Annotated in this window: 45 protein-coding genes and 2 pseudogenes (1 of these 47 cut by a window edge); 24 read left to right on the top strand and 23 right to left on the bottom strand. The window is 68.0% G+C overall.

Translation table 11 applies throughout. From position 1 onward, the window contains the following. Nucleotides 1–30: 30 nt before the first annotated feature. Nucleotides 31–1,776 (bottom strand): serine/threonine-protein kinase, encoded by a 1,746-nt coding sequence (locus ACWIGI_RS29075; protein ID WP_454205674.1) that lies wholly within the window; start codon nucleotides 1,774–1,776, stop codon nucleotides 31–33. A gap of 81 nt (nucleotides 1,777–1,857) precedes the next feature. Then, nucleotides 1,858–5,436, bottom strand: a complete 3,579-nt coding sequence (metH, locus tag ACWIGI_RS29070; RefSeq protein ID WP_454205673.1) for a methionine synthase — start codon at nucleotides 5,434–5,436, stop codon at nucleotides 1,858–1,860. A gap of 210 nt (nucleotides 5,437–5,646) precedes the next feature. On the opposite strand from metH, the gene ACWIGI_RS29065 reads away from it, so the two are divergent. Next, complete coding sequence (locus ACWIGI_RS29065) at nucleotides 5,647–6,540, top strand: PAC2 family protein (protein ID WP_454205672.1); 894 nt, start codon at nucleotides 5,647–5,649, stop codon at nucleotides 6,538–6,540. Between the two features lie 358 nt (nucleotides 6,541–6,898). Here ACWIGI_RS29065 and ACWIGI_RS29060 read toward each other — a convergent pair whose 3' ends face one another. After that, nucleotides 6,899–7,204 carry a hypothetical protein gene (locus ACWIGI_RS29060; protein ID WP_454205671.1) on the bottom strand — a complete coding sequence of 102 codons (306 nt, stop codon included), beginning with the start codon at nucleotides 7,202–7,204 and terminating at the stop codon, nucleotides 6,899–6,901. A 189-nt stretch (nucleotides 7,205–7,393) separates the two neighbouring features. Between ACWIGI_RS29060 and ACWIGI_RS29055 the strand changes: the two genes are divergently transcribed. The 6 genes and pseudogenes from ACWIGI_RS29055 to ACWIGI_RS29030 all read left to right on the top strand — a co-directional run bounded on the left by ACWIGI_RS29055 (nucleotide 7,394) and on the right by ACWIGI_RS29030 (nucleotide 19,416). Next, nucleotides 7,394–8,587, top strand: a complete 1,194-nt coding sequence (locus tag ACWIGI_RS29055) for an XRE family transcriptional regulator (RefSeq protein WP_454205670.1) — start codon at nucleotides 7,394–7,396, stop codon at nucleotides 8,585–8,587. 36 nt (nucleotides 8,588–8,623) lie between these two features. Next, nucleotides 8,624–9,394, top strand: coding sequence for a DUF2127 domain-containing protein (locus ACWIGI_RS29050; protein ID WP_454205669.1), 771 nt, complete (start codon nucleotides 8,624–8,626; stop codon nucleotides 9,392–9,394). A 283-nt stretch (nucleotides 9,395–9,677) separates the two neighbouring features. Further along, nucleotides 9,678–11,474: a TIGR02677 family protein gene (locus ACWIGI_RS29045; protein WP_454205668.1), complete on the top strand. Its 1,797-nt coding sequence runs from the start codon at nucleotides 9,678–9,680 to the stop codon at nucleotides 11,472–11,474. After that, nucleotides 11,474–12,832 (top strand): annotated as a pseudogene (locus tag ACWIGI_RS29040) (TIGR02678 family protein); the annotation flags it as partial. The gene ACWIGI_RS29045 and the pseudogene ACWIGI_RS29040, both read left to right, overlap by 1 nt. Nucleotides 12,833–13,104: 272 nt before the next feature. After that, nucleotides 13,105–17,616: an SbcC/MukB-like Walker B domain-containing protein gene (locus ACWIGI_RS29035; RefSeq protein ID WP_454205667.1), complete on the top strand. Its 4,512-nt coding sequence runs from the start codon at nucleotides 13,105–13,107 to the stop codon at nucleotides 17,614–17,616. Between the two features lie 582 nt (nucleotides 17,617–18,198). Beyond that, nucleotides 18,199–19,416: a hypothetical protein gene (locus ACWIGI_RS29030; protein WP_454205666.1), complete on the top strand. Its 1,218-nt coding sequence runs from the start codon at nucleotides 18,199–18,201 to the stop codon at nucleotides 19,414–19,416. A gap of 152 nt (nucleotides 19,417–19,568) precedes the next feature. On the opposite strand, the gene ACWIGI_RS29025 is transcribed toward ACWIGI_RS29030, so the two are convergent. From ACWIGI_RS29025 to ACWIGI_RS29010, 4 genes are all read right to left on the bottom strand, one after another. Continuing rightward, on the bottom strand, nucleotides 19,569–20,126 hold the full coding sequence (locus tag ACWIGI_RS29025; RefSeq protein WP_454205665.1) for a metallophosphoesterase family protein: 558 nt from the start codon (nucleotides 20,124–20,126) through the stop codon (nucleotides 19,569–19,571). A gap of 274 nt (nucleotides 20,127–20,400) precedes the next feature. Continuing rightward, a complete protein-coding gene (locus ACWIGI_RS29020; protein WP_454205664.1) occupies nucleotides 20,401–20,637 on the bottom strand; it encodes a hypothetical protein in 237 nt (78 codons plus the stop codon). 242 nt (nucleotides 20,638–20,879) lie between these two features. Next, the gene (locus tag ACWIGI_RS29015; RefSeq protein WP_454205663.1) at nucleotides 20,880–21,467 is read right to left on the bottom strand and encodes a M15 family metallopeptidase; all 588 of its coding nucleotides are present in this window, start codon (nucleotides 21,465–21,467) and stop codon (nucleotides 20,880–20,882) included. Between the two features lie 17 nt (nucleotides 21,468–21,484). Beyond that, on the bottom strand, nucleotides 21,485–23,161 hold the full coding sequence (locus ACWIGI_RS29010; protein WP_454205662.1) for a fumarate hydratase: 1,677 nt from the start codon (nucleotides 23,159–23,161) through the stop codon (nucleotides 21,485–21,487). A 550-nt stretch (nucleotides 23,162–23,711) separates the two neighbouring features. On the opposite strand from ACWIGI_RS29010, the gene ACWIGI_RS29005 reads away from it, so the two are divergent. The 7 genes from ACWIGI_RS29005 (at nucleotide 23,712) to ACWIGI_RS28975 (ending at nucleotide 30,176) form a co-directional block, all read left to right on the top strand. Beyond that, nucleotides 23,712–24,188 (top strand): MarR family winged helix-turn-helix transcriptional regulator, encoded by a 477-nt coding sequence (locus ACWIGI_RS29005; protein ID WP_454205661.1) that lies wholly within the window; start codon nucleotides 23,712–23,714, stop codon nucleotides 24,186–24,188. A 195-nt stretch (nucleotides 24,189–24,383) separates the two neighbouring features. Further along, entirely contained in the window at nucleotides 24,384–25,280 is an 897-nt protein-coding gene (locus ACWIGI_RS29000; RefSeq protein WP_454205660.1) for an STAS domain-containing protein, read from the top strand. A 15-nt stretch (nucleotides 25,281–25,295) separates the two neighbouring features. Beyond that, nucleotides 25,296–25,685 carry an STAS domain-containing protein gene (locus ACWIGI_RS28995; protein WP_354987686.1) on the top strand — a complete coding sequence of 130 codons (390 nt, stop codon included), beginning with the start codon at nucleotides 25,296–25,298 and terminating at the stop codon, nucleotides 25,683–25,685. After that, nucleotides 25,663–26,088, top strand: coding sequence for an ATP-binding protein (locus tag ACWIGI_RS28990; RefSeq protein ID WP_379004552.1), 426 nt, complete (start codon nucleotides 25,663–25,665; stop codon nucleotides 26,086–26,088). The genes ACWIGI_RS28995 and ACWIGI_RS28990 overlap by 23 nt, the downstream gene beginning before the upstream one ends. Next, nucleotides 26,081–26,803: a SpoIIE family protein phosphatase gene (locus tag ACWIGI_RS28985; protein WP_454205659.1), complete on the top strand. Its 723-nt coding sequence runs from the start codon at nucleotides 26,081–26,083 to the stop codon at nucleotides 26,801–26,803. The genes ACWIGI_RS28990 and ACWIGI_RS28985 overlap by 8 nt, the downstream gene beginning before the upstream one ends. Continuing rightward, complete coding sequence (locus ACWIGI_RS28980) at nucleotides 26,800–29,148, top strand: SpoIIE family protein phosphatase (protein ID WP_454205658.1); 2,349 nt, start codon at nucleotides 26,800–26,802, stop codon at nucleotides 29,146–29,148. The genes ACWIGI_RS28985 and ACWIGI_RS28980 overlap by 4 nt, the downstream gene beginning before the upstream one ends. Nucleotides 29,149–29,393: 245 nt before the next feature. Continuing rightward, the gene (locus ACWIGI_RS28975; protein WP_454205657.1) at nucleotides 29,394–30,176 is read left to right on the top strand and encodes an MmyB family transcriptional regulator; all 783 of its coding nucleotides are present in this window, start codon (nucleotides 29,394–29,396) and stop codon (nucleotides 30,174–30,176) included. Between the two features lie 31 nt (nucleotides 30,177–30,207). Here ACWIGI_RS28975 and ACWIGI_RS28970 read toward each other — a convergent pair whose 3' ends face one another. The 3 genes from ACWIGI_RS28970 to ACWIGI_RS28960 form a co-directional block, all read right to left on the bottom strand. Further along, the gene (locus ACWIGI_RS28970) at nucleotides 30,208–31,044 is read right to left on the bottom strand and encodes a hypothetical protein (RefSeq protein ID WP_454205656.1); all 837 of its coding nucleotides are present in this window, start codon (nucleotides 31,042–31,044) and stop codon (nucleotides 30,208–30,210) included. A gap of 185 nt (nucleotides 31,045–31,229) precedes the next feature. Further along, nucleotides 31,230–32,912, bottom strand: coding sequence for an aspartate-alanine antiporter (aspT, locus tag ACWIGI_RS28965; protein WP_454205655.1), 1,683 nt, complete (start codon nucleotides 32,910–32,912; stop codon nucleotides 31,230–31,232). A gap of 29 nt (nucleotides 32,913–32,941) precedes the next feature. Then, nucleotides 32,942–34,576 (bottom strand): bifunctional aspartate transaminase/aspartate 4-decarboxylase, encoded by a 1,635-nt coding sequence (locus ACWIGI_RS28960; RefSeq protein ID WP_454205654.1) that lies wholly within the window; start codon nucleotides 34,574–34,576, stop codon nucleotides 32,942–32,944. 127 nt (nucleotides 34,577–34,703) lie between these two features. On the opposite strand from ACWIGI_RS28960, the gene ACWIGI_RS28955 reads away from it, so the two are divergent. Continuing rightward, on the top strand, nucleotides 34,704–35,852 hold the full coding sequence (locus tag ACWIGI_RS28955; protein ID WP_454205653.1) for an asparaginase: 1,149 nt from the start codon (nucleotides 34,704–34,706) through the stop codon (nucleotides 35,850–35,852). Between the two features lie 200 nt (nucleotides 35,853–36,052). After that, nucleotides 36,053–37,444, top strand: coding sequence for a family 1 glycosylhydrolase (locus ACWIGI_RS28950; RefSeq protein WP_454205652.1), 1,392 nt, complete (start codon nucleotides 36,053–36,055; stop codon nucleotides 37,442–37,444). Here ACWIGI_RS28950 and ACWIGI_RS28945 read toward each other — a convergent pair. Continuing rightward, entirely contained in the window at nucleotides 37,335–37,778 is a 444-nt protein-coding gene (locus tag ACWIGI_RS28945; RefSeq protein ID WP_454205681.1) for a zinc ribbon domain-containing protein, read from the bottom strand. The genes ACWIGI_RS28950 and ACWIGI_RS28945 overlap by 110 nt on opposite strands. Before the next feature lie 67 nt (nucleotides 37,779–37,845). Continuing rightward, a pseudogene (locus ACWIGI_RS28940) lies at nucleotides 37,846–38,679 on the bottom strand (RNA-guided endonuclease InsQ/TnpB family protein); the annotation flags it as partial. 25 nt (nucleotides 38,680–38,704) lie between these two features. Between ACWIGI_RS28940 and tnpA the strand changes: the two are divergent. Together tnpA and ACWIGI_RS28930 are read left to right on the top strand one after the other, a co-directional pair. Beyond that, nucleotides 38,705–39,121 (top strand): IS200/IS605 family transposase, encoded by a 417-nt coding sequence (gene tnpA / locus ACWIGI_RS28935; RefSeq protein ID WP_454205651.1) that lies wholly within the window; start codon nucleotides 38,705–38,707, stop codon nucleotides 39,119–39,121. A 500-nt stretch (nucleotides 39,122–39,621) separates the two neighbouring features. Next, nucleotides 39,622–39,957: an STAS domain-containing protein gene (locus ACWIGI_RS28930; RefSeq protein ID WP_454205680.1), complete on the top strand. Its 336-nt coding sequence runs from the start codon at nucleotides 39,622–39,624 to the stop codon at nucleotides 39,955–39,957. Between the two features lie 125 nt (nucleotides 39,958–40,082). On the opposite strand, the gene ACWIGI_RS28925 is transcribed toward ACWIGI_RS28930, so the two are convergent. Then, nucleotides 40,083–41,123: an LLM class F420-dependent oxidoreductase gene (locus ACWIGI_RS28925; RefSeq protein ID WP_454205650.1), complete on the bottom strand. Its 1,041-nt coding sequence runs from the start codon at nucleotides 41,121–41,123 to the stop codon at nucleotides 40,083–40,085. A gap of 602 nt (nucleotides 41,124–41,725) precedes the next feature. On the opposite strand from ACWIGI_RS28925, the gene ACWIGI_RS28920 reads away from it, so the two are divergent. Then, complete coding sequence (locus ACWIGI_RS28920) at nucleotides 41,726–42,088, top strand: hypothetical protein (protein ID WP_454205649.1); 363 nt, start codon at nucleotides 41,726–41,728, stop codon at nucleotides 42,086–42,088. On the opposite strand, the gene ACWIGI_RS28915 is transcribed toward ACWIGI_RS28920, so the two are convergent. The 3 genes from ACWIGI_RS28915 to ACWIGI_RS28905 are packed head-to-tail and all read right to left on the bottom strand — an operon-like array spanning nucleotide 42,082 to nucleotide 43,752. Further along, the gene (locus ACWIGI_RS28915) at nucleotides 42,082–42,924 is read right to left on the bottom strand and encodes a helix-turn-helix domain-containing protein (RefSeq protein WP_454205648.1); all 843 of its coding nucleotides are present in this window, start codon (nucleotides 42,922–42,924) and stop codon (nucleotides 42,082–42,084) included. The genes ACWIGI_RS28920 and ACWIGI_RS28915 overlap by 7 nt on opposite strands. Then, the gene (locus tag ACWIGI_RS28910; protein ID WP_454205647.1) at nucleotides 42,921–43,439 is read right to left on the bottom strand and encodes a DUF6879 family protein; all 519 of its coding nucleotides are present in this window, start codon (nucleotides 43,437–43,439) and stop codon (nucleotides 42,921–42,923) included. The genes ACWIGI_RS28915 and ACWIGI_RS28910 overlap by 4 nt, the downstream gene beginning before the upstream one ends. Further along, a complete protein-coding gene (locus tag ACWIGI_RS28905) occupies nucleotides 43,420–43,752 on the bottom strand; it encodes a hypothetical protein (protein WP_454205646.1) in 333 nt (110 codons plus the stop codon). The genes ACWIGI_RS28910 and ACWIGI_RS28905 overlap by 20 nt, the downstream gene beginning before the upstream one ends. Before the next feature lie 498 nt (nucleotides 43,753–44,250). Here ACWIGI_RS28905 and ACWIGI_RS28900 point away from each other — a divergent pair, with 498 nt between their 5' ends. Beyond that, on the top strand, nucleotides 44,251–44,574 hold the full coding sequence (locus ACWIGI_RS28900) for a hypothetical protein (RefSeq protein WP_454205645.1): 324 nt from the start codon (nucleotides 44,251–44,253) through the stop codon (nucleotides 44,572–44,574). 658 nt (nucleotides 44,575–45,232) lie between these two features. Continuing rightward, a complete protein-coding gene (locus tag ACWIGI_RS28895) occupies nucleotides 45,233–45,751 on the top strand; it encodes a DUF4352 domain-containing protein (protein WP_454205644.1) in 519 nt (172 codons plus the stop codon). Nucleotides 45,752–45,799: 48 nt separating this feature from the next. On the opposite strand, the gene ACWIGI_RS28890 is transcribed toward ACWIGI_RS28895, so the two are convergent. Both ACWIGI_RS28890 and ACWIGI_RS28885 read right to left on the bottom strand, forming a co-directional pair. Further along, nucleotides 45,800–46,198 carry a hypothetical protein gene (locus ACWIGI_RS28890; protein WP_454205643.1) on the bottom strand — a complete coding sequence of 133 codons (399 nt, stop codon included), beginning with the start codon at nucleotides 46,196–46,198 and terminating at the stop codon, nucleotides 45,800–45,802. Nucleotides 46,199–46,359: 161 nt separating this feature from the next. Beyond that, nucleotides 46,360–46,605, bottom strand: coding sequence for a hypothetical protein (locus ACWIGI_RS28885; protein ID WP_454205642.1), 246 nt, complete (start codon nucleotides 46,603–46,605; stop codon nucleotides 46,360–46,362). Between the two features lie 403 nt (nucleotides 46,606–47,008). Here ACWIGI_RS28885 and ACWIGI_RS28880 point away from each other — a divergent pair, with 403 nt between their 5' ends. After that, nucleotides 47,009–47,356, top strand: coding sequence for a type II toxin-antitoxin system RelE/ParE family toxin (locus ACWIGI_RS28880; RefSeq protein ID WP_454205641.1), 348 nt, complete (start codon nucleotides 47,009–47,011; stop codon nucleotides 47,354–47,356). Between the two features lie 84 nt (nucleotides 47,357–47,440). Then, on the top strand, nucleotides 47,441–47,788 hold the full coding sequence (locus tag ACWIGI_RS28875; protein ID WP_454205640.1) for a helix-turn-helix domain-containing protein: 348 nt from the start codon (nucleotides 47,441–47,443) through the stop codon (nucleotides 47,786–47,788). Between the two features lie 72 nt (nucleotides 47,789–47,860). On the opposite strand, the gene ACWIGI_RS28870 is transcribed toward ACWIGI_RS28875, so the two are convergent. The 5 genes from ACWIGI_RS28870 to ACWIGI_RS28850 form a co-directional block, all read right to left on the bottom strand. Further along, nucleotides 47,861–48,757, bottom strand: coding sequence for a hypothetical protein (locus ACWIGI_RS28870; RefSeq protein ID WP_454205639.1), 897 nt, complete (start codon nucleotides 48,755–48,757; stop codon nucleotides 47,861–47,863). After that, complete coding sequence (locus ACWIGI_RS28865; RefSeq protein WP_454205638.1) at nucleotides 48,757–49,110, bottom strand: phage tail fiber protein; 354 nt, start codon at nucleotides 49,108–49,110, stop codon at nucleotides 48,757–48,759. Before ACWIGI_RS28865 ends, ACWIGI_RS28870 begins: the two co-directional genes overlap by 1 nt. Nucleotides 49,111–49,177: 67 nt before the next feature. Beyond that, the gene (locus tag ACWIGI_RS28860; protein WP_454205637.1) at nucleotides 49,178–49,483 is read right to left on the bottom strand and encodes an LtfC-like domain-containing protein; all 306 of its coding nucleotides are present in this window, start codon (nucleotides 49,481–49,483) and stop codon (nucleotides 49,178–49,180) included. Between the two features lie 46 nt (nucleotides 49,484–49,529). Next, entirely contained in the window at nucleotides 49,530–50,903 is a 1,374-nt protein-coding gene (locus tag ACWIGI_RS28855; protein WP_454205636.1) for a hypothetical protein, read from the bottom strand. 46 nt (nucleotides 50,904–50,949) lie between these two features. Further along, a complete protein-coding gene (locus tag ACWIGI_RS28850) occupies nucleotides 50,950–51,141 on the bottom strand; it encodes a DUF7427 family protein (RefSeq protein WP_454205635.1) in 192 nt (63 codons plus the stop codon). A 255-nt stretch (nucleotides 51,142–51,396) separates the two neighbouring features. Here ACWIGI_RS28850 and ACWIGI_RS28845 point away from each other — a divergent pair, with 255 nt between their 5' ends. Beyond that, nucleotides 51,397–51,491 carry the beginning of a hypothetical protein gene (locus ACWIGI_RS28845; RefSeq protein ID WP_454205634.1) on the top strand. Its footprint extends 670 nt past the window's final position, so 95 of the gene's 765 nt are visible here — the first part of the coding sequence; its start codon is at nucleotides 51,397–51,399; its stop codon lies beyond the right edge, outside the window.

Below are 51,491 nucleotides of genomic sequence, written 5' to 3'. Positions count from 1 at the left end.
GTCTTGTGCCGGGGCCGCGTCGTGCTCGCGTCAGAGACCGGAGGCGGCGATCAGCATCCGGCCGTTGGCGGAATCTATCGTGACCCAACGGCTTTCGCTGCTGACCTGACCGTTCTTCATCTTGTACGTGAGGTTGACCACGGCGCGGTTTTCACCCGTCGGGGTGACACCACCCACGCTCACCGAGGAAATGCCCGACCAGAACTGCGAATACGAGCCGAACCCACCGGTCGACGCCTGGTAGCCGGGCGTGAGCATCCCCCACGCGCCGTTCAGGTTGCCCGGCAGCATGCCGTAGTAGCCCTGGATGAACGAGGCCATCGCCGCCGGGGACGGCGGACCGGCCGGTGTGGTGGTCGGCGGGGTGGTCGTGGTCGTCGTAGTGGTGGTCGTCGTAGTGCTCGGGTTCGCCGAGGTGGTGGTCGGCGGCGCGGTGGTCGTGGTGGTGGCCCGCGGGGCCTGGCCGGCCGCGCCGGTGCGCGAGGGCTGCTGCACGTTGCCGCCGCCGGGCGCCGGTTCGGGGTTCTCCGAGGGCTCCTGGCCCGGCGCGGGCGCGGTGGCGCTGGTGCCGCCGGCGGTGGACGGCGGCTCGTCACCGCCGCGGTTCACCGCGAGGGCGATCACCGTGGCCAGCAGCAACGCCGCGACCACACCCAGGGCTGCCAGCGCGAACCGGCGTGAATTGCCTTCGCCGCCACCGTTCTTCGCCGCGAAGGGCACCATGGGACCGGTCCCTGGCGGGACCGGGGCGGTGGACTTGTCCGTGCCCCTGTCCTTGGCCATGTCGATGTGCACCGTGGCGTCACCGGCATTGCCGGCCGGGCCGGAGTGCGAGGTGGACAGGACGGTGGTGGCATCCGAGCCCGACGCGTCGGCGGGACCGGGGGTCGCCGCGGCCGCGGCGGCGGCCGCTCCCGCGGTGGGCAGAACCTTGGTCGGCTGATGCGGGGCGGGCACGCGCCCGTCCGCCACCGCCTGCAGGCGTTCGGCGGCCTGTTCCATGTCCGGCCGGTCGTCCGCCTCGGCGGCGAGCAGATCCATGAGCACCGAACCGAGCGCACCGGCCCGGCGCGGCGGCGGCACCATGGCCCGGGCCACCGAATGCAGGACCGCGAGCGGATTGTCGCCCTCACCGAAGGGAGGCTTGCCCTCCACGGCGGCGTACAGCGTCGAACCCAGCGCGAACACGTCCGACGGCGATTCCGGGTTCTCCCCGCGCGCCACCTCGGGTGCGAGGTAGGCGGGGGTTCCCGCCAGGAAGCCGGTGGAGGTCACGGTCACGTCGCCGATGGCGCGCGAGATGCCGAAGTCGGTGATCTTCACCGTGCCGTCGTCGGCGACCAGGATGTTGGCGGGCTTCACATCGCGGTGCACGATGCCCGCCTTGTGCGCGGCGGCCAGCGCCGCGGCCACCTTGGCCCCGATCCGGGCGACCTCGGTGGGCTCGAGCGGACCCTTGTCCCGCATGAGCGCCGCGAGCGAGGCGGCGTTCACGTACTCCATGACCAGCCACGGCTGGCCGTCCTCCTCCGCGACGTCGAAGACGGTCACGGCGTTGGGGTGATGCAGCCGCGCGGCGATGCGCCCCTCCCGCATCGCCCGCATCTTGGCCTCGAGCGCCTGGGATCTGGTGAGCCCCGGACCCAGCAGCAACTGCTTCACGGCCACGGTGCGCCGCAGCCGAACATCGGTCGCGCGCCACACGACCCCCATCGCACCGGTGCCGATCGGATCCGTTAGTCGGTACCGCCCCGCAATCAGCCGGTCTGAAGTCATGTGGTTGTACCCCTCCTGCTGGTCTTGCGCGCCGAGCCACCCTGCAACTCTGCGCGAAAGCCCGGAAACCTCGTGAAAATCTTAGGCGTTGAAGTACTTCGCCTCCGGGTGCAGCAGTACGAACGCATCCGTCGACTGCTCCGGATGCAATTGCAACTCCTCCGACAGCACCACTCCGATCCGGCCCGCCTCCAGCAGGTCAACGAGTTTCGCGCGATCCTCCAGGTCGGGGCACGCGCCGTAGCCGAACGAGTAGCGAGCGCCACGGTAGCCGAGCTTGAAGTATTCCTGCACATCGGAAGGATCGTCGTCGGCGACGGAATGCCCTTCCAGCACAAGTTCTTCCCGGATACGGCGGTGCCAAAACTCGGCCAGGGCCTCGGTCAGCTGCACGCCGATGCCGTGCACCTCGAGGTAGTCGCGGTAGTTGTTGTCCGCGAACAGCTGATTGGCGAAGTCCGCGATCGGCTGACCCATGGTGACCAGCTGGAACGGCAGCACGTCGACCTGCCCGCGTTCGGCGGCGAGTTCGCGGGAGCGGATGAAGTCGGCGATGTTGAGGAACCGGTCACGCTGCTGGCGCGGGAATGTGAAGCGATACCGTTCCGCCGCATCGGGTTTCGGCTCGGTGAGAACAATCACATCGTCGCCCTCGGACACCGCCGGGAAGTAGCCGTACACCACCGCGGCGTGCTGGAGCACGCCCTCGGCGATGAGCCGGTCGAGCCAATACCGCAGGCGCGGACGGCCTTCGGTCTCCACCAGCTCCTCGTAGGAGGCGCCCTCACCGCCACGCTGGCCGCGTAGTCCCCACTGCCCCAGGAACAGTGCCCGCTCGTCCAGCAGACCGGAGTACTCGCCCACGGACAGGCCCTTGATGACGCGGGTGCCCCAGAACGGCGGCGTCGGCACCGGCAGATCGGCGGCGACGTCCGACCGTGCGGGCACCTCGACCGGCACCTCTTTGGCCTTGCGCTCCTCGGCGATCCGCTTGGAACGTTCGTGGCGCGCTTTGCGTTCGGCGTTCTTCTGCCGTTCGGCGATGGCCTCGGGGCTGTCCGGGTCCAGGCCGCCGCCGCGCTTGCGGGTCATGATCTGGTCCATGAGGTTCAGGCCCTCGAAGGCGTCGCGGGCGTAGTGCACATCGCCCGCGTAGACGTCGGTGAGATCGTTCTCCACGTAGGAGCGGGTCAGCGCCGCACCACCCAGGAGCACCGGGAACTGTTCCGCGACACCGCGGGTGTTCATCTCCTCGAGGTTCTCCTTCATGATGACCGTGGACTTCACCAGCAGCCCGGACATGCCGACCACATCGGCCTTCTTGTCCATCGCGGCGTCGAGGATCGCCGAGATCGGCTGCTTGATACCGAGATTCACGACCTCGTAGCCGTTGTTGGACAGGATGATGTCCACCAGGTTCTTGCCGATGTCGTGCACGTCGCCCTTGACCGTGGCCAGGACGATGCGGCCCTTGCCGGAGTCGTCGGTGGCCTCCATGTGCGGTTCCAGGTGCGCCACGGCGGTTTTCATCACCTCGGCGGACTGGAGCACGAACGGCAGCTGCATCTGGCCCGAGCCGAACAGCTCACCGACGGTCTTCATGCCGGCGAGCAGCGTCTCGTTGATGATCTGCAGCGGCGGCACCTCGGTCATGGCGTCGTCGAGGTCGCCTTCGAGGCCGTTGCGGTCGCCGTCGACGATGCGGCGCTCGAGGCGCTCGAACAGCGGCAGCGCCGCGAGTTCCTCGGCGCGCGAGGCCTTGGACGAGGCCGCCGAGACGCCCTCGAACATGGTCATGAGTTCCTGCAGCGGGTCGTAGTCCTCGGTCCGGCGGTCGTAGACCAGGTCCAGGGCGACCTTGCGCTGATCCTCGGGAATCCGCGCCATGGGCAGGATCTTGGAAGCGTGCACGATGGCCGAATCCAGTCCGGCCTCGACGCATTCGTTCATGAAGACCGAATTGAGCACCTGGCGCGCGGCGGGGTTGAGGCCGAAGGAGATGTTGGACAGACCCAGCGTGGTCTGCACCTCGGGATGGCGCTGCTTGAGCAGTCGAATGGCCTCGATGGTCTCGATGCCGTCCTTGCGCGACTCCTCCTGGCCGGTGCCCAGGGTGAAGGTCAGGGTGTCGACGATGATGTCGGACTCGCGCAGACCCCAGTTCTCGGTGATGTCCGCGATCAGGCGCTCGGCGATGGCCACCTTGGTCTCGGCGGTGCGGGCCTGGCCCTCCTCGTCGATGGTCAGCGCCACCACGGCCGCACCGTGTTCGGCGACCAGCGCCATGGTCTGCTGGAACCGCGATTCGGGCCCCGCGCCGTCCTCGTAGTTCACCGAGTTGACCGCGCAACGACCGCCCAGCTGCTCCAATCCCGCACGCAGCACCGGCAATTCGGTGGAGTCGAGCATGATCGGCAGGGTGGACGAGGTGGCCAGGCGCGAGGCCAGCTCGGTCATGTCGACCGCACCGTCGCGGCCCACGTAGTCCACGCACAGGTCGAGCATGTGCGCCCCGTCGCGGATCTGATCCTTGGCGATGTCGAGGCACTTCTGCCAGTCCTGGGCGAGCATGGCGTCGCGGAAAGCCTTGGAGCCGTTGGCATTGGTGCGCTCACCGATCATCATGATCGTGGCGTCCTGCTGGAACGGGACCTGGCTGTAGATGGAGGACACGCTCGGCTCGTGCAGCGGGGCGCGCACGGCCGGGGTCGTGGTGCGCACCGCCTCGGCGACCTGGCGAATGTGCTCGGGGGTGGTGCCGCAGCAGCCGCCGACCAGGCCCAGGCCGAACTCGGAGACGAAACCGCTCAGCGCGACGGCGAGTTCCTCGGGGGTGAGCGGGTATTCGGCGCCGTTGGCGCCCAGCACCGGCAGACCGGCGTTGGGCATCACCGAGACCGGCATACCGGCGTGCTTGGACAGATGGCGCAGGTGCTCGCTCATCTCGTCCGGGCCGGTGGCGCAGTTCAGGCCGATCATGTCGATGCCCAGGTTCTCGAGCGCGGTCAGGGCCGCGCCGATCTCCGAGCCGACCAGCATCGTGCCGGTGGTCTCCACGGTGACGTGGGTGATGATCGGAATCCGGCGGCCGGTCCGGGCCATGGCGTTGCGGCTGCCCACAATGGCGGACTTGACCTGCAACAGGTCCTGGCAGGTCTCGATGAGAATGGCGTCCGCGCCACCGTCGAGCATGCCCAGGGCCGCTTCGGTGTAGGCGTCGCGCAGCACGGCGTACGGCGCGTGGCCCAGGGTCGGGAGCTTGGTGCCCGGGCCCATCGAGCCCAGCACGTAGCGGGGGGTGCCGTCCGCGGACGGGCCCATCTCGTCCGCGACCTCGCGGGCCAGGCGGGTGCCGCGTTCGGACAGGTCACGGATACGGTCGGAGATGTCGTAGTCGGCGAGGTTGGGCAGGTTGCAGCCGAAGGTATTGGTCTCCACGGCGTCGGCGCCGGCTTCGAAGTACGCCCGGTGGATGCTTTTCAGCACGTCGGGGCGGGTTTCGTTCAGGATCTCGTTGCAACCCTCGAGGCCCAGGAAGTCGTCGAGCGTGAGATCCGCGGCCTGCAACATGGTGCCCATAGCGCCGTCGCCGATCACGACACGCCGATTGAGCGTGTCGAGTAGGGTGGTGTCGAACTCGGCGCGTGGGGACACAGACATGCTCTCAAGAGTAGTGGGAGCTCCGGACAATCCGACCCTCGGTGTAGCGCGCCACTCCGCGACCTCCGCGCGCCGCCCGGCGGGTCGCCCACTTCGCCCGTACCGAGGGCTCCCGGCGGCGGTCTCCCGCATGTCGTGAGCGGGACCCCGCGACCAGCGCGGTTGCGCGTCGTTGGCACGTCTGGCCACCCAACCCCCTAAGCTGACCGGGTGAACGCCAGTGAACCCCCGGTGCCACCCGAATCGGAGCTGCCCACCTTGCGCAATCCGATACTCGTCGCCGCCTTCGAAGGCTGGAACGACGCCGCGGACGCCGCCAGTGGCGCGGTCGAGCACCTGGAACTGATCTGGGACGCGCAGCCCCTCGCCGAGCTGGACTCCGAGGACTACTACGACTATCAGGTCAACCGGCCGACCGTCCGCCAGGTCGACGGCGTCACCCGCGAGATCCACTGGCCCTCGACCATGCTGTCGGTGTGCTCGCCGCCCGGCAGCGACCGCGACGTGGTGCTGCTGCGCGGGGTCGAGCCGAACATGCGCTGGCGCAGCTTCTGCAACGACCTGCTGGAATTCATCGAGCAGCTCGATGTCACCACCGTGGTCATCCTGGGCGCGCTGCTCGCGGACACCCCGCACACCCGGCCCGTGCCCGTCACCGGAACCGCCTACTCCAAGGAAGCCGCCGAGCGGTTCAACCTCGAGCAGACCCGGTACGAGGGGCCGACCGGCATCACCGGGGTGCTGCAGGACGCGTGCGTGCGCGCCGGTGTGCCCGCCATCTCCTTCTGGGCCGCGGTGCCGCACTATGTTTCGCAGCCGCCCAACCCCAAGGCCGTCATCGCGCTGCTGCACCGGGTCGAGGACGTCCTCGATGTCGAAGTGCCCCTGGGCGGTTTGCCGGAGCAGGCCGAGGAGTGGGAGTCCACGGTCAACGAAATGACCACCGGCGACGAGGAAATCGCGGAGTACGTGCGCTCGCTCGAGGAGCGCGGCGATGCCGAGGTCGACCTCAACGAGGCCATGGCGAAGATCGACGGCGACGCCATCGCGGCCGAGTTCGAGAAGTACCTGCGCCGGCGCGGGCGCGGCGGCTTCGGGCTCTGATCACGGCGCGTACGCGTTGCGGCCGAACGTGCACCGGCAGCGTCCGAACGTGCGCGGCCGCGGCTGAACGTGCGCGGCCGAAGCCCCGCGTGTGCACGCGCTGGTGATCGCGCACACCCCACCGGGTGATCGTGCGGCCCGCACTGTGCTCGCGCGTGGCCGCGGACGGTCGCGTGCGGCGCTGTGGGACACCCGATGCGGGCAGCGCAGACCGACCGTTCGCCCTGCGGGGTGGTCGGCGGCCGGGTGACGGCCGCGCGGTTCATGCCGTGGCCACGGGTTATCGAGCCAGGCGTATGCCGGTGCAGGACAGAACAGCTGGTACCGCGCCGTCGACGGGCGACGCGTCAGATGCCGGTCAGTGTTCGACGGCCCAGATCTGAGCTGCCGCCTCGTGAGCCAGTTTCGCGATGAGGATGTCTCGCGGAATCGTCTGGCCGGCAAGGTGATCGAGCGAGGGCACCACGACGTGGTGCGCATCGGCTCTCTTGAGTTCGGCGGTGAGCTCCGCGAACGCGGTGCCATCGCCCGGGGTCGATTCATGGAACGTGGCGGCGAAGCAGAATCCGGCCGATCGAGCGAGGCTCGTCATGGCGTTCTCCAGCTCTTCGCTGCGGCCATCGGCCAGATCGTCACGCACGTACCCATAGATCAACGCTTCCACCCGAACCTCCATTGGATAGGGGATCGCTGTCGTGAAGTGTGCCCACAACCAGCATGACGTTCTCGCGGATGCAATTGCAGATGTCAACCCACTGACATCCACGTGCCCTATCCGGGTCCACCGAACGTTAACTGGTGAGATACTACAGACGTGTCCGCTGGCGATGATCGACCTGTCTGGGCTGTCCGAATGCGCGCCGAACGTGATGCTCGGGGGTGGTCACAAGCCGACGCCGTGCGCGCGATGCGGGGTAAGTCCACGCACAACCTACCCACCGACAGCACATTGCTGCGCAACTGGAGGCGTTGGGAGTCCGGCGAATCCAGACCGGACGACTTCTACGCGCCCATCATCGCCGCGTCCTTCGACACGGTCACGGCCGCGTTCTTTCCCAAGGCGCGGCCCAATCGCGATGACGAGTTGCTCTCCGCCACAGGGATGGACACGCTCGAATTCATCGGCAGGCTGCGCATGTCCGATGTCTCCTCGGCGACCCTGGACGCCATTCGCATCACCGCCGATCGATTGTGTTCGGAGTATCCCTGTTGTGACCCACACGAACTGCACGCCGAGGGCACCGCGTGGCTACGCCGGATCACCTCACTGCTGGACGGCAGATTGACCCTCGCCCAGCATCGCGAGGTCCTGGTGCTGGCCGGCTGGGTGGCGCTGCTGGTCGGGTGCGTCGACTACGACCTGGGCTGGCGCACCGCCGCCGAAGCGACCCGCCGCGCGGCGCTCTCGCTCGGCCAGGAGGCCGATCACGCCGAAATCATCGGCTGGGGTGCGGAAATGGCGGCCTGGTTCGCCCTGACCCAGGCCAACTACCGGGGCGCCATCGAAACGGCCGAGGCCGCGCACGCCGGCGCCGCGCAGCTGGGGGTCGGGGTGCAGCTGGCCGCGCAGCGGGCGAAGGCGTGGGCGCGGCTCGGTGATCGGCGCGAGGTGGAAGCCGCTCTCGCCCAGGGCCGTTCGATTCTGGACAATATGGATCATCCGACCAACCTGGACAATCATTTCGTGGTCGATCCGCAGAAGTTCGACTTCTACGCCATGGACTGCTGCCGCGTGGCCGGGGACGACCGGCTCGCCGAAAGCTATGCGCGTCAGGTCATCGCGTCCGCCACCCGGCCGGACGGGTCCATTCGCAAACCCATGCGGGTGGCCGAGGCGCATCTGACCCTGGCCGTGGTGGCGGTGCGCGACCGCAATCTCGAACTGGCGCTGGACGAGGGCCTGCGGGCGTTCACCGGCAAACGGCGGTCGCTGCCCTCGCTCATGTGGATAGCCGGGGAGACCGCGCGCGAGATGATCCAGCGCTTTCCCGGGGACCCGCGCACGCGCACCTATCTCGATCAGTTGCGCTCGCTCGCGGCGGGCTGAACCGCCTCCGGCGATATGCCGGTTACGCTCCTTTTCATGGACATCAGTCTCTGGACCTGCGCCGTTCGCGGCCACGAGACCTACGCCCCGGACGAGCCCGAGCTCGCCGCGCGGCTGCATGTCGACACCGCCGCCGGACAGTCGTGGCGCTGTCTGCGCTGCGGGGATTTCGTGCCGGGTCCGGCTCGCGCACACGGCCCGGCCGAGGACGCGCCCGAAGTGCCGCGCGGGCGGCTGCTGCGCGACCGGGTGATCATGCGCCTGCTCGCCACCGAGCGGGTCCTGCGGGCGCTGGTGCTGATCCTGCTCGGCGCCGGGGTGCTCAAGCTGCGGGGATCGCAGGAGCACTGGCGGGCGGTGTGGGACGAGGATCTGCCGCTGCTGCGGCAGCTGGCGGACCAGATCGGCTGGGATCCCGATCATTCCAAGATCTTCACCTGGACCGACCGGGCCTTCACCCTCTCCCCTGCCACCCTGACCTGGCTCGCGGTGGCCATATTCGCCTACGCCGCAGTCCAACTCGTCGAAGCGACCGGGTTGTGGCTTGTCGAGCGCTGGGGTGAGTACTTCGCGGTCATCGCGACCAGCATCTTCCTGCCGCTGGAGATCTACGAGCTGACCGAGAGGGTGACGGTGCTGCGGGTGGCGGCGCTGCTGGTGAACCTGACCGCCATCGTGTGGCTGCTGTGGTCCAAGCGGCTGTTCGGTCTGCACGGGGGCGCGGCGGCCTATTACGCCGAGCATCACACCGAGAGTCTGCTCACCGTCGAGCGCGCGGCGGTGGAGTCGGCCTCGCCCGCAGTCTGACGCTGGACCACGGCGCACTGGTGATCGCGCCACCGGCAGCTCATGCGGTGGCCGCTGCCACTTCTCGGTTCCCGACCAGGAACCGTGTCGCCGCACACGCGACCGCGACTCCGAGACGACAGCTCGGGTGGTCGCCGGCGCCGAGTTCCGGTGCGGGCCGGGTGCGACGGCGCGGGAGCGCGGGCCCCACGTCTCCGCGGTCCGGGTACCGCGGGGCGTGGACGACCGAAGATGGGCTTGCGGGCGGAGGTTGTGCGACGCGGGCGCGCCGAGACCGGGCGCAATGCCGGACCGGTCGGTGGGCGGTACTACCCTTTGCCCGGTGTACGAGTCCGCTGACGGATTGCTGCCCGGCCCCGAGGGGGTCCGGGCCGAGGAGTTCCCGCACGCCGAGAGGCTGCGGCTGTTCTCCTTCGCCACCGCCGAGAAGCGGGGCGACTACCTGTGGGTTCTGCGCGCGTTCGATATCGCCCGGGGCGCCTACGTGGTGCTGCTGCACGCCTCCGACGTGTGCGAGACGCTCGGACGTTGCCCGGGCGCACCGGGATTGACGCCGACCGAGGTCGGGCCGCTGCTCGAGCAGCTGCATCAGTGGGGCGTCCTCGAGCGCAGTTACGACGGCACGCGGGCCGCGACGCTCGCCGAATACCGGAACCGGCACTTCGTGTACCAGTTCTCCCAGGCGGGATTTCAGGCATATCGGGCAGTGTCGGACGTGCTCGAGGCCCGGCTCGACGAGGCGTCGCTCTCGCGGCTCGTACTGCCCGAGCTGCTGGCGGACCTGCGCACGCTGGCCGAGGCCAACCGCGGCGGGGACTCCCCGCAGGTGTACCGGGTGCTCGCGCGCCTGGACCGCGCGCTGTCGGACCTGGCCGACCGGGCCGCGCACTTCTATCTGACCCTCGGCGATCTCGTGCGCACCACCGAGGCCACCCCCGAGGCGTTCCTCGCGCACAAGGACGCGCTGCTGGCGCACATGCGCGAGTTCTCCATGGACCTGGCCCGTTTCGCGCCCCGGCTGGCCGCGGCCATCCGCGAGGTGGAGGACACGGGGGTCGACGACCTCATCGAGCGCGCGGCGCGCTGCGACGAGCGGGTGCTGCTCAATCGGGCCGAGCGGGAAACCGATTGGCGCGCCCGCTGGCAGGGACTGCGCTCGTGGTTCGTGAACGACGCGGGCGAGGGCGGGATCACCGAATGCGATCGGCTGCGCGAGGCGACCATGAGCGCCATCGCCGCGGTGCTGTCGCTGCTGCGCCGGGTCACCGAAACCCGCAAGGGCGGGGTCAGCCGGGAGTCGGCGCTGCGGCATCTGGCCGGCTGGTTCACCGCCGCGCCGTCCACCGACGCCGCGCACGCGCTGTTCGACGCGGTCTTCGGGCTGGGCAGGCCCCGGCATCTGGCGATGCAGCATCCCGACGCCGATGTCATCCCCGCCATTCGTTCCTGGTGGGACGCACCGCCTTTGGAGATCGCGCGCACGCTGGCCGAGACCGGCCGCCCGCCCACGCCCGGCGCGCCCGCCCGGCTGCAGCGCAACGACGCCGGCATCCGGCGACTGCGCCAGACCCAGCTCGACGCCCAGCGCGCCCGCGCCCGGGCCGCCGCGTCGCTGGCCGCGGCCGACATCCACGAACGCGAACTCGACGAGGGCGAGACCGAGGTGCTGCTGCGCCTGCTGGACGCCGCCTCCACGGCATGGGTTCCGGTCAGCGGAAGGGTGCCCGGCACAACGGGTTCCGACAGCGGGGTGACGCTGACGGTCTCCGAATGCGAGGGGTCGACGGCCGTGCGCACCGCACGCGGTCTGCTGCACCTGAACAATCGGCGGCTGCAGGTGCGCGATACGGCCTCGCTGCGCGCGGCCAAGTCGGGGCCCGGCTCCCGCGCGGCCTCGGGCTCCGGCCCGGCAGGCACGAAATCCGGCAGGACCGCGACGGGCGACGGTGTAGGTGCCGGGCCGACCGACGGACCCGGATCCCTCGACAGCGCCGATGCGCCCCAACCGATCTCCGGGCAGCGGCCCGACGCGAACGACGCCGCCACACCGTCACGCACCGCCGAGCAGGGGGTGCGGTGATGCACGCGCGGACCATCGACTCGCTCGCGCTGGACAGCTACCAGCGGGCTGCGCGGGTGGTGCTGGCCAACCACCTCGTCACCCGGAACTACCCGGATCGCATTGCGCTGCCGTTGATTCGGCGGTGGGCCACCGAGCTGCGCGAGGACCTCGCGGAGCTGTTCGGCTACCGGCTCGAGGTCACCGAGACCACGGCGCGCCTGTTCCCGGTGCTCGATCGGCTCGAGTCCGGGCGCCCGGCCCGGACCACCGCGGATAGGCTGTTCGACCGCCGCCGCTACGCCTATCTCGCGCTCGCGCTGGCGGCGCTGGGGCGCGCCGGGGACCAGATCACCCTGTCGGAGTTGGCCGATCAGGTCGCCTCGTACACCGAACGGGTCGACGGGCTCGATCTGGCGGCCGATCGCGCCGCCGATCGGGACGCGTTCGTCGACGCCGTGGGGTGGCTGGCCGCGCGCGGCGCGGTCACCCTCGCCGACGGTGACGCCGGGGGCTGGGCGAGCGACCCCGAGGCGGGCGAGGCGCTGTACGACATCGATCGGTCGGTGGTGTTCGCGCTGTTCCGGCCGCCGCGGGCGCTGCAGCACCTGCACAGTGTCACCGGGCTGCTCGGCGAGGAGGCCGGCGGCGGCGACACCCGTTCGCCCGCACAGTCGCTCGCGGCGCGCAAGGTGCGGCGGGCGCTGGTCGAACAGCCGGTGGTGTACGCCGACGACTTCGCCGAGCCGCATCGGACGCTGCTCGCGCAGGAGAAGCTGGTCGCCGAGGTCGAGCTGGTCACCGGGCTGCGCGCGGAGCGGCGGGCCGAGGGCGTCGCGCTGATCGACAGCTCGGGGCGGCTCTCCGATGTGCGTTTCCCCGGCACCGGAACCCTGGCGCAGGTGGCGCTGCTGCTCGCGGGCGAGATCGCGGATCTGGTGCTGGACATCGACAATCCGGTGATCCGCATGCCCCGGCCCGAACGCCCGCTCACCGACCTGGAGGAGCAGCTCGACAGCGCGATCCCCCGCTCGACGGTGTTCGCGCCGCTGGCCGATCCGGCCGACATCTTCGGCTCGGACGAGGACGCCGAGCCCGAAGACGTTCCCGAGCCGGAGATTCCGGAGTTCCCGTTCATCGCCGCGGAGTGGATCGCCGACACGGTCACGATGCTCGCCCACCGCTACGGGGCCACGTTCGCCGCCCAGTGGCAGGCCGACGTCCCCGGTTTGACCGCCGAGGCCGTGAGCCTGCTCGAACGCCTGCGCCTGGTCGAGCCCGTCGCCACCGGCCTCCTGATCCTGCCCGCCCTGGCCCGCTATCGCGGCGCGATCGTGACGATCCGCACCCGCGCGGAGACCGAGTTGTTCAGCTCCGCAACCGAACTCGGCGGCCCGGCGACCGGCGTGGATGCGACGTCACCGCCCGCGGATGCCGGGGCAGCGGCCGAATCCGAGATGGCGGAGATCGAGAAGCCCGCACCCGGAGGGGGTTCGGACATGGGAACCCTCGCCACGGACTCGACCCGAGATTCGGGGGCCGGGGCGGAGGCGACGCCTGACAGGGCGGAACCGCGCGCGGGCGAGAGTGCGGCGGGGTGGCAGGACGACGGTAGTGCGGCAGAGTCTATCGAGAAGGGTTCCGGGGACTGATGGGTGAGCTTATTCACGGTGGGGTCCGCTTCGTTCCCACGCGCGCGGGGATCGTCAACCTGTGGGACTACCGGGACCAGGAGTTCTGTTTCGGCGACGGGCGGCTGGTGTTGCGCGGGCCCAACGGATCCGGCAAGACCAAGGCGCTCGAGGTGCTGTTCCCGTTCGTGCTGGACGGGCGGATCGAGCCGCGCCGGCTCAACCCGTTCGCCGGTGAAGAACGCACCATGAAGTCGAACCTGCTGTACCGCAAGCAGGAATCGGCCTACTCGTACGTGTGGATGGAGTTCGCGCGCGGCAGCTGGGACGCGCCCGAGGCGGTCACCATCGGTATCGGCATGCGCGCGACGCGGTCCTCGGACAAGGTGACGCGCTGGTACTTCGTCGCCGACGGCCGTGTCGGCGTGGACTTCTCGCTGCTGGGCCCGGACGATCGCCCGCTCACCCGCAAGCAGCTGGCCGAGCAGATCGGCGGGGACGCCATCGTCGACCGGCCGGTGGAGTATCGCGCCGCGATCGACGCCCGCATGTTCGGGCTCGGGCAGCAGCGGTACGACCAGCTCATCAATCTCATTCTGACCCTGCGGCGTCCGCAGCTGGCCAAGAACCTCGACCCGCGCGGGCTGTCCCAGGCGCTCACCGACGGGCTGCGCCCGCTCGACGAGCAGATGATCCTGGACGCCGCGCGCTCGTTCAGCGACATGGAAGAGGTCGGGCGCACCCTCGAGGGCCTGGTGCAGGCCGACACCGCCACCCGCGCGTTCGTGGGCGTGTACCGCAAATACCTTGCGGTACAGGCCAAGACCGATGTCGATCAGGTTCGCACGCGCCTGGACGCGGTGACCCACGCCGGAACCGCCCTGCACGCGGCCGCCGCGCTGCGCCGGCGCCGCGAGGGCGAGCGCGCCGCCGTGGAAACCCGGGCCGAGGACGCCGATCGCGCCTACGAGCAGGCGCTGTCCGATCGCGAGACGCTGCAGCGCTCGAGCGCCTACGAGGGCAAACAGCAGCTCGACGATCTCGCCGACGCCGTGCGCCGCCTGGAAGCCTCGTCCGCGGTGCACCACGACAAGTCGCTCAAGGCCCGCCAGACGGTCGATCAGCGCGCCGGGGAGTCCGAGCGCGCGCTGGCCGCGGTGCAGCATGCCGCCGCGGCGCTGGCCCGCGGCGAGGACGAATTGCGTTCGGCCGCCGAGGAAGCCGGTATCGCCTGGACCGCGCTGCCCGAACAGGCCCGCGCCGACCACCTCACCACCACGGTGCGCGCGCACGCCGAGGAACGCGACGCGGACGTCCGCGCGGTGCGCCGCGCCCTCACCCTGGTCGAGGCCGCCGCGACCGAACGGACCCGCGCCGAACGAGCCGCCCACCGCGCCACCGAACTTCGCGAGTCCGCCGCCGTCGAGCTCGCCGAGGCCGAGGCCGCGGTGGCCCTGGCTCGCGCGGATACGGCCACCGCCCTGCGCGATTGGTGGGACACCCACCGCGAGGTCTACACCCCCGTCCGCGAGGGCCTGTTCGAGGCCGTCAACGACGCCCTGGCCCAGGCCGGAACCGAGCACTCGGCCCGTCCGCCCGCGCCGGCGAAGGGCAAGAAGCGCGGTCGCGGTGGTGCGGCCGGTGCCATCACCGGTGGCGCGGATGGTTCCGGCGGTGACGACGGCGTGCCCGCCGCCCAGGCCGATGCCTCGACAGCCACTGCGACAGCGCATTCCGAGGAGCCCCTCCCCTCTCTCACCCCGGCCGAGGTGCTGGCCGAGCGCTCCGAGCCGCTCACGGACGAGATTCGCGGCCGCCGTCAGGAGGCTCGCACCCGCGCCGCCCAGGCCACCGAACGCGCCGCTGAACTCCGCGCCGAGCGCGAACAGGTCGCCGCCGAACGCGACGACGCCCCACCGGCTTTCCACGCCCGCACAGATCGGCCCGGGGCGCGCTCGCACTCCGATTCCGGCGGCCCGATCGGCGCGACCGCCAGGTCAGGCCGGGCACGGCCCGATGATCGCACCGGAATCACTGGCGCGCGGCAGGATTCGGCCGACGTCTCCGGGAGCGTCGGTGGGCGCAGCGGAGCGCCGCTGTGGCGGCTCGTGCGGTTCGCGGACGGCATCGAGCCGGACGCCGCAGCCGGTATCGAAGCGGCGTTGCAGGCCGCCAATCTGCTCGACGGCTGGGTGTGCGCCGAAGCCGATCTGCCCGAGCACGTCTCGGACCAGTTCCTGGTGCCGCTGCCACCGGATCAGCGGCCGAGTGGACGGACACTCGCGGACCTGCTGGTTGCCGAGGACGACTCGGACGCGCTGACTGTGCCGCGCGAGCGGGTGGCCGCGGTCCTGGCTTCCGTCGCGCTGTACGAGAGCCCCACCGCGCGGGTCGCGAGCACCGCCACCGCTGTCGGCGCGGACGGTCAGCTGACGATCGGCACCGACGGGCGGTACCGGCAGGGCGTGCAGGTCGGGCGGCATCACAAGGGCGACGCCGAATTCATCGGGGCCACCGCGCGGGCCCGGCGGCGGGAGCTGCGGCTGGCCGAGCTGGCCGCCGCGATCGAGACGGCCGAGACCGAGGCCCTGCAGGCGAAGACCGAAGAGCAGTCCGCCACCGCGGAATTGGGGCGGGTGTCGGCCGCGGCCAAGGCGCTGCCGCGCACCACCGCCGTCACCGCCGCGCTGCGCGCCGTCTCCGAGGCCGCGGGCATGCTGCGCTCGCGGTCGGAGGCCGCCGCGCAGGCCGAGCGCGACATCGATCAGGCGGTGGGCGAGTACGGCGCCGCCGACAAGAAGGTGCGCGCCGTCGCCGCCGAGCACCGCGCGCCCCGTGACCCCGCCGAATTGGACGCTCTCGCCGCCGCGGTCCGGCACTTCGAGAACGCGGGCACCGCGCTGCTGCGCCTGCGCGGGGATCACGCCCGCGAGCACGAGCGCTCGCGCGAGACCTCCGACCGGCTCGACGAGGCCACCGACCTGGCCGAGGCCTTCGCCGAGGAGGCCGAGGCCGCGCGCTCGGGTTACGAGGAACAGCTGCGCAAGCTCGAGACCCTGCGCGAGGCGCTGGGCGCCGGTGCCGCCGACATCGACCGCGAGCTCGAAGCCGCCCGCGAGCGCATCGACGCCGCCCGCGCGGAACAGAAGGCGGCGCGCAAGGCCGCGCACGAGGCCATCGAGGCGGTCGGCACCGCCGAGGGCGCGCACCGGGCCGCGCACGAGACCCTGCGCACCGCCCTCACCGAATTGCTCGCCGACGTCCGGCATCTGGCCCCCTACGCGCGCCCGGACCTGCTCAGCCTGCTGGGCGCGCCCGTCGAGAATCGCTGGCCCGCCAGCGATGCCGCCTGGTCCACCCCCGAGCAGCTGCTGTACCGCATCGAGAACGGCGACCCCGAACAGGACATGCGGGTGCTGCCCGAGGAAGTCGCGACGCTGTTCGAGAACCTCGCGGCCGCAACCGCTTCGGTGCGCGCGGGCGAGGCCACCCGCAAGTCCACCCGCAGCGCGGTCACCACCGCGCTGCAGGAATTCGACGCCGCGCTCACCGCCGCCCGCCAGGACTATCGCCTGCACTGGGACGCCGCCGACGGCCTGACCGTGGTGCAGGTGCACGACGATCACGGCCTGTCCGCGCTGGCCGACTTCGCCGAGCGCATCGGCGGCGCGCGCAAGGACCAGGAACTGCTGCTCACCGATTCCGAGCGCCGCATCCTCGAGGACGCGCTGCTCACCGGCCTCGCCCAGCAGATACACGAACGCACCGGCGACGCCCGCGATCTCATCACCCGCATGGGAATGGAGATGAAGCAGCGGCGCATGTCCTCGGGCAACACCATCGGCGTGCACTGGGTGCTCGCGGACACCCTCTCCGAACCCGCCCGCGCGGTGTGCAAGCTCCTGGACCGCGATTCCGCGGAGCTGGTGCCCGAGGACCTGGCCGTCATCCGCTCGCACTTCGCGGCCGAGATCCGCGCCGCGCGCGCCGCGCACCCCGAGCGGTCGTTCCCCGAGATCCTGGCCGCGACACTGGATTACCGCGCGTGGCGGGTGTTCTCGTTCACCATCATCACCTCCGACGGCACCGAGGACCGGCTCACCGTGGCCAGGCACAGCGCGCTCTCGGGCGGTGAGCAGTCGGTCTCGCTGCACCTGCCGCTGTTCGCCGCCGCGCACGTCATGCTGGATTCGGCCGATCCGCAGGCCCCGCGCCTGCTGGCGCTGGACGAGGCGTTCGCCGGCGTCGACGACAACGGTAAGAGCGAACTGCTCGGCCTGTCCGTGCAATTCGACCTGGATCTGTTCATGACCGGCTACGACCTCTGGATCACCTACGCGCACGTACCGGGCTGCGCGCACTACGATCTGGCGCACTCGGCGGCGGAGAACACCGTCAGTGCGACGCTGCTGGTGTGGGACAGCGCCGATCTGCTCGCCGAGCACGACGGCTCGGATCTGACCACCGCGCTCGGCTCCCCCAATCGGCGACGGCTCCCGCACGCGGTGGAGGGCGCGGTGGCGCTGCTCTGAGTCCCGCTCGCGCACCGGACATTCGGGAAGTTCGATCGGATTGTCCAGTGCGCGACACAGCGCGCCTGCCCAGCTCGACACACGAGCCCAGGCCGATATGCCCGGAACCGGCCCACCGCCCCCGGCACGAAACGAGTACCGAAGGCACCCGATTCGGGTGGCAAGCGACGGCAACGCGTTCACTACGCTACGAAGCGCGGCGGCCGCGAGAGCCCGCGCGCACCGACCCGGCGATTGGTTCCGAACGCCCGGTTCGATGCGTGATGTCGGATTCGCCGCCACCCACGCGCGCCGCCACCGCGGCCGCGCGAGGGATCCATGTCCGTTCCGTATCACCGAATCTCGCGAATCCGTCGGCGGCACAGTACCGATCACCCACCTTGACGCCCTGCGTGATACCACCCGGTAAACGTCCCGGGCAAGATCCAATTGCGCGTGTCGCGGCGCGGCGCGCCGTAAGGATTGGTACATCGGCAAATCAACAGTTTCGCCGAGAGGCAGTTATCGACTAGAAATGTTTTCCGTGCCGATCCCTTTCGAGTTCACCGCTCGCCCATCGAACTTCCCCGGACAGGGGTCCTGATGACTCTCGAACATCCGCCCGAGGACGACGTCTCCCAGCTGGCGCGGCGGGTCGAGAAGGCCCGCGGACGGCTGGTCTACCAGTTCGATCCCGCCCTCACCGAAGCGCTCTCGGAAAACGAGCTGCAAGCCGAACGCGAGCTGGCCGAGCGCATCCGCGACGAGGATCGCTCGCAGCGCTGGAAGCAAGCCGAGGCGGCGGCCGCCACGGCCGATCGCACGCGGCAGACCACCCAAGAGATCGAGAAGGCCGACATCCGGGACCTCCTGCTCGCTCGCAAGGCGATCGCCGCGCAGCGGCGAGAGTCCAGCCCGCACGCCAAACTGGCGTCGCTGTACAAGCATCGGGCCTGGTCGCTGCGCGCGCTGGCCGGCGTCGTCGCGGCCGGCATGCTCTGGTCCGCGGTCAACGTGCAGCACAACATCGCGCCCGGTGGCCCCAGCGATCCGCTCTTCTGGTTCAGCTACCTGCTCGAAGGCATGATCAGCGTCTGCCTCGTGATCATCATGGTCGGCACCAACAAGGTCGCCGAGTGGGGTGTGCTGGACAGCCGCAAGCAGGTCGTGGCGGCGGAGATGGCCCTGCTGGGTCTCACGGTCACCCTGAACACCTACCCGTACCTGAAGTCGGGTAGCTGGTACGACGTCGCCGTGCACGCCATCGCGCCCATCATGATCGGCGTCGCGCTGCTCATCCACAACGCCGCGAGCGCGCGGTACGGCCTGGCCATCGTGCGGGCCACCGACCAGATCCGGGATCTGCCGGATCCGGCCGAGACGCTGCGGCGCACCCTGCCGACCGTGGTCAGCTGGCCGACCCGCAACCCGGCGCCGAACACGCCCATGGCTCCGGCCACGCCCGCGCTCACCGCGGGTCAGCCGCACGTGGAGTCCGAGCAGATTCGCGACATGGGCAACGGTCAGGTGGTCGACAGCGCCGAGGCGGTCAAGCCCAAGGCCAAGCCCAAGGAGGCGCCGCGCGCCCCGGAACGGGACGAACGCACCTCGGCCACCACGAAATCCCGCAAGATGCTCGAGGCAGAGTCCTCGCTCTCGGACGGCGCCGACCCGGTGCCGCCGCTGAACGTGTACGACACCGGCCAGTTCCGGATCGCGGAGACCCTCGAACAGGAACTCGCCGAACTCCAGGCCGCCCGCCGCCGCGCCCGCGCCGCCGCGCGCGCCCGCAACGGCAGCTCCGGTGGATTCGACGACTGATCTTCGGGTCCAGCGCCGCGGTCGCGACCGTCGCTGCGCGCCAACTCGATTCGAGTCCGCACGCCCCGGCGCACACACCCGCACCGGGTGCACGCGACCGGCTCACCCGGCGATAATCAGCTGATCGCCGGGTGAGGAGTGGTGCCCGCGGACTACTCGGCCCGCGCCGCACGCAAACCGGAGAAGTCGCGCCGCACCGCGTGATTGCGGTCGGCGCAGCTGCCCAGCGCGTGATCGGGATGCAGGCCCAGGTACTGGCGGCGGGTGCGGGTGCTCCACTCCCGCGCGAGCGCGGAACGCGTCTTGTAGAAGTTCACGAGGTACCCGCCCTCGTAGACCCGCAGCAGCGTGTAGCCGCCCGGATACTCCTTGGCCGCCGCCACTTCCAGGAACTCGACGCCGACGCCGATGTCCGGCCGGGTCACCCGATTGCGGTGCGTGTGACCGCTGTGATGCAGGAACACCCCCGGCGCCGAACGGTAGATGCCGTGTAGTGCCGCCGCATTCGCCCTGTCGAGCACGAAACCCGGTCCGCCCGGGTTGCTTACCGCCGCGTGCCTCGTGACCGGATGGTGACCGAATACGAGCGTCGGACGTTCGGGGTCCGCGCGCAACAGCTCGCGCAGGCGCTCGACCTGTCCGGCGGACAGGGTCCCGCCGGAGCCGGCGAGCAGGCCGCTGCGGTCCTCGCCGTGGTGCAGGTCGTTCATCAGGGCGATCGTGCGCAGCAGCCGGCCCGGCGGCGGGGTGAGGGTCGTGAAAACACCCGTGGATTCCGGTGTTCCGGCCGGGCACGTCACCAGCGTTCGCGCGGGATGGGCGCGGCCGCCGTCCGAATACGCCTCGAAGCGGTACGCCCGGCCCGGTTCCAGGCCGCCGGTCCGGTCAGCGGCGGCACAACTCAGCGCGTCGGGGTATACCCGGGTCCATGCGTCACCGCCGGCCGAAAAGCTCAGCGCCCGAACGGCTCACCGGCCGGGCCGCTCAGCGCCCCGACGGCTGATCCGCGGGGACCACGACGGCCGGGCGCGGGGCGGCGGGGGTGCCCGAGTGCTGGGCGTAGCCGAGCCAGCCGGTGCCGACGAACACCGCGAGCAGGATCGCCGTGGGGAGTTCGAGAATCAGCCAGCCGGGGGTGAGGACGGCGTCCAGGGCGGAGCGCGGCGGGGTGTTTCTGGGAGCGACACGCGAGATGCGAACGGGAGGGCGTTGATGGCTCATCGAGCCGTGTGCCGTTCGTGCGCGTTGCCTGCCCACCCATGCCTCCGTAGCTAGATATGTGCCGAACCCAGGATGCCGAATCCACGACGTGCGCACAGCGGCGAATGACCGGACACCAGAGTGTCCGGTCGGATTTGTTCGCTGTCAGCGCTCGGTCGCGCCCGATAGTCGCCGCGGGCGGGGATGATCCGGCCGCGTCTCCGACACGAGATACCGGTCCCCGCTACGAGGTTCGCCGTACGTCACGAACCGAATGCCTGGCGTTCGGCGGCGTCCGCCCACATCGGCGGACAGGGCCTGCCGGGCAGCGTGAGCAACTCGAAATGCCAGTACTCGTTCAGGAACGCCCGGCAGAGCCCCCACCGGTACCCATTTGCTTCGAGCCAGGCCGCGCCCTCGACGGGACCGACGTCCACGGCCTCACCCGAGACGTGGGTCGACTCGTCCGGCGGCAGCACCCAGCGGCGAGCTTCGTCCGGGTTGCCGTACGTGGCGAGTCCGTCCTGCCACAGCGCGTCCTGCTGGGCCGGGCTGCGATACCCGGACGTGATCGACATCGGGACGCCCTGCGCGTGCGCCTCTGCCTCGGCTGCGGAGTAGGCGGCGGCCAGCAGCGGATCGAGGCCCTCGGACCCCGCGGCGGCCGCCTCGACGGTGCCGGGCAGGACGGGAGCCGCGTGGGCCCGGGGCGAAGCGCCCGCGGGGGCGGGCAGCACGCCGCCCACCACGCCCGCGCCCGCCAGGGCGGCTATCGCGGCGTACCGCCGCACGGTCGAGACATTCCGTCGTGCGGTCGAAACCCGCACTCCGCCGCGGCCGTACGCCCGCATCGAATCAGCTCCTTCGCTCAGACTCGTTCCTTGGACCGCTCGCGCACTCGCAGCGCGATCGGCTTCGAGGTTTCGGCGAAGAAGTCGTTGCCCTTGTCGTCCACGACGATGAAGGCCGGGAAGTCCTCGACCTCGATCTTCCACACCGCCTCCATGCCGAGTTCAGGGTATTCGAGAACCTCGACGGATTTGATGCAATCCAGGGCGAGCCGCGCGGCGGGTCCGCCGATCGAGCCGAGGTAGAAGCCGCCGTGCGCGTTGCACGCCTTGGTGACCTGGGCCGAGCGATTGCCCTTGGCCAGCATGACGTGCGAGCCGCCCGCGGCCTGGAACTGATCGACGTAGGAGTCCATGCGGCCGGCGGTGGTCGGGCCGAACGAGCCCGAGGCGTAGCCGTCGGGGGTCTTGGCCGGACCGGCGTAGTAGACGGCCATGTCGCGCATGTACTGCGGCATGGGCTCGCCCGCGTCCAGCCGCTCCTTGATCTTGGCGTGCGCGATGTCGCGGGCCACGACCAGCGGGCCGGTCAGCGAAAGCCGAGTCTTCACCGGGTATTTCGACAGTTCGGAACGGATCTCGTCCATCGGCCGGTTCAGGTCGATGCGGACCACGTCGCCGCCCAGGATGGCGTCGGTCTGCTCCGGAAGGTACTGCGCCGGTTCACGTTCGAGCTGCTCCAGGAACACGCCCTCGGCGGTGATCTTCGCGCGCGCCTGGCGGTCCGCGGAGCAGGACACCGCGATGGCGACCGGCAGCGAGGCGCCGTGCCGGGGCAGGCGGATCACGCGCACGTCGTGGCAGAAGTACTTGCCGCCGAACTGCGCGCCGATGCCGAAGGACTGGGTGAGCTTGAAGACCTGCTCCTCGAGCTCGAGGTCGCGGAAGCCGTGCGCGGCCATCGACCCCTCGGTCGGCATGTTGTCCAGGTAGTGCGCGGAGGCGTACTTGGCCGTCTTCAAGGCGAATTCGGCGCTGGTGCCGCCGATCACGACCGCCAGGTGGTACGGCGGGCAGGCCGCGGTGCCGAGCGAGCGGATCTTCTCGTCCAGGAACTCCAGCATGCGATCCGGGTTCAGGATGGCCTTGGTCTCCTGGAACAGGAACGACTTGTTGGCCGACCCGCCGCCCTTGGCCATGAACAGGAACTTGTAGGCCGGCGACGCGGGATTGCCCGCCTCGGAATACAACTCGACCTGCGCGGGCAGGTTCTGTCCGGTGTTCTTCTCGTCCCACATGGTGATGGGCGCGAGCTGGGAGTAGCGCAGGTTCAGCTTGGTGTAGGCGTCGAACACACCGCGCGAAATCCATTCCGCGTCATCGGCTCCGGTGAGCACGCCTTCGGACTTCTTGCCCATGACGATGGCGGTGCCGGTGTCCTGGCACATGGGCAGGATGCCGCCCGCGGAGATGTTCACGTTCTTGAGCAGATCCAGCGCCACGAACCGGTCGTTGCCGCTCGCCTCGGGATCGTCGATGATCTTGCGCAGCTGCCTGAGGTGGTCGGGCCGCAGGAAGTGGCTGATGTCGTGCATGGCCTCGGCGGTCAGCATGCGCAGCACCTCGGGCTCGACCTGCAGGAAGGTGCGCCCGCCCGCCTCGAACGTGCTGACACCCTCGGTGGTCAGCAACCGGTACGGGGTCTCGTCGGCACCGATAGGCAGCAGATCCGAGTACAGGAAGTCAGGCGCGGTCACGAATCGCACTCCTCGAGCAGGGCTGGGGCTGTTCAGCCAACGGTTCAAGCAGAAAGACTGTAACCACCACCGCCCCCGTGCCCGAGCACAGGCAAGCCTTACCGCACAGTCACCCACGGCCCGATCGGTCGCCGCTCGACCGTCGACCGCTGCCCGGCCGTCTCGGTCCTCCGGACGCGCGCGTTTCCGACTCCCGCTCCGGCAGCACCCGTTTCACACTGCGCACACTTGTTCATCAGGCCGAACACCGAACGTTTCGCGGTCGGCGCGGATTATCGTGACAGCCCTCGCCGCGCCGACGGCCTTCACCCAGGCCGAGCGCGTTGTGATCACCGCGACAGCCGATGCGACGGCGACCGCGCTGCACACCCGGCTCACTTCGCACAAGCGGCGAAGCCCAGGTACGCGGCTCGGATTTGTGCGAATCGGCGACGGTGTTGTGTGCGTCGGCACAGGTTGCACCTTCAAGTCGGGGGGTGGTTACCTGTGATGATGCGCTTATCGGCGGCGGGGAGGACTTAGCATGAGTGCAGAACCCGGGAGTGGAACCGTGACCGAACCCCGTTGGCTCGACGACGTCGAGACGCGCGCATGGCTGGGATTCGTATTCACCCGCGACCTCATCGCCGCGGCGGTCGGACGCGATTCCCTGCAGGAATCCAACCTCACCTACGTCGAGTACACCGTCCTCGCCCGCCTCGCCGACGCCACCGACCATCGGCGCAGCTTCGCGGAACTGGCCGCGGTGCTGGAGTGGTCGCAGAGCAGGCTCTCGCATCAGATCACCCGTATGGAGAAGCGCGGACTCGTCGCGCGCGAGGCCGTGCCCGACGACGCCAGGCGCACCGCCGCCGTGCTCACCGCCAAGGGCGAACAGGTACTCGCGGGCGCCGCGCCCGCCCATGTGGACAGCGTGCGCAGGCACATGATCGACGTCCTGGACGGTGGCCAACTCGCCGCGCTCGCTGATATCTACGACACCCTGCTCGCCCATCACCGCCGTCCGGCCACCCGGAACCCCTCCTGAACCCGAATTTCGCGGATAAGAAGGGGCTGACCGGCGTTTGGTTTGGCACACGCCGGGTAGTGGGTAAGACTAGGCTCGGCACCGGCTTCCGACGTCAGTCGGCACCGGCGTACGGTCGGCAAATCGGTCGGCGCTGTGCTGATCGACGATGAGCGAGCACCCGACCTGGCCTTAGCGAAAGGGGCAGGAATTTCCATGTCCGACGTGTCCATCGGCCTTCCGGCGGATTCACAATCCGGCGGTTCTGTCGACAATCTGCTCCCGCAGCTGGTCGAGCATCTGCGGCAGAACCGCACCGAGCTGCGCGAGGAGTGGGCCCGTCGCATCACCGATGCCCAGCTGCTGACCGCGATGACCCCGGAGGAGATCTTCTCCGAGGCGACCTCGGTCTACGACAACTACGTCGAGGTACTCGAGACCGGTAGCGTCGAAGCGCTGCAGACCTACGCGCGCGATCTGTCCGAGCGCATCATTCCGCGAGGGGTCGAGACCGACGAGGTCGTCGGCATCGTGCTCCTGCTGCGAGATGTGCTGGCCCGCAGCCTCTTCGAGAAGTACCAGAGCGACTTCGAGCTGCTCAAGCGAGTATTGGACGCGTACGAACCGGCCGCCAACCGCATCGCCAACACCGTATCGGTGTCCTTCGTGCAGGAGCGCGAGCGCGTTATCCGCCAGCAGCAGGAGGCGATTCGCGAACTCTCGACCCCCGTGCTGCAGGTGCGCGAGCAGCTGCTCATCCTCCCCATCATCGGCGTGCTGGACTCCCAGCGCGCGCGGCAGCTCACCGAACAGCTGCTGCGCGCCATTCGCGCCAACCGCGCCAAGGTCGTCGTCATCGACATCACCGGTGTGCCGGCGATCGACTCCACCGTGGCCAACCACCTGGTGCAGACCGTGGACGCGTCCGGGCTCATGGGCGCGAATGTGATCATTACCGGCCTGTCGTCGGAAATCGCGCTCACACTGGTAACCATCGGCCTGGATCTGTCGAAGATGAACGCCGTCGGCGACCTTCAGGGCGGTATCGAAGAGGCGGAGCGACTCCTGGGTTACGAGGTGTCGCGAGTTCCCGCCGATCGCGACGGACGGTAAACCGGGACAGGGCCAATGCCGGTACCCATACTCAAGCAGGGCACCTATCTGATCGCGTCGGTGCAGTCCGCACTCACCGACGCCGATACCGAGCGCTTGCAGGACGACCTGATGAAGTACGTCAGCAAGTACCGCGCGCAGGGAATCATCGTCGATGTCACCGCAATCGATGTAATGGACTCCTTCGCCGCGAGGTCGCTGCGTACCATCGCCCACATGACCAAGCTGAGAGGCGCGGAAACGGTCATCGTCGGCCTGCAACCCGAAGTCGCATTCGCCATGGTTCAACTCGGACTCACGTTCGAGGGCATGCACACCGCACTGGACCTCGAAGAGGGTCTCGCCTGGCTGAACCACAAGATCAACGCCCGTGGCCAACGAGATGGTCGTGATCGTGGCCGCTGAAAACGTGGTGATCGCGGTGAAGGTGTCCAACGACATCGTGACCGCACGGCAGGCGGGACTCGAGATGGCAAGCGCTCTCGGCTTCTCGCTCTCCGATCGCACCATGATCGCCACCGCCATCTCGGAGGTGGCGCGAAACATCACGAGTTACGCCGGCACCGGTGAGGTCAGGCTCACGGTGCAGGACCGGGAAGGCCGCCGCTCCATGGTGGTTCAGGCCCAGGATCAGGGCCCCGGCATCCTCGACATCGACCGCGCGCTGGAGGACGGCTACTCCACCGGGCGCGGTCTCGGGCTCGGCCTGCCCGGTGCGCGCCGCCTCATGGACGGCCTCGCCATCACTTCCAAACCGGGTCAGGGCACGCTTGTGGAAATGTGGAAGTGGGTACCCACCGGTGCGTGAGGACGGTTTCATCGGCGCGGTCGAATGGGCCGTCGCCGGGCGCGCGCTACCCGGGCAACGGGTATCCGGTGACCGCTCCGTCGTACTCGACGCGGGCGGTGGCTCAGTGCTTTTCGCGGTGCTGGACGGACTCGGGCACGGAGCCGCCGCCGCCGACGCCGCCGACCGGGCCGCGCAGGTGCTGGCCGAGAATCGCGCCGAACCCCTGGATGTGCTGATGCTGCTGTGCCATCGTGCCATGTCCGATACCCGCGGGGCCGCGGTATCGCTGGCCCTGTTCGACTCCGGTGAGAAACTGCACTGGCTCGGCGTCGGAAACGTCGAATCCCGCGTCGTAGCAGCGGCTCCCGGCAAACCCGCCGTCCGCGCCGCCGCGCTGCTGGCCGGCGGCATCGTCGGGTACCTGCTGCCGCCGAACCTACAACCGCAGACGGTGCCGGTCCGCCCCGGCGATCTGCTGCTCATGTCCACCGACGGCATCACCAGCGACTTCGCCGACGGAATCGATCTGGGCAAGCCGACGTCCGACATCACCGCCGAGGTGCTGGCGCGCCACGCCAAGGACACCGACGACGCGCTCGTGCTGGCCGCTCGCCACCGCGGGCACTTCGCGCACGGGCACTCGGTGCAGAGCCAAGCTGGACACAGTCATTCCGGACCCGGACACACCCTCGCGGGTCATCCGGTCCCCGGCCACGGGGGTACCGGGCAATGAGCTCGGTGCTGGCGGCCTTCCGCGACGCGTACACCGCCGCGCTGCGCACGCATCTGCGCGCGCCCAACCAGAACACGCTCGCCGAGGGCTACGAACTCGGCAGGCGCGCACTGGTCGAGGGCGTCAGCATCCTCGATCTCACCGAGCACCACTTCCGGATTCTGGAGCAGGAGGGGCTGCTGCCCGATCCCGAGGTCGGCGATCGCGGCGAGGCGGCCCTGGAATTCCTGTTGCAGACCATGGCCGCGCTGGACGTGGCCACCCGCGGCTTCCTGGACGGCACCCGGCGGTACGAGCAACAGCGTTCGCGCGCGGACGATCTCGCGGGTCGCGACGCCTTCCGCACCGCGCTGGTGGAGTCGCTGCAGGACGGGTTCTTCGTGGTCGACTCCGAAGGCACGCTGGTGGAGGTGAATTCGGCTTTCGGCGCACTCACCGGTTACGGACCCGACGGCGTGCCCTACCCGCTCCCCCACCCCTGGTCCGTGCCCGACGCGCCCCGCTACCCGGACCTGGGCACCGACGCCGCGCGATTCGTCACCCCGATCCGCCATCGCGACGGCCGCCAGATCTGGCTCGCGGTGAGCACCAGTTCGCTGATCAAGCCCGAGAACGACGAGCGCATCTTCGTGGGCACCATTCGCGACGTGACCGCCGAACACGACGCGCAGGCGCGTGATCAGGCGATCTCGCGGATGGCGGCCGAGGTGGTCGCGGCCACCGGCGTCGGTGAGGTGCTCGCCGTCGGGCTCGAAGAGCTGCGCCGCGCGATAGGAGCCGAGTCGGCGGTCGTCTCGGTGTGGACCGGGCACGCCGGGCCGGAATTCTATGTCTCGGACGACATTCCGGACGGCCAGGCCGCTCCCCGCGGCAACGGTACGGGCGACAGCGTCAGCGGTATGCGCAATTCGCTGGCCGCGCACAACAGCTTCGGCGCGTCCGACGGGCGCGACGGCGGCCGGGACGGGCGCGAATCGCGCCGGGTGCTCGACGCCCGGGCGCGCGCGCTGCTGGATCGGGCGCGGCTGCGGCCGGGCCGCACCATGTTCGCCATCCCCGAGGGCGCGGCCAGTTCGGAGGGCATCGTCGCCCCGCTCGGGGAGTCCGGGGATTCGGCGCTGTGGCTGCGGTTCGCCGCGCCGCGGGTCATCACCTCCGGCGACTGGGCGCTGTTCTCGCTGCTGATCGGGCATCTGAGCCTGGCGGTGCAGCGCGCGCGGAACTTCGATCAGGCGCGATCCACGTCGCTGACCCTGCAGCGCGCCATGCTGGGACCCATCGAACTGCCGCCGCGTTTCGCGGTGCACTACGAACCCGCGCTGCCGCCGCTCGAGATCGGCGGCGACTGGTACGACGTGGTGCGCCTGGCCGATGACACCATCGGCGTGGTGGTCGGCGACTGCGTCGGCCGCGGGCTCGCGGCCGCCGTGGTGATGGGTCAATTGCGTACCGCCGCACGGGCACTGCTGCTGCGCGGGGCGGGCCCGGCGCAGTTGCTGGCCGAGTTGGACGCGGTGGCCTCGCGAATTCCGGGGGCCATGTGCACCACGGTGTGCGCCGCGATCCTGGATCCGGTGCGCGGGCTGGTGCGCTACTCCAGCGCCGGGCACATGCCGCCGGTGCTCGCCGAGCCCGGGACGACCGGCAGGCTGCTCGAGGGCGGGCGCGCGGTGCCGCTGGCGACATTCGACCTGCCGCGCCGGCCCGAGGCGACCACCGCCATGGCGCCGGGGTCGACCCTGGTGCTGTTCACCGACGGGCTGGTGGAACAGCGCGGCATCGACATCGACGAGCGCTTCGTCGAACTGGCCGACGAATTGTCCGGCGCGGCGGGGCAATTGCCGCGCGAGGTGGCCGACGCGGTGCTCTCGCGGCTGCGCCCGGACGCCGGGTACGACGACGACGTCGCCATGGTGGTCTACCGGCAGCCGCCCGAACCGCTGCGCCTGGATCTGCCCGCCGAACCCGCCGAGCTCTCCGGTATCCGGCGCGCGCTCAAGTTCTGGCTCGCCGCCGCGGCGGTCCCGCACGAGTGCGCCGCCGATCTCATCGCCGCCGCCAACGAGGCGTGCAGCAACAGCATCGAGCACGCCTACCTGCAGGGCGGGACGGGCGATCGGGTGCTGCTCACGGCCGAATGCGGGCCGGATACGGTCACCCTGGTGGTCACCGACACCGGCGTCTGGCGGCCGCTGCCCTCGGACCCGGGTCATCGGGGGCGGGGCATCGCCATGATGCGGGCGCTGACCACCCAGCTGGACTTCGACCACACCGGCCCAGGCACCCAGGTCCGCATGACCACCAAGTTGCCCGCCGTCTCGTTCTCCGCCGCCAGCCGCGTCTGACCCGAGGTTTGCCGGCAGGTTCGGAGAACGTTCCGCAATCACCCCCTCGACTGTGACCCAGGACACGAATCCTGCGGCGGGACGGGCGAATTCCTGTTTTCATGATCACTGAGTGCGCTCATTCTCGCCGGTGGCGGACCTGTTGCTCAGCTCACCGACCTGCGGTGGGAGGATTTTCATGGCACAGTCGAGAGGTCGCTCACACGAATGCGGGTCCGTGCGGGGCGACGGGGAGGAGGGACGCCGTGACCGCGGAGCTGTCACACGATCAGGTTGCGAGCAAACTCGTAGCGCCGACCTTCGGCACGCTGTTGCGCAGATTGCGCGACGCCCGGCACGTCTCGCGCGAGCGCCTGGCCTTCAACGCCGGGGTCAGCGCGAGCTACATCACGCACCTCGAGAAGGGGTCGCGCAACAATCCCACGCGCGAGGTCGTCGACGCGGTCATCCGCTATCTCGATCGCCTGGAACATCTTTCGGTCGTCGACCGGCGTCAGTTGCGCGAACTCGCCGGCCTGACGAACACCTCCTACCCGGCCCTGGACGACCTCCGCGCCGCCATCACCCCCGAGATCCGGCGCCTGCTCGAGGGCCCGCATCCGGCCGCCATCACCGCCGTCGGCGGTCACGTCCTGTGCCGCAACGCCGGCTGGGAGCGCGCCTTCCCCGGAATGCTGGAGAGCGGCAACCAGTTTCGCTGGCTCTTCGCCCATCCCCTGGCCCGCGAGGTCCTGGCCGATTGGCTCGCCGACGTCACCCTGTCAGTCCAGGCGTTCCGCCTGGCGATGGGCGGCTTCGGCGGCATGGCCGCCTTCGCCGAGCTCCTCGACGAGCTGAGCCGCCACCCCGAGTTCCGGCGCATCTGGGCCGACGGCGCCGTGGCCGCGGTTCCCCCGGTCTGGCGGATCACCCTGCGCGACCTGCACACCCGCGCGGATCGAACGGTTCTCGTTCAGACCGGCATGCTCCAGTCCGGCGCCTACCCGGGCTGGCTGGTGTCCCAGTTCCTGCTGCCGGTGCAGGCGTAGGACGTTCGCGCGGGGCGGCGAACGCCCGGGATCACCCGACGGCTCGGGTTCGCAGGATCTCCTCCGTGCACAGGCGCTGCACCGCTTCCGGGTCGGTGATCTCCGGGCCCTTGGCCACGGTCGTCCCGTCGCGGTCCGGCGCACAGGTATCGGGTGCGTCGGGGTGGTGGGTGATCAGGATCGACGCCACGAACCGCAGACGGGTGCCGTCGAAGCGCCAGAACTCGGTGTTCCAGTACTTGCCCGCCGAGCCGCCGCGGATCTGGCCGGCGAGGTACCCGCTCGCCGTGCGGTCCACACCGATGCCGACCATCGTGCCGGTTCGCACGAAGTTCGGTGTCGCGTCGAAGGCGCGGTAGATGGCGTAGGTGACGTTGACCATGCCGGAGTGCAGCGGAACGACCAGCTGATCACGGCCGTCATCGGCGAGCTCGAGCAGGTAGGGCCGCGCGATCCCGGTCTCGACCACCTCGGTCAGAGTCTGGTGGACCGCGCCGTCGCGGTCTGTCACCTCGATCGTCACCGTCGTCGCGCCTCTGTTATCGCTGTGCCGCACCACGAATGACAGTCCTGCCCGGTCGCGCGAGACGAGTGCGCAGTCCGGTGACGGCCCGCTCACCGCACGCTCGGTGTCCCCGCACAGCGGCAGACCCGCCGGTGTCGCCGGATTCGATGCCGGTGCGGTCGTCGTGGTCGACGACGGCGAACTCGATGACACGGGCGCGGTCGAGGTCACCGCGTTCGGGATGCTCGACGCCGAGGCCGGCGTCGTCGTCCCGTCCGCGCTCGAGCCCGAATCATCCTGTCCGCAAGCCGAAACGACGAACAACAGCGCGATCATGGCCACCATCGGCCGAATCCTCCCCATGGGCGACATGGTATCCGCTCGCGGGGACACCCTCGCGCGCCCGCCGATCAGCGCGGAACCGCTTTGCAACAGCCACATTTCAGCCCGCATCCGAGGTGGGCTCGCGTCGGCCGATCAGACGGCCGCTCATGCGCGACGCCCGCATCCGATCGGCGGATGCGGGCGTCGGCGGGGCCGGATTCCGATCAGGTCAGGGCGACCGTCATGGCCACGGCGATCGGGCCCAGCAGGGGCAGAGCGACATTGGAGAGGGCGTAGACGATCGTGTAGGACATCAGCGGGGTCGCGTTGCCGGCCACCTGCTGGACGGCCGAGATGCCCGGGGTGGAGCACTGCTGGCCGGTGATCGCGCCGAGGGCCAGCGGGGCGGGGAGTTTCATGAACTTCCAGGCGACCACCAGGGAGATACACGCGGGGATCGCGGTCATCAGGACGCCCGCGATCGGGAGGCCCCAGCCGAACTTCTTCACCAGGTCCACCGCCTGCGGGCCGGAGGTCAGGCCGACCACGGCGATGAAGACCGACAGGCCCAGGGTCTTGATGACGTCGGCGGCGGCGGGGGCGTACTGGCCGATCTCCGGATTACGGGAGCGGAACCAGCCGAAGAGCAGGCCTGTGAGCAGACAGCCGCCGCCGGTGCCGAGGGTCAGCGGGATGGTGCCGACCTGGACCACGATCTTGCCGATCATGAAGCCCAGGGTCAGGCCCAGGGCGATGTAGATGATGTCGGCCTTGACCGTCGGATCGAGGCGATAGCCCAGGGTCGGAACGACTTTCGCGAGATCGGCCTTCGCGCCGGTGAGTTTGAGGGTGTCACCGCGCTGCACCGGCATGCCCGGACGCAGCGGCAGCTCCTTGTCCTCGCGCACCAGGCCGGTGACGTACAGCCGGCTCCCCAGCTGCTTGTCGATTCCGTCCAGGGTCGTGGCGCGCTGCCGGTGATCCAGCACCACCTGATCGATTTCCAGCGCGGTCTCGAGATCCGCGCTCGGCACGATCTCGGGGCCGACGGCGTTCTCGGCTGGCACCATGTCCGTGCGCGGGCCCACGATCAGCACCTGATCGCCGTTCCGCAGCACCAGATCATCGGCGACGCCGATCACCTTGCCGCCGCGCAGGATTCGCTCCACGGTCAGATGCCCGCCGAGATCGGAGGTCACCTGGGCGACGCTGCGCCCGGCCACCCGCTGCACCCGGAAGGCCCGCCCGACCAGCTCGGGCGCCGCCTCCATCTGCGTGCCGTCCGCGTCGTCGTTGCCGCCGCCGAGCTGCTTCCACAGCTTGTCGGCCTCCTCGCGCAGATTGATCCGCATGACGAGCGGGAAGATCTGGCTCGACAGCAGCACCACCACGATCAATCCGCAGATGTACGAGATCGAGTACGCCGTACCGACATTGGCCTGCAGCGCGGTGATCTCGTCGGGTGAGCGGTCCAGCCGGGCGATGGCGTCGGTCGCGGTGCCGACGGCCGCGGACTCGGTCGCGCCGCCGGCCAGCAGCCCGGCCGCGGTGCCCGGATCGAGGTTCATGATCAGCGTCGCGGCCGCGGTGATGGCCAGCACGCTCGCCACCTCGATCAGCGTGAAAGTGCCGTACTTCAGGCTCTTTCGATTCAGGCTGGCGAAGAAGGTCGGACCGGAGATGTAGCCCAGGGTGAAGATGAACATCGCGAAGGCGATGTTCTTCACCTGGTCGTTCACCGTGATGTGCCCCGCCATGCCGACGAAGATCGCGACGATCAGCGTGCCGGCGACGCCGCCCAGCGACAGCTTCCAAATCTTGATCTTGCCGATCGCGTAACCCAGTGCCAGGCACAGGAACAGCGCGGCCTCCGGGGTGTCCTGCAGGAACGTCTTGATCGCATCCATGAAGTCGTCCTCTGTCGCGGCGGGCCCGGTCAGTTGGTCTTCGCGCGGTTCTGGAACTCCTCGTGATACTCGTCCATGATCCGGACCAGCCAGCGCCCGATCTCGGCGTAGCTGTCCTGGCGCAGATTGGCCAGCGACACCCGCACCGACCACTGCGGCCCGTCGAACCCGCCGCCGTTGAGCAGCACGATCGAACCCTGTTCCGCGAGCCGGAAGACCGGATCCACCGGTTCGTGCTCGGACTCGAGCCACGCCGCGAATTCCGGGCTCCAGTGCTGCTTCACCCACACCATGAGATCGAGCTCGACGTAGTAGTTGGCGGCGTTGGGATCACGCGGCACCTCGACCTTCAGCGCCTCGGCCAGTGTCCGTAGCCGCCGGTCGATGATCGCCTCACAGTTCTTGCGATGCTCGAGATCCCTGTCCAGCAGATCCGCGAGCGAGAACAGCGCCATCTGCACCTGCTGCGGGGTGGACAATCCCGCGGTGTGATTGAGCGCCACGTCGCGCGAATCGGCAACCATGCGGTCGATGAATGTCAGCTTCTCCGGTTCCAGCGCGATGCTGGAATACCGCGCGGTGAGCCGATCACGCTCGGCGGCGGGAAGATTCGCGATCCGCCGATCGAAGATATTGTCCTTGGCCACCGCGATGACGCCGAGTCGCCATCCGGTGCAACCGAAATACTTGCTGAACGAATAGACGCCGATCGTATTGGCCGGGGCCACCGACATGAGCGATCGAAATCCCTCGACGAAGGTCCCGTACACATCGTCGGTAATGATGGTGAGGTTCGGATTCTCCTTCGCCGCGATCTGCGCGATGCGCTCGAGCGTCGCCGAATCCAGCATGACCGACGGCGGATTCGAGGGATTTACCAGAAACAGCGCCTTGACGCTGGGATCGGTGAGCTTCTCTATCTCCGAGGCCGGGTACTGCCAGGTGTGCATACCGTCGGCGGAAGTCTTGGAGGCCTGAATCTCGAGGACGTCGAACTTGAATCGCTCGAGCTCGGGAATCTCGAGATACGGCGTGAAGATCGGCGTCATGATGGCGATGCGGTCGCCGGGGGCGAGCATGCCGTTCACGACACAGGAATCGAACAGGTAGCACATGGCCGCCGTGCCGCCCTCGGTGGCGAACAGGTCCCAGCCGCTGTCCGGTGCGCCGCCCATGGCCAGGTCCAGGTAGGCGTGCACGACCTGCTCGATGTGGGTCAGCATGCGGTCCGGAACCGGGTAGTGGTCACCGTGGATGGCGTCGGCGAGTTCACCGACCCAGGCGTCGGCGTCGAATGCCAAAGTGACCGTGCCGTATTCGACCGCGCCGCGCAGCAGTGTCACCGCGTCGGTCTCGGGCTGGCGGGTGAGGAATTCGTCGAATCGCGCCGCGATGCCCGCGGGCTGCGGCATACCCGCCAGCCCGGGGAACTCGTCCCAGTCGAGCTTCGCCTCGGCGATCGCGAACTGCCCGAGCAGATAGAACGCCTCGCGGGGAACCACCGACGTCCAGTTCGGATTGCCGCGACCGGCGTTGATCATCACGTGCGCGGTCTTGCGCATATTCTCATCGGCCAGTTCGATGAGCTCGTCCTTCAGTTCGAAAGGGCTGAGCTGTTCGTACTTCTTCTCGGTTCCGCGATCGACCCGATTATCGATGCTCATCGTCCACTCTCCGTATGTCGAAGTCCGGTCGATCTCTGAGGCAGCGCACACCGTGATAGGAAGAATCGTAGGATCACTACTGAACGGAAGAATCATACGCGCGCAACCCGATTCTGAAGGAGTCTCCATGGCGCGAAGTTCCATTCTCCGTATTCTCGGCCTGTTCGCCTGCGGGAGCCTGTTGGTTGCGGGTTGCGCGAACGATCCCGAGGAATCCGGCGCCGGAAACACCTCGGCGGCCGCGCAACCCGCCGCCGCGACGACCTCGGCGAGCCCGAACCCCGGCGATCTTCCCCGCGTCACGATCCTCGCCACCGGCGGCACCATCGCGGGCAAGGCCAATGCCAACTCCGCGGTCGGCTACACCGCGGGCGAGGCGTCCGCGCAGGACCTCATCGACGCCGTCCCCGGGCTCGACAAGATCGCGACGCTCGACGCCGAACAGGTCGCCAACATCGGCAGCCAGGACATGAACGACGAGGTGTGGCTGAAGCTGGCGAACCGGATCAACGCGATCTTCGCCGCGGACGAGGCGGACGGCATCGTGGTCACCCACGGCACGGACACCATCGAGGAGACCGCGTTCTTCCTGGACCACGTGGTGTCGAGTCCGAAACCGGTCGTGCTGGTCGGGTCGATGCGGCCCTCGACCGCGCTGAGCGCGGACGGACCCGCCAATCTGCGCTCGGGCGTGCAGGTCGCGGCCGATCCGGCCGCGCGCGATCGCGGCACCATGGTGGTACTCAACGACACCATTCACGGCGCGACCGACGTGACCAAGACCAACACCACCAGCGTGCAGACCTTCGTCTCGCCCAACACCGGGCCCGTCGGGCACGTCGACGCCGCCGCGGTGACCTTCGCCGAACCGGCCGCGCAGCAGTCGCGCCTGAGCTTCCCGGTGCCCGGGTCCGCGCCGCTGCCGCGGGTCGACATCATCTACTCGCACGCGGGTATGGACGCCACCGGCGTGAACGACGCCCTCGGGCACGGCGCGCGCGGTCTGGTGCTGGCGGGCGTCGGCGACGGCAACACCGCGAAGCCGGTGGTGGACGCGCTGAGCGCGGCGGCGGGCAAGGGGGTGCTGGTGGTGCGGTCGAGCCGGGTCGGGTCCGGCGCGGTGGTCCGCAACGCCGAACTCAACGACGACGAGCTGGGGACCGTGTCGGCGCTGGGGCTGAATCCGGCCAAGTCCCGAATCCTGTTGCAGCTGTTACTGGTCAACGGCGTCACCGATCCGCAGCAGGTGCAGCGGGACTTCGCCGCCGCGTCCTGATCCGCCGCGGGCGGGCAGCTTCGAAACCGGCACGGATGCGCACGACGCATCCGCGCCGGATCATCGGAACAGACTGGCGCCGTGTCATTTTCACGTTTCGATCCATTCACCCCTCTTTTTGGACGAGTGACCAGTAGGGTGTGGGCACCATGCGCGGCCATGTCGGGGACGCGCTGGATCGCCCCGGAGGAAGTACTGGCATGAGACGTTCTCGGCTGCTCTGTACGGTCGTGTCGGCCGTCGTCATCACCCTGGCCGGCTCCGGCATGAGCGCCGCCGCGCCCACCGGCAGCGGCGGATCGGGATCCGGCACCGGGTCGGGGTCCGGCAGCGCGAGCGGCTCCGGCACCGGCAGCTCCGGTGGTGCGCCGACCACCGTCCAGGCCCTGGGCCCGGACTTCTTCTGGGGCGTTTCGATGTCCGGCTTCCAATCCGAAGGCCATGCGCCGGACAGCAATTGGAGCCGGCACGCGAGCTCGGGCAGCGCCCGCGACACCTACGGCGACTCGGTCGACTTCTACACCCGCTACGCCGACGACATCGACCTGGCCGCGAGCCTGGGCGTGCGGGTGTACCGGCTCTCCATCGAATGGGCGCGGGTGCAGCCGCACGCGGGGGTGTGGAGCGAGGCGGATTTCGAGTTCTACGACCGGGTCGTGCAGCGCATTCGCGCCGCGGGCATGCGACCCATGCTGACCCTGGACCACTGGGTCATCCCGGGCTGGGCGGACGATCGCGGCGGCTGGAAGAACAAGAACATGGTGTCCGACTGGCTGGCCAATATGCGCCGGGTGGTGGATCGCTACGCGCCGCTGGACCCGCTGTGGGTCACCATCAACGAGCCCATGGGCTATGTCGTGCAGTCGATCCGGATCGGCGACATCGGGCTGCTGGACGCGCTGCCCATGTTCGAACGACTCGTGCAGGCGCACAGCGAGATCTACGACTACATTCACGCACGCCAGCCCGGCGCCCGGGTCACCAGCAACGTGGCGCAGTACCCGATCGTGCAGAACCTCACCGATCTGCTGTTCGTCGACCGGGTGCGCGACAAGCTCGACTACCTCGGCATCGACTTCTATTACGGTGCGTCCCTGTCGAATCCGCCGACACCGGCGCTGGTGGGCGACGAACTCTGGAAGAACGCCATCGAACCCGAGGGCATCTACTACGACCTGCGCAGCTACGCCGAGAAGTTCCCCGGATTGCCGCTCTACGTGGTCGAGAACGGCATGCCGACCGACAACGGACTCCCCCGCGCCGACGGCTACGACCGCGGAGACCACCTGCGCGACACCGTGTATTGGATCCAGCGCGCCAAGGCGGACGGCATCGACGTCATCGGCTACAACTACTGGAGCCTGACCGACAACTACGAATGGGGCAGCTACGCACCGCGCTTCGGCCTCTACACGGTCGATGTGAAGACCGACCCCACACTCACCCGGCGGCCCACCACCGCGGTGCCGGCGCTGCGCGACATCACCGCGCGCGGCGGCGTGCCCGCCGACTACCGGCCGACCCGCGAGCCCGCCCTGTGCTCGATCGTGACGCCCGCCGGCAGCTGCCTGCGCCCGGTGTCCGTGCCTTGACGTCCTCTCCTGCCCGAAGGCGGGAGATTCCGGTCCGCTGCGGCTGGGCCGCGCTCCCGGCGGGTTCCTGCTTCACCGCCGGTCGCGCGACCGAAGTCGAGACTGACACCAGCTCCACAGGCGTTGAACTCTCGGCCCGTCCGGCCGCGAGTATGTTGACGGCCGCGTTGAGATCGCGGTCGTGGACCGTTCCACACGCGCACGTCCACTCCCGGACGCGCAACGGTTGTTTCTCCCCCACCGCCCCGCACACCGAACACATGCGGGTGGACGGGAACCAACGATCCACCCTCGAGAACCGCCGCCCGTACCGGCCGGCTTTCTCCTCCAACATGCGGGCGAACATCCCCCCACCCCGCGTCGTGAACCGACTTCGCCAGGCGGGTGCGAGCGAGGCCTTTCACGCTCAAGTCCTCCACGTACACCGCTTGGTTCTCGCGGATGATCCGTGTCGAGTGCTTGTGCGCCCAATCCCTGCGTGTATCGGCCACCCGCGCGTGAGCTTTCGCCACACGAACGCGGGCCCTGGCCCGATTGGCTGAGCCTTTCTCCTTGCGCGACAACGCCTGCTGCGCCTTACGCAAACGGCGCTCGGCCTGCCGCAGGAACCTCGGGCTGTCGATCTTCTGCCCGTTCGACAGGACCGCGAAGGTGGACAGGCCCAGGTCGATACCGACCTCGGACTCCACCGGCGGCAACGCCTCGTCGTTCACCAGCACCACGAACGACGCGAAATACCTACCCGCCGCGTCCTCGATGATCGACACACTCGACGGCTCCGACGGCAGCTCCCGCGACCACCGCACCGCGAGTTCCCCGATCTTCGGCAGACGCAACTTCCCGCCAACCGTGATCGCGAACCGTGAGTTGCGCGTGAACCGGATCGACTGCCGACCGTCCTTGCGGGACCGGAACCTCGGCGGTGCCACCTTCGAGCCTTTACGCTTCCCGCCGACCGACTGAAAAAAGTTGCGGTAGGCGGTGTTCAAATCGGCCAACGCCTGCTGCAACACCACCGACGACACCTCCGACAGCCACGCACGCTCCGGAGTGGCCTTCGCCTCGGTGAGCCGTTTGGACAGTTCGCCGTCGCTGATCCGCTGTCCGGACTCGAACGCCTCCCGCCGGGCACGCAGTCCGTCGTTGTACACCACCCGCGCACACCCGAACGCGCGAGCCAGCGCGATCCGCTGGCAGGGCGTCGGGTAGACCCGGAAGTTGTACCGGAGCTGCACAATTCACAGTATACCGTATTGGTTTGTGAGCGAACTGGATGACATACGCACAGGCAGACACTGCGTTTTCGAACTTCACGCACATTTGGTTTTCGTAACGAAGTACCGGCATCCGGTCTTCACCGACCGGCATCTGGAACGGGCCGAAGAGATCATGCGGGCGGTGTGCGCCGACTTCGAATGCGAACTGGCCGAGTTCAACGGCGAAGCCAACCACGTGCACCTGCTGGTGAACTTCCCCCCGAAGGTCGCCCTGTCCAAGCTCGTGAACTCGCTCAAGGGGGTCTCTTCTCGACGACTACGCCACGAGTTCCCCGACCTCGTGCCCCATTACTGGCGCGAAAACCGGTTGTGGTCGGGTTCCTACTTCGCCGGGTCAGTCGGCGGCGCACCGCTGTCGATCATGCGGCAGTACATCGAACAACAGCACCGTCCGGTCTAGAGCACGCTCAGGCCTTGGCGGCCCTCCCGCGTGGGCCTTCACCACCGCCCTGAAGGACGGGCGCACTAGCCCACACCCGGTAGTGGGGCGGGCCGCCCGGCACGGGACGATGCGCCGCCGACGGAGAGACGTCGGTGGCGCATCTGCGCCGTCGGCGCAATGACGCTGCGGCGCGATCACGACGCGCCCATACCGTCCGGAATCTTCCGCGGCCCGGTTTTCGGCCGCCCGCGCACCCGCAGCGCGGGCGGCCCGCACCACCGCGCAACCCCCGACCTGCGCTGACATGCGAGATTCGTTTCGAGTGTTTCACTTCACCGAAAACGGGTATCCCCGCGCGGCGTCGTACGCCCGAATGCGTGTGCACGCCGACGAAAATCATTGCCTACCAGCGATATGCGGGTTAGCTGACACTGTTGCGGACACCTGCGCCACCGTTCACTTGTAGAGTCTCTTAGGTGACCAACACTTCCGGAGACGCGTATCCCCTCGGCGAAACGATGACCACCTCGGTCACCGTCCACGACGATGCGACCGTGCTCGCCGTGATCGGTGAAGTCGACCTGGCGACCGCACCCGCGCTCGAGAACGCGATCGAATCGATCCTGGGCGGCAAGCCGGGCGCCCTCATCATCGACCTGTCCGAGGTGAGCTTCCTGGCCTCCGCCGGCATGGCCGCGCTCGTGGCCGCGCACCAGCGCGCCGGGGGCACCCGCATCGCCGTCGTCGCGGACGGGCCCGCGACCGGGCGTCAGCTGCGCATGACCAACCTGGATCAGGTCTTCGCCCTGCACTCGACGCTGCCCGAGGCGCTCACGGCGCTGCAGCAGAACTGAGCGAATCCCGCCCGCGACAGCGCGGTCACGAACACACGAACGCAGAACGCCCCGGCCGTCACGTACGGCCGGGGCGTTGTCAGATCGGCGGCCGGCCGCATCGAATGCGCGGCCGGTGTCGGTGATCAGTCGCAGATCGCGCGCAGCTGCTCCACGAGCTTGACCCGATCGGCGGGGGTCGCCGCGAGCGGAACCACGTTGAGCGCGGTCACCCCGGCCTCGCGGAACGCGGCCACCCGCTCCTTGACGAAGCCAGCCGAACCGATCAGGCAGACGTCGCGGACCAGATCGTCCGGCACCACCTTGGCGGCCTCGTCCTTCTTGCCCTGCAGGTACAGCTCCTGGATGCGGTCCGCCTCGGCGCCGTAGCCGTACTTGGTGGCCAGGGTGTGATAGAAGTTCTTGCCCTTGGCGCCCATGCCGCCGATGTACAGCGCCAGGTGCGGCTTGACGAACTCGCGCAGCGGCTCCACGTTGTCGCCGATCGCCAGCGCCGGACCGGCGAAGACCTGCAGATCGCCGAGCTTCGGATCACGCTTGGCCAGACCGGCTTTCACCGACTCGCCCCAGATGTCGTCGGCCTTCTCCGGCAGGAAGAAGATCGGCTGCCAGCCCTGCGCGAGCTCGGCGGCCAGTTCGACGTTCTTCGGGCCCAGCGCCGCGAGCAGCACCGGAATGTCCTCGCGCACGGGGTGATTGATGAGCTTGAGCGGCTTGCCCAGGCCGGTGCCCTTCTCCGCGGGCAGCGGGATCGTGTAGTACTTGCCGTCGTACTCGAGGCGCTCACGCCGCCAGACCTTGCGGCAGATCTCGAGCGCCTCGCGGGTGCGGCCGATGGGGGCGTCGTAGGGCACGCCGTGGAAGCCCTCGATCACCTGCGGGCCCGAGGCGCCCAGGCCCAGGATGAAGCGCCCGTCCGAGACGTAGTCCAGACCGGCCGCCGTCATCGCGGTCAGGGTGGGCGTGCGGGTGTACAGCTGCATGATGCCCGAGGCCAGCTCGACCCGTTCGGTCTTGCCGGCCAGGTAGCCGATCGCGCTCACCGCGTCGAACGAATACGCCTCCGGCACGAACACGATATCGAGGCCGGCCTTCTCGAGATCGGCCACCTCGGCGGCGATTTCCTTGAAGCCGTCGGTGTAATTGATCGACAATCCGATACGCATGAATGGCAGCATAGGCGCAGGCCAGGAAGCGAATTCATCGCACCCCTGGTCGGGACCATGATCATCAGCAATGTCCCGCGATGTCCGGGGCCGACCTGCGCTGTCCCGAGAAATTATGGCACGAAACGTGGCACTGCACGTCCCGGATCGTCCTCGCCGTTCAGCTCCGGAGAGACCGGAGCGGACAGCGAGGACGATGTGGTGCCGAGCATGCAGAGCCACCCTGATAGCAATCCGGCAGCAATCGTTAGCGGGTCAAACAAGCCGGGCTATCATTCGCAACTATGTTCGAACACTGGCCCGACGCTGACCGCCTCCGCCGCGAGGTGAAAACACCCCGACCCGTGTTCGTCGACCTCGGCACCGCCATCCCCACCCACTCCCCCGTCTTCGGCGCCAACGAACTCTCACTCGGAGTCCGCGCCGGCGGGCTCAACCTCTCCGGACGCGTCCACGGACACCTCCACGCCTGGGCACGCGCCAACAACGGAGACTGGGTCGGGCTCATCAGCTGCACCCTCGAAACCCCCAACCGGCGCGGGCACCGTCCAAATCACCCAATGGTGCTCCCAGCGCGCCATCACACCCCGAAACGAGGACACATGACCGAACCAGGCCGCGGCAGTGTCATCGCCTCCCTGATCCTCCTAGCGCTCGCCGACGAAGAACACGCCGGCGAATTCGCGCCCGCGGATGTGTGGTCCGCGGTACGCCACGGCATCGACCCCAGCCCTACCGTCACCGAAGTCGCCGCCGCCCTGGAACTGCTCGCCTACCCCGACGTCAGCGGCGTCATCCGATACGCCACCGGCCTCTACGGTGCCGCGCCAGACCTCGACGACGCACTCGTGAGGCTCTACGCGCGAGAAGACGATGAGGACGCCGACCTGGACGATGAGGACGACCTCGACGACGGAAGCCCGTGGGACAGCCCCGCCTTCGCCGACATGGACGACCGCTACTGACTCGCCATACGAACACCGAGCGCACGTCTGATCAGGTCGCGCGCATCGTCTCTAGTAGCCGCTTGGCTGGAAACCGTCTCAAAGACCTTCTCGTACAGAGCAATCTCGCGTGGTTGCGTGATCGTCAGTTCAGCAGTGATGTTCTCGACCATCACTTGACGATCGTCGAACATGATGAAATTGGTGACCGGCACCCTGTAGCGGGCGCCGGTTGGCACGATCCCGATCGAGACGCGGGACATGGTCGATACGGCCAAGAGCCGATCGAGCTGACCGATCATGACCTGGTCGTCGCCGACGGTCGTGTACAAGACCTGCTCGGCCATGACGAAGCGGAAGCGGTGCTTGCGCCGATACAGGACCTGTTGGCGCTCCATACGTTTCGAGACGCCCTCGTCCAGGTCGTTGGTGGTCCCGTAGAAGGCAATGACATTGCGGAGTATCTCCTCCGCGTACTCGGCTGTCTGCAGCAAGCCAGGGACCACGAACGGCTCGAACCAGCGCATGAGTGCGGTCTCGCTTTCGAGCTTGACCGACGCCTGCTGCCGACGTTTGGTTCCCAGCGCGAGAACTCGGCGCCATTCGAGATACGCGGCCTCGATGTTCCGCAGTGTCGCGATTATGTCCGCGAGCTGGTTCTCCGATTCGGTGATGCTGCACCATGCGCGCACGTCGGCGTCTGCGGGCATCGTCTTGCCGTACTCGATCTTCGACACCTTCGACTGGTGCCAGCCCGCACGACGCGCCAACTCCACGCCTGTTAGGCCGGCATCAAGGCGAAGCTCTCGGAGGCGGCCTCCGAGAGCTTCCTTGGCTTGGTTGAGTGAACTCGTCACCTACGGCTGTATTCCGGCCACGGGATCGCCTTGGACCAGACCTGGTCGCGTACCGTTCGCGCGTAGTCGACGATGCGGGGGTCGGTCGTCACGGCGGCTCCAGCCCAGCGGCCACCTGGTTCGAACACCGTGAACGCCAACGTCTTCCCGTCGAACAACCACCAGTCGTCCGTGTTGAGCTCGACCGGGTCGATGTGATCCCTTGGGAGATAGCGGATTTCTTCGCCGGCACGGGTGTTCTCCGCTGAGACGGTCAGTGACCAGCGAACGTAGTCGGTGTGCGGCAGGCTGATCACTCTCGCTCGCTGCACACTGACGCCTCGACTGGTGGTTTCGGCGACAAGCTCCAACCAGTCCTGCAGCCACGAGTAGTCGTCGGGCTCGTTGTTCAGGAACTGGCGGAACGGTGTCGATTCCTCCGGGGTCTCGTAGGAGTCCTGGACCTCCAGGTGGAACGCCTCGTGCTCGGCGTTGCGGAAGAGTTCGTCGAACGCCTCACCCTGCACTAACAGCATCGCCGTAGTACGTCCTTCCCACCTTCGGAACCTCAACGCATGTTTCGCCAGGGTAGATGTCCATCTGCGCCAGCGTTTCACGATCGGCGACCGCGGCACCTTCCAGGGTGAAGGTTCCTCGGCCGGTGTCGGTCATCGAAGCGCCGATGAAGGTGTCCGGGTCCGTGAAACCCAAGAGCGAGTGCGGGATCTCGATCATCGTAGGGATGGGTGTCTGCCAGCCCTGCACGACGTAGGTTTCTCGGTCACTGAGGTAGAGCGAAGGGCATCCGCCGCCTTGCGATCCGGCCTTGCCGAGGAAGTTCAGTCGCATCGGAAGTTCTCCAATCGGGAGTATGCGCGAGATTCCTCACGCCCCAAAAAGTATGCCTGGCAACTGGACACAGCGTGCAGTATCCCGTTAATGCGAGCATTTCAGAGCATATTCCTGGCGTAGTCCGCAGCCGACTTTCGTACCTTCATTTCAGGCCGCTCGGGGTCGGATCGTCGTCCCGCCCCGAGCCGCCATCGACGACGACACAGACGACGAGACGACGAGGGGCGCTGATATGGCGTTGACCGAACACCAAGCGAAAGTCCTAGCCGCACTGCCGCGTTCGAGCGTCATCGAGGCAGTGACGGTGCGGGACCTGACCCGCACCACCGGAATATCGGAGACCTCCATCCGCCGAGCGCTACTGGGGCTGAAGAGCTCCGGGCTCGCGTTGTCCACCCCGCAAGGCCCTGCGAGGTGGCGATCGACCGACCGCGGCCGACGCGCGATCAGCAGACCGGCCTACGCCGAGTACTCCTCCGCGAGGGGGTGTGCGTGATGAACAACGACGCCAAGGTGCTCGAAGCGCTCTGGCTCGCCGATCCACCGGACGACTTGCTGACGGTGGCAGAACTTCAGGAGAAGACCGGTCTCAGCAGGGACGAGGTTCGTCTCGCTGTCTGCGGCGGGCTTCAACGCTGGGGCTTCGCCACCGCCATCGTGCGCCACGAGCAGGAGCCGCTGTGGAAGGCGACCCTCCGCGGGCGGCGCGAGGTCGGTCGGAACGGATTCGATCGAATCGGCACAGGCCCGAACTGGGGAACCTACAGGCTTCCGGAAGGAGGTGTGAACGATGCTCTCGATCAACGAACCGGGCCCTAACGGCCAGGCCGGCGACAACTGGAACGAGCCCTTCAACAAGGACGACGACGGCCAGGACAGCGTGCGCGTACGTCGCCGCTAGCTCGACGCCCTCCCGAGGGCCCTGACTTCGGGATGTGCAGCGCCCCAGGATTCGCAACCGCGCCTGGGGCGCTGCCATGTTCACCACAGCCCATTCAACGCGACAAATAGGACTATTCGCCCGTCAATGAACCGATCGTGGTGCACGTACCTCGACCCGATTGGACAGCCCGTGAATCCGCCCCACAGTTCCGGACAGCCCTCTCAACGCGTCATCCTGCCCAGCTCGAAAGTGCAAGCCCTGTTCGAGCAATCCTTCACAATCGCGAACAACGCCGGCGCCAGCGAGATCCACATCGAACACCTCATCGACGCACTCCTCGCACACCACCCAGAGTTCGTCGAAGCGCGACTGCGTGCTGCCGGCTGGACGCGTCCCGAATAGGCCACGGTGGCACGCAATGTCAGTTACCAGCGAGCCACCACACGCTAAGCTGCCGAAAACCCGCACAAGCCTTGGGGAACCGTGAACTACCCACCAACGGGGCCACAGCAGCCATTCCAGCCACAACAGCCCCACGGATACCCGCCGCAATACCAACACCCACAGCAGTACCGGCACCCTCAGCAATACCCCATGCGTCCACCACCGAAGAAGACCAACGTGTGGCCGTGGATCATTGTCGCGGTCGTGCTGCTCATGTGCGGCGGAGGCGCCCTGAGCGCGCTCACCGGCGAAAGCTCCAACGGGCGCAACGGCGCTGCGAAGGCCGGGAGTGCCGTACGCGACGGACAATTCGAGTTCGCCATCACAAAGTTCGAGCAAGGCGCGAAGGAACTCGGGTCCGGCTTGTCTCATGAGGTCGCCAAGGGTGAATTCATCCTGGTTCACGTCAAAGTCACGAACACAGGCAAGGAGCAGCGGTCCTTCTCCCCCAGCGACCAGAAGCTCATCGACGACCAGGGGCGCGAGTTCACGGCCGGGAACAGCTTGTTCGATCCCATTCCGAACAATGGGACATACTCCGAAGATCTCAACCCGGGGTTCTCGGTCGAACGCGTCGTGTTCTTTGATGTTCCGATCGGTACGGTGCCGAAGACAATGGAGTTCCATGACTCGGGCTTCTCCGGCGGCGCCAAGGTTGCCTTGAAGTAGTCGAACCAACTGCGGCCTCACTCGGGAGGATGAGGCCGCAGTTGGCTGTCAGTTCGACAGGTAAACCCTGCTCTCCCAGACGACTTCGCGTCGGCGTGCAACCATCGCCCAGCCGTTCAGGTAGGTGGGGTCGGTGAGGACGGCGTTCGCGCCGGCGCCGCAGAGCACTGCCATCTCGGTTTCGGTCAGGCTTCGCCGTGGGTAAACCTCGACGGCTTTGGTGTGCGGGTGGATGGTGAGTCGGCCGACTTCGTGCCAGATGCGGCCGTCGGGGTCGCGACGGAAGTGAATGTGCCCGATCGGCTTTCGAATACGAACCCCGAGGCCAGCGAGGAAGCCGTCGAGGTCGGCACTGACGTAGGTCGGTTCGTGGCGGTACAGCCACGACCGTTCGGGCTCCCCCGTCTGGCCGCAGACGAGGATGTTCGAGGGCATGGAGTTGAGCATGGCGAGGCTCCAATGGGTATGAGAAAGCCCCGCGTGACGGTTCGTGGCCCATCACGCGGGGCCGAGGATTCAAGAGCGTTCGAAGGCGGCTGACTTTGTACGGGATCCCGTAAAGTTGCTGGTCAGGCTTGGTCGGATTTCAAATCCGACCAAGCCCTGTGTCAGGCGGCCGGCTTTACGCGCTGTTCCCAGGTGTTGCGTGCGGCATCAGTGAGAGTCACGCGGAGGTCCCAGCGTTGGGCGCCTTCCTCTGCAATCTGCAGCACGGGCTCCAGCACGCCCGAGACGAGCGTTTTGAGAGCGGCCATGGTCACCAGGAACATGTGATCGGTGTCGCGAACCTGAGTGAAGTACCAGCTCGCGATCTTGTCGAGGGCATATGAGTCCGGCAGATTCCTATCAGTCACAGACATAAGCGAGCGTCTCACGCTGAAGCCATCGCACTACCCGATCGCAGCCCGTGTCAGCGCCGTTCCGACGCCGTTCGAGGTTTGAGACGTTCAAGATGAACGTCCCCAAACGAGCTCGCACTGGAGGGGAGTTTCCAACCCAAACTCCCCTGGAAAGCTGCCGCTCGCAAACCCATCCGAGTCAAGTTCGGAGTGGTCGCGTTTGAAACGCGACCAAAACCCGCAGGTCAGATCGATGGGGGCGTCCCACCGCGCCGTCTCGCCAGCCAGAGAGGTTCCCACCGAACCGCTCTCAACCGAATCCGCACCGCTCGACACCGAACGGGGCCCCGGAGGAGCGCTAGAGGAGCGCTAGAGGAACCCTATACAGGGACTATATAAAATTGTGTATAGTGATAGCGTGACGCTGGATCAGGACGACAAGCCGAAGCCCGTGAAGTTCATCGGCAGATCCCTAGATGAACTACGCGACTTCCCTGACGACGCCAAACAGGACGCCGGCTACCACATACACCTCGTCCAAGTCGGTGCCACACCCCCCAGCTCCAAGCCGATGCCCAACATCGGGCAAGGTGTCAGGGAGATCCGCATCACAGCAAACGATGGCTGGTTTCGAGTGTTCTACGTAGCGGAACTCGAAGGCAAGGTCTGTATCCTGCACGCCTTCCAGAAAAAATCGAACACCACACCAAAAAACGCCATCACCACAGGTCAACAGCGATACAAGACGGCCGTACTCGAAGCCTAGAATCACACATCCGTCTACCAACTGCACGCGTACGCCCAGCACGCAGCAAGCATCCACCATCCCCTATAGGGCGAGGCACACACTATGGACCAGTCAACACAGCGCTCCCTGGAGTACACATCAGTCTTCGATGCCATCGCGGACACACCAGCCGAAGCCGAGAACCTCAAGGCTCGGGCACAGCTGATCCGAGCCATAGGCAAACGAATCGACGAATTCGACTGGTCACAGACCGTCGCTGCAGCCAACCTCGGCGTCACGCAGCCACGCATCTCCGATCTCAAAAACGGCAAACTGAGCAAGTTCTCCCTGGACGTGCTCGTCAACCTCGCCGCGAAGGTCGGATTAACCGTCGAAATGCGGATCCACGAACAAGAACACTCCGCATCCGAAGACGCACACCAATCCCACAAGCACCGCGCAACCTGCTGACCAGGTTGGCTTCAGACGCACGAAAACCGCCCCGACCGGGCAGGTCGGGGCGGTTCGTGTTCGCGAGGGCTGTCAGTTGATGCGCACGTAGCTGACCGTGCCTCCGTTGACTCGGAGGTTGGCGCCCGCACTTGCGACGGCCTCCACAGTCAAGATCTGTCCCGAGGTCACGTCAGCGTTGACGGACAAGGTGACATCCTGTGTGGCAGTTGAAGCGATGCTCGTCGGCGCGGTGGCCTTCTGAACTCCGTCCAGCATCAGCCGCAGAGTGATCGTGTACGAGCCGAAGTTCAAGTTCGTGACGTTCAGCCGGGCTAGCAGTTCCGCGCCGGGCTTGGTCCCGTTCGCGACCACGCCGTTGCCCGACACAGTCGAACCCGCACGGCCGGGGTCCGCAGTCCAGCTCGGCACCACAGCATTGCTCGTCGGCACGGTGTAGTTGCCATTCCTGTTCATCCCGGACCGAGTGAACGTCGCCGCGGTCGCGGCCAGGGTTCCAGCACCAGAGAACGCAGCGGTCGCCTGCGGATACCCCGTCGCGGCCACTGTGCCGGCGCCAGTGAATGCCGCGGTCGCGACCGGATAGGCAGTCGCGGTGAGGGTTCCAGCACCCGAGTACACGCCAGTCGCCTGCGGTGAACCAGTCGCGGCGAGTGCACCGGCACCGGTGAAACCTGCCGCAGCACGCCATTCACTGATCGCCAGCAGCGCGCCAGCGCCGGAGAATGCAGCTGTGGCGACCGGGACAGCAGTTGCCGACAGGGTCCCGGAACCGGCGAACGCAGCCGCAACTGCAGGCGCGCCTGCCGCAGCGAGAGTTCCGACGCTGGTGAAGGCTGCGAGAGGTGGCGGCGTGTACAGCATTCGCGATGGGACAACGAGGCGAGTGCCGCGGGGCAGGCCTGTCGAGGTGATGCTGCGGCCGGGTGCTTTGGCTGTCCAGCGCGTTCCGCGCGGCAGCTCGGTCATCAGCTCAGGGTGAAGCTGGGAGTGACCTTGATGGTGCCCGACGAGGCCAAGGTGATATTCGGCGACAGGGCGCACTTGTCGTAGAAGGTGCCCGAGGTCGACGCCGACCAGAGTCCGACGTGGGTGAACGTGCCGTTCGGCGCGTTGAACGTCAACTCTGCCATGGTCAGAACGCCGCCGGAGCCGCTAGACCAGGTGCCCAGGACGCGGGCGTAGCTGCCGCCGGTGGCCTCGTTATTGCCGACCGTGGTCGGGTCGGCGGTGTGCAGTGAGACATAGACGGTGGACGCGCCGGTGAGGGTCTTGAAGGCGTCGGCGAGTACCTGCCTGGTGGTCGCGATTGTGATAGCCACAGCAATGGCCTCCTAACGGCAGGCAGAAGCCGCCGCGAAACACGTTGGGAGAGAATGGAGTCCGCGACTAGCGGGCGACTGAGCCCTCGTACCAGCGGAAGTCGGCGCCGTCGGAGTAGTGGACGAAGATCGCGAACTTCGCGGGAAGCGGGATGGTGTCAGTCACCGTGGACGCGACATCCCAACTCGCGGTACTGGTCGAGACACTCGCCGTCCAGGTCGCGAGGACGGTGTCCGCGAGGTCGTAGACGATGAGAGTGACCGTGGTCGACGGCGGAAAGGTCTCGCCGGCGGGAAGATCGATGTCATGAATGAGGTCCTGGCCGCGTTTGAGCAGCAAGGTCTCGATGATTGGCTGATTGCCGATTGCCATGGGCCGCGCCTTGATTGAGTGTGTGGTGAGGCCGAGACCGTTGCGATCAGGTGGTCAGGACGCGCGCGTCGTTCCACGACCCCGAGCCCTGGCGAACGCGAATGCCCGCCCATGCGTGCGAGGCGTCTCCGGCATGGGTGCCGTTGAGGAAGGTCTTGAGCACGGTGACGCCGTTGATCTCCACCCAGGCGTATTCACCACTCGTCGAGAACGCGAGAAGCGCGCCATTGGGAACAGTCGCCGCGGTGTACTGGTAGTCCGCCATGGTTCCGGTGTCGAGGCCGCCGGAGAGTTTCGCGATGTAGATGCCGCCGCTGTAAAAATTGGCGACAAGCGACTCGGACCCATTCGAGGTCGATCTCACGACCAGGCTGCAGTCCGCAGACCCGCTCGGCGATACGACCACTGCCTCGACCCGCTGCGTGCCGTGCGTGACACCTGTGTCCCGGATGATCGCCGCGGTGCCGGAGCCGGTGGAGCCGTAGGTGTTGCTGACAATGCCTGCGGCAGAGCCGTATTGGGACCAGCCGTCGACCATCGCCAGGTAGGCAGTGAGGCCGCGGATCTTCGCTTCAGCGCCGACGTCGTTGGCGCCGATCAAATGCACTGTGCGGCCCAGGATCACCGCGGTTGATGAGCCTCTGGTGTGGTGCACTTGCCGCGCAAGGGGGCCGTAGATGGCCCCGTCTTGCATCGGCTCGATGATGTTGCGTTCGATCGTCTGCAAGGTGCAGCCGATGATGAGGATGATGCCGGCCGCAGGGGCGCGTGCAACGCCGAGGAAGAACGCCAGAATGCAGGCGATCGTCTTGCCGGAGCGGATCGCGCCGGTCCAGATCGTGATGGCCGCTTTGGTCGCGCCGATGATCGAGTCGAGCTGTTTGGGCGACATCGGCAAGGGCGCCGTCACGCTGCCTCGGGGTCGACCGCGGACTCGTCGTCGTGGTCTTGGGCGGCTTTGCCCTTGGCGTAGGTGTCGAGCGCGGTGAGGAGCGAGTCGACCATCGAGATCGCGTCGTCGCCCACGTTGCCTTTTGGCTTCGGCGACGGCTTTGAGGTCGGCGGCCTTGTAGGTGCCGGTGAGCTTGGCACGCTGGTCCATGATGGCGAGTGCGCGGTCGATCAGCCAGGTCTGGCCTTTGCGCTCTTCATCGTTTCTCGGCGCCGCGGTTCGCCGCCAGATCGACTCGAACATGACATCGAGGCGAGCGAGTTCCAACTGCAGATACTCTTCTGCGTTCTCGCGGGCGATGTCAGCGATTGCGTCCTTGAGCCACAGCGACACCGTGGACTTGTGGACCTTCATTTCGTCGGCGATCTGCTGCTGCGATTTGCCTGAGAGCCGCAGTGACAGAGCGTGATTGCGTTTCTGCTGCGTCTCGACCAGGGTTTCGACGGGGGTGGTTTTCTTGCGTGCCATTTGGCGGGACCTCCAGGATGCGCGGCGGCTCCTGGCCGATCCGTGATCAGGTGGTGGGGACGGCTGCCACCGGGGCTAGCCGGAAATGCCGCGCAGTGCACGCGGTCAGGGTGAAGGGGTCCACTGCGGAGGGCAGAACGCCCAGCAGGTGCGCGGAGGTCACCAGGATCGCGGCGCGGGTGAGCGCGGGGTGAGTGCGCATGCCACGCGCGCACGCGTCAGTGAGGAGTCGGCGCACTCGGGAGGGGTGCTGCGCGCGACCTCGCGCCACCTAGATGCCCTGCTACCCGTGTGGGTGGGCGGCCCCGGTGCCGAATGGGGCACGAGGGTGGTGGCGAAATCTGCGGGTAGGTGTTCTCTGGGCAGCACCGCCACTACCACTGCGTTACCTCGAAAGTTGAGGTCGCGCTGCGCCATACGCGCAGCAAAGCTTGATTTCGTCCAGGCCAAGAAATCCGCTGGACAAGGGAGCATGCCCGAATACGATTGATCGATGCCGATCACAGGGGTCGTTAGCGCACGGCACAAACTGGCGCGCGCCGAGATCCATATCAACAACCTCGCCGCTCAGATCGACGAGTTCGTCAA

It is taken from the genome of Nocardia sp. NPDC055321 (assembly GCF_053645575.1).
This window is presented reverse-complemented; position numbering and strand designations above follow the sequence as displayed.

Bases quoted from the DNA above. Each gene is read 5' to 3' on its own strand.
- ACWIGI_RS29075 (WP_454205674.1), bottom strand. From the start codon at position 1,776: ATGACTTCAGACCGGCTGATTGCGGGGCGGTACCGACTAACGGATCCG.
- metH (WP_454205673.1), bottom strand. From the start codon at position 5,436: ATGTCTGTGTCCCCACGCGCCGAGTTCGACACCACCCTACTCGACACG.
- ACWIGI_RS29055 (WP_454205670.1), top strand. From the start codon at position 7,394: ATGCGCGCCGAACGTGATGCTCGGGGGTGGTCACAAGCCGACGCCGTG.
- ACWIGI_RS29050 (WP_454205669.1), top strand. From the start codon at position 8,624: ATGGACATCAGTCTCTGGACCTGCGCCGTTCGCGGCCACGAGACCTAC.
- ACWIGI_RS29045 (WP_454205668.1), top strand. From the start codon at position 9,678: ATGCCGGACCGGTCGGTGGGCGGTACTACCCTTTGCCCGGTGTACGAG.
- ACWIGI_RS29035 (WP_454205667.1), top strand. From the start codon at position 13,105: ATGGGTGAGCTTATTCACGGTGGGGTCCGCTTCGTTCCCACGCGCGCG.
- ACWIGI_RS29030 (WP_454205666.1), top strand. From the start codon at position 18,199: ATGACTCTCGAACATCCGCCCGAGGACGACGTCTCCCAGCTGGCGCGG.
- ACWIGI_RS29025 (WP_454205665.1), bottom strand. From the start codon at position 20,126: ATGAACGACCTGCACCACGGCGAGGACCGCAGCGGCCTGCTCGCCGGC.
- ACWIGI_RS29020 (WP_454205664.1), bottom strand. From the start codon at position 20,637: ATGAGCCATCAACGCCCTCCCGTTCGCATCTCGCGTGTCGCTCCCAGA.
- ACWIGI_RS29015 (WP_454205663.1), bottom strand. From the start codon at position 21,467: ATGCGGGCGTACGGCCGCGGCGGAGTGCGGGTTTCGACCGCACGACGG.
- ACWIGI_RS29000 (WP_454205660.1), top strand. From the start codon at position 24,384: ATGTCCGACGTGTCCATCGGCCTTCCGGCGGATTCACAATCCGGCGGT.
- ACWIGI_RS28995 (WP_354987686.1), top strand. From the start codon at position 25,296: ATGCCGGTACCCATACTCAAGCAGGGCACCTATCTGATCGCGTCGGTG.
- ACWIGI_RS28990 (WP_379004552.1), top strand. From the start codon at position 25,663: ATGGTCGTGATCGTGGCCGCTGAAAACGTGGTGATCGCGGTGAAGGTG.
- ACWIGI_RS28980 (WP_454205658.1), top strand. From the start codon at position 26,800: ATGAGCTCGGTGCTGGCGGCCTTCCGCGACGCGTACACCGCCGCGCTG.
- ACWIGI_RS28970 (WP_454205656.1), bottom strand. From the start codon at position 31,044: ATGGGGAGGATTCGGCCGATGGTGGCCATGATCGCGCTGTTGTTCGTC.
- aspT (WP_454205655.1), bottom strand. From the start codon at position 32,912: ATGGATGCGATCAAGACGTTCCTGCAGGACACCCCGGAGGCCGCGCTG.
- ACWIGI_RS28960 (WP_454205654.1), bottom strand. From the start codon at position 34,576: ATGAGCATCGATAATCGGGTCGATCGCGGAACCGAGAAGAAGTACGAA.
- ACWIGI_RS28955 (WP_454205653.1), top strand. From the start codon at position 34,704: ATGGCGCGAAGTTCCATTCTCCGTATTCTCGGCCTGTTCGCCTGCGGG.
- ACWIGI_RS28950 (WP_454205652.1), top strand. From the start codon at position 36,053: ATGAGACGTTCTCGGCTGCTCTGTACGGTCGTGTCGGCCGTCGTCATC.
- ACWIGI_RS28945 (WP_454205681.1), bottom strand. From the start codon at position 37,778: ATGTTGGAGGAGAAAGCCGGCCGGTACGGGCGGCGGTTCTCGAGGGTG.
- ACWIGI_RS28930 (WP_454205680.1), top strand. From the start codon at position 39,622: ATGACCACCTCGGTCACCGTCCACGACGATGCGACCGTGCTCGCCGTG.
- ACWIGI_RS28925 (WP_454205650.1), bottom strand. From the start codon at position 41,123: ATGCGTATCGGATTGTCGATCAATTACACCGACGGCTTCAAGGAAATC.
- ACWIGI_RS28920 (WP_454205649.1), top strand. From the start codon at position 41,726: ATGACCGAACCAGGCCGCGGCAGTGTCATCGCCTCCCTGATCCTCCTA.
- ACWIGI_RS28910 (WP_454205647.1), bottom strand. From the start codon at position 43,439: ATGCTGTTAGTGCAGGGTGAGGCGTTCGACGAACTCTTCCGCAACGCC.
- ACWIGI_RS28905 (WP_454205646.1), bottom strand. From the start codon at position 43,752: ATGCGACTGAACTTCCTCGGCAAGGCCGGATCGCAAGGCGGCGGATGC.
- ACWIGI_RS28900 (WP_454205645.1), top strand. From the start codon at position 44,251: ATGAACAACGACGCCAAGGTGCTCGAAGCGCTCTGGCTCGCCGATCCA.
- ACWIGI_RS28895 (WP_454205644.1), top strand. From the start codon at position 45,233: ATGCGTCCACCACCGAAGAAGACCAACGTGTGGCCGTGGATCATTGTC.
- ACWIGI_RS28890 (WP_454205643.1), bottom strand. From the start codon at position 46,198: ATGCTCAACTCCATGCCCTCGAACATCCTCGTCTGCGGCCAGACGGGG.
- ACWIGI_RS28875 (WP_454205640.1), top strand. From the start codon at position 47,441: ATGGACCAGTCAACACAGCGCTCCCTGGAGTACACATCAGTCTTCGAT.
- ACWIGI_RS28870 (WP_454205639.1), bottom strand. From the start codon at position 48,757: ATGACCGAGCTGCCGCGCGGAACGCGCTGGACAGCCAAAGCACCCGGC.
- ACWIGI_RS28860 (WP_454205637.1), bottom strand. From the start codon at position 49,483: ATGGCAATCGGCAATCAGCCAATCATCGAGACCTTGCTGCTCAAACGC.
- ACWIGI_RS28855 (WP_454205636.1), bottom strand. From the start codon at position 50,903: ATGGCACGCAAGAAAACCACCCCCGTCGAAACCCTGGTCGAGACGCAG.